General features: G+C 32.9%; 73 protein-coding genes and 5 pseudogenes (1 of these 78 running past the window's edge). 31 read left to right on the forward strand and 47 right to left on the reverse strand.

Going from position 1 to position 56630, the window contains the following annotated elements; all coding sequences use genetic code 11:
* Positions 1-44: 44 nt before the first annotated feature.
* The 13 genes from MOO47_RS00005 to MOO47_RS00055 all read left to right on the forward strand — a co-directional run bounded on the left by MOO47_RS00005 (position 45) and on the right by MOO47_RS00055 (position 5037).
* The gene (locus tag MOO47_RS00005) at positions 45-260 is read left to right on the forward strand and encodes an isochorismatase family protein (protein WP_260523922.1); all 216 of its coding nucleotides are present in this window, start codon (positions 45-47) and stop codon (positions 258-260) included.
* Positions 261-376: 116 nt separating this feature from the next.
* Positions 377-538: a hypothetical protein gene (locus MOO47_RS00010; protein WP_249512841.1), complete on the forward strand. Its 162-nt coding sequence runs from the start codon at positions 377-379 to the stop codon at positions 536-538.
* A gap of 26 nt (positions 539-564) precedes the next feature.
* Complete coding sequence (locus tag MOO47_RS00015; protein ID WP_249512831.1) at positions 565-720, forward strand: hypothetical protein; 156 nt, start codon at positions 565-567, stop codon at positions 718-720.
* A gap of 86 nt (positions 721-806) precedes the next feature.
* Positions 807-1298, forward strand: a complete 492-nt coding sequence (locus MOO47_RS00020; protein WP_249512832.1) for a hypothetical protein — start codon at positions 807-809, stop codon at positions 1296-1298.
* Positions 1198-1416 carry a CPBP family glutamic-type intramembrane protease gene (locus MOO47_RS07705; protein WP_396022072.1) on the forward strand — a complete coding sequence of 73 codons (219 nt, stop codon included), beginning with the start codon at positions 1198-1200 and terminating at the stop codon, positions 1414-1416. The genes MOO47_RS00020 and MOO47_RS07705 overlap by 101 nt, the downstream gene beginning before the upstream one ends.
* A gap of 90 nt (positions 1417-1506) precedes the next feature.
* Positions 1507-1641, forward strand: a complete 135-nt coding sequence (locus MOO47_RS07630; RefSeq protein ID WP_260523906.1) for a hypothetical protein — start codon at positions 1507-1509, stop codon at positions 1639-1641.
* Between the two features lie 300 nt (positions 1642-1941).
* Positions 1942-2385 (forward strand): ATP-binding cassette domain-containing protein, encoded by a 444-nt coding sequence (locus MOO47_RS00025; RefSeq protein WP_249512833.1) that lies wholly within the window; start codon positions 1942-1944, stop codon positions 2383-2385.
* A gap of 23 nt (positions 2386-2408) precedes the next feature.
* Positions 2409-2672 (forward strand): AAA family ATPase, encoded by a 264-nt coding sequence (locus MOO47_RS00030; RefSeq protein ID WP_249512834.1) that lies wholly within the window; start codon positions 2409-2411, stop codon positions 2670-2672.
* Positions 2665-2961 carry a hypothetical protein gene (locus MOO47_RS00035; RefSeq protein ID WP_249512835.1) on the forward strand — a complete coding sequence of 99 codons (297 nt, stop codon included), beginning with the start codon at positions 2665-2667 and terminating at the stop codon, positions 2959-2961. Before MOO47_RS00030 ends, MOO47_RS00035 begins: the two co-directional genes overlap by 8 nt.
* Before the next feature lie 63 nt (positions 2962-3024).
* Positions 3025-3453, forward strand: coding sequence for a hypothetical protein (locus MOO47_RS00040; RefSeq protein ID WP_249512836.1), 429 nt, complete (start codon positions 3025-3027; stop codon positions 3451-3453).
* A 49-nt stretch (positions 3454-3502) separates the two neighbouring features.
* Positions 3503-4048 carry a flavodoxin family protein gene (locus MOO47_RS00045; protein WP_249512837.1) on the forward strand — a complete coding sequence of 182 codons (546 nt, stop codon included), beginning with the start codon at positions 3503-3505 and terminating at the stop codon, positions 4046-4048.
* 274 nt (positions 4049-4322) lie between these two features.
* A complete protein-coding gene (locus tag MOO47_RS00050) occupies positions 4323-4493 on the forward strand; it encodes a hypothetical protein (RefSeq protein ID WP_249512840.1) in 171 nt (56 codons plus the stop codon).
* A gap of 397 nt (positions 4494-4890) precedes the next feature.
* Positions 4891-5037, forward strand: a complete 147-nt coding sequence (locus MOO47_RS00055; protein WP_249512839.1) for a hypothetical protein — start codon at positions 4891-4893, stop codon at positions 5035-5037.
* 2320 nt (positions 5038-7357) lie between these two features.
* Here MOO47_RS00055 and MOO47_RS00060 read toward each other — a convergent pair.
* The 17 genes and pseudogenes from MOO47_RS00060 to MOO47_RS00135 all read right to left on the reverse strand — a co-directional run.
* Positions 7358-7504, reverse strand: a complete 147-nt coding sequence (locus tag MOO47_RS00060) for a hypothetical protein (RefSeq protein WP_249512839.1) — start codon at positions 7502-7504, stop codon at positions 7358-7360.
* A gap of 397 nt (positions 7505-7901) precedes the next feature.
* On the reverse strand, positions 7902-8126 hold the full coding sequence (locus MOO47_RS00065; protein ID WP_249512838.1) for a hypothetical protein: 225 nt from the start codon (positions 8124-8126) through the stop codon (positions 7902-7904).
* 221 nt (positions 8127-8347) lie between these two features.
* Positions 8348-8893, reverse strand: coding sequence for a flavodoxin family protein (locus MOO47_RS00070; RefSeq protein WP_249512837.1), 546 nt, complete (start codon positions 8891-8893; stop codon positions 8348-8350).
* A gap of 49 nt (positions 8894-8942) precedes the next feature.
* Positions 8943-9371 carry a hypothetical protein gene (locus MOO47_RS00075; RefSeq protein ID WP_249512836.1) on the reverse strand — a complete coding sequence of 143 codons (429 nt, stop codon included), beginning with the start codon at positions 9369-9371 and terminating at the stop codon, positions 8943-8945.
* Between the two features lie 63 nt (positions 9372-9434).
* Positions 9435-9731, reverse strand: coding sequence for a hypothetical protein (locus MOO47_RS00080; RefSeq protein ID WP_249512835.1), 297 nt, complete (start codon positions 9729-9731; stop codon positions 9435-9437).
* Positions 9724-9987, reverse strand: a complete 264-nt coding sequence (locus MOO47_RS00085) for an AAA family ATPase (protein ID WP_249512834.1) — start codon at positions 9985-9987, stop codon at positions 9724-9726. The genes MOO47_RS00080 and MOO47_RS00085 overlap by 8 nt, the downstream gene beginning before the upstream one ends.
* Before the next feature lie 23 nt (positions 9988-10010).
* The gene (locus MOO47_RS00090) at positions 10011-10454 is read right to left on the reverse strand and encodes an ATP-binding cassette domain-containing protein (RefSeq protein WP_249512833.1); all 444 of its coding nucleotides are present in this window, start codon (positions 10452-10454) and stop codon (positions 10011-10013) included.
* Between the two features lie 435 nt (positions 10455-10889).
* On the reverse strand, positions 10890-11213 hold the full coding sequence (locus tag MOO47_RS07710; protein ID WP_396022039.1) for a CPBP family intramembrane glutamic endopeptidase: 324 nt from the start codon (positions 11211-11213) through the stop codon (positions 10890-10892).
* Positions 11095-11586, reverse strand: coding sequence for a hypothetical protein (locus MOO47_RS00095; RefSeq protein WP_249512832.1), 492 nt, complete (start codon positions 11584-11586; stop codon positions 11095-11097). Before MOO47_RS00095 ends, MOO47_RS07710 begins: the two co-directional genes overlap by 119 nt.
* 86 nt (positions 11587-11672) lie before the next feature.
* Positions 11673-11828 carry a hypothetical protein gene (locus MOO47_RS00100; RefSeq protein WP_249512831.1) on the reverse strand — a complete coding sequence of 52 codons (156 nt, stop codon included), beginning with the start codon at positions 11826-11828 and terminating at the stop codon, positions 11673-11675.
* 26 nt (positions 11829-11854) lie between these two features.
* On the reverse strand, positions 11855-12016 hold the full coding sequence (locus MOO47_RS00105; RefSeq protein ID WP_249512841.1) for a hypothetical protein: 162 nt from the start codon (positions 12014-12016) through the stop codon (positions 11855-11857).
* Between the two features lie 116 nt (positions 12017-12132).
* Positions 12133-12387, reverse strand: a pseudogene (locus tag MOO47_RS00110) (isochorismatase family protein); the annotation flags it as partial.
* 400 nt (positions 12388-12787) lie between these two features.
* Positions 12788-13042: a hypothetical protein gene (locus MOO47_RS00115; protein ID WP_249512828.1), complete on the reverse strand. Its 255-nt coding sequence runs from the start codon at positions 13040-13042 to the stop codon at positions 12788-12790.
* Between the two features lie 269 nt (positions 13043-13311).
* Positions 13312-13710, reverse strand: coding sequence for a hypothetical protein (locus tag MOO47_RS00120; protein ID WP_249512827.1), 399 nt, complete (start codon positions 13708-13710; stop codon positions 13312-13314).
* Between the two features lie 4 nt (positions 13711-13714).
* Positions 13715-14545, reverse strand: coding sequence for a hypothetical protein (locus MOO47_RS00125; RefSeq protein ID WP_249512826.1), 831 nt, complete (start codon positions 14543-14545; stop codon positions 13715-13717).
* Positions 14546-15377: 832 nt separating this feature from the next.
* Positions 15378-15761: a MerR family transcriptional regulator gene (locus MOO47_RS00130; protein ID WP_260523921.1), complete on the reverse strand. Its 384-nt coding sequence runs from the start codon at positions 15759-15761 to the stop codon at positions 15378-15380.
* 213 nt (positions 15762-15974) lie between these two features.
* Positions 15975-16129, reverse strand: a pseudogene (locus MOO47_RS00135) (aldo/keto reductase); the annotation flags it as partial.
* A 487-nt stretch (positions 16130-16616) separates the two neighbouring features.
* Here MOO47_RS00135 and MOO47_RS00140 point away from each other — a divergent pair.
* Positions 16617-17057: an 8-oxo-dGTP diphosphatase gene (locus tag MOO47_RS00140; RefSeq protein WP_249512824.1), complete on the forward strand. Its 441-nt coding sequence runs from the start codon at positions 16617-16619 to the stop codon at positions 17055-17057.
* 93 nt (positions 17058-17150) lie between these two features.
* On the opposite strand, the gene MOO47_RS00145 is transcribed toward MOO47_RS00140, so the two are convergent.
* Positions 17151-17867, reverse strand: coding sequence for a CPBP family intramembrane glutamic endopeptidase (locus MOO47_RS00145; protein WP_249512823.1), 717 nt, complete (start codon positions 17865-17867; stop codon positions 17151-17153).
* Positions 17868-18078: 211 nt separating this feature from the next.
* Positions 18079-18318: a hypothetical protein gene (locus MOO47_RS00150; protein ID WP_249512822.1), complete on the reverse strand. Its 240-nt coding sequence runs from the start codon at positions 18316-18318 to the stop codon at positions 18079-18081.
* Between the two features lie 453 nt (positions 18319-18771).
* On the opposite strand from MOO47_RS00150, the gene MOO47_RS00155 reads away from it, so the two are divergent.
* The 8 genes and pseudogenes from MOO47_RS00155 to MOO47_RS07715 all read left to right on the forward strand — a co-directional run.
* Entirely contained in the window at positions 18772-18915 is a 144-nt protein-coding gene (locus MOO47_RS00155; protein WP_249512821.1) for a hypothetical protein, read from the forward strand.
* A gap of 90 nt (positions 18916-19005) precedes the next feature.
* The gene (locus MOO47_RS00160) at positions 19006-19227 is read left to right on the forward strand and encodes a ComC/BlpC family leader-containing pheromone/bacteriocin (protein ID WP_249512820.1); all 222 of its coding nucleotides are present in this window, start codon (positions 19006-19008) and stop codon (positions 19225-19227) included.
* A 407-nt stretch (positions 19228-19634) separates the two neighbouring features.
* Positions 19635-20273 carry a helix-turn-helix domain-containing protein gene (locus MOO47_RS00165; RefSeq protein WP_249512819.1) on the forward strand — a complete coding sequence of 213 codons (639 nt, stop codon included), beginning with the start codon at positions 19635-19637 and terminating at the stop codon, positions 20271-20273.
* A 373-nt stretch (positions 20274-20646) separates the two neighbouring features.
* Positions 20647-21378 carry a CPBP family intramembrane glutamic endopeptidase gene (locus tag MOO47_RS00170; RefSeq protein WP_249512818.1) on the forward strand — a complete coding sequence of 244 codons (732 nt, stop codon included), beginning with the start codon at positions 20647-20649 and terminating at the stop codon, positions 21376-21378.
* Positions 21379-22024: 646 nt separating this feature from the next.
* Positions 22025-22177 (forward strand): hypothetical protein, encoded by a 153-nt coding sequence (locus MOO47_RS00175; protein WP_249512817.1) that lies wholly within the window; start codon positions 22025-22027, stop codon positions 22175-22177.
* 508 nt (positions 22178-22685) lie between these two features.
* The gene (locus MOO47_RS00180; RefSeq protein ID WP_249512842.1) at positions 22686-22940 is read left to right on the forward strand and encodes a hypothetical protein; all 255 of its coding nucleotides are present in this window, start codon (positions 22686-22688) and stop codon (positions 22938-22940) included.
* A 74-nt stretch (positions 22941-23014) separates the two neighbouring features.
* Complete coding sequence (locus tag MOO47_RS00185) at positions 23015-23350, forward strand: hypothetical protein (RefSeq protein ID WP_249512843.1); 336 nt, start codon at positions 23015-23017, stop codon at positions 23348-23350.
* A 187-nt stretch (positions 23351-23537) separates the two neighbouring features.
* A pseudogene (locus MOO47_RS07715) lies at positions 23538-23690 on the forward strand (putative mucin/carbohydrate-binding domain-containing protein); the annotation flags it as partial.
* Positions 23691-23918: 228 nt separating this feature from the next.
* Here MOO47_RS07715 and MOO47_RS00190 read toward each other — a convergent pair.
* The 4 genes and pseudogenes from MOO47_RS00190 to MOO47_RS00205 all read right to left on the reverse strand — a co-directional run.
* Positions 23919-25847, reverse strand: coding sequence for a copper-translocating P-type ATPase (locus MOO47_RS00190; protein WP_249512844.1), 1929 nt, complete (start codon positions 25845-25847; stop codon positions 23919-23921).
* Entirely contained in the window at positions 25844-26224 is a 381-nt protein-coding gene (locus MOO47_RS00195; protein WP_249512845.1) for a cupredoxin domain-containing protein, read from the reverse strand. Before MOO47_RS00195 ends, MOO47_RS00190 begins: the two co-directional genes overlap by 4 nt.
* A gap of 21 nt (positions 26225-26245) precedes the next feature.
* Complete coding sequence (locus MOO47_RS00200) at positions 26246-26686, reverse strand: CopY/TcrY family copper transport repressor (RefSeq protein WP_249512846.1); 441 nt, start codon at positions 26684-26686, stop codon at positions 26246-26248.
* A gap of 65 nt (positions 26687-26751) precedes the next feature.
* Positions 26752-27102 (reverse strand): annotated as a pseudogene (locus tag MOO47_RS00205) (SDR family oxidoreductase); the annotation flags it as partial.
* A 168-nt stretch (positions 27103-27270) separates the two neighbouring features.
* Between MOO47_RS00205 and MOO47_RS00210 the strand changes: the two are divergent.
* Positions 27271-28749 (forward strand): GH39 family glycosyl hydrolase, encoded by a 1479-nt coding sequence (locus MOO47_RS00210; RefSeq protein WP_249512847.1) that lies wholly within the window; start codon positions 27271-27273, stop codon positions 28747-28749.
* Positions 28750-29256: 507 nt separating this feature from the next.
* On the opposite strand, the gene MOO47_RS00215 is transcribed toward MOO47_RS00210, so the two are convergent.
* The 4 genes from MOO47_RS00215 to MOO47_RS07725 form a co-directional block, all read right to left on the reverse strand.
* Entirely contained in the window at positions 29257-29937 is a 681-nt protein-coding gene (locus MOO47_RS00215; RefSeq protein WP_249512848.1) for a 4'-phosphopantetheinyl transferase family protein, read from the reverse strand.
* A 107-nt stretch (positions 29938-30044) separates the two neighbouring features.
* Positions 30045-31868, reverse strand: coding sequence for an MFS transporter (locus MOO47_RS00220; RefSeq protein WP_260523907.1), 1824 nt, complete (start codon positions 31866-31868; stop codon positions 30045-30047).
* 58 nt (positions 31869-31926) lie between these two features.
* The gene (locus tag MOO47_RS07720) at positions 31927-32532 is read right to left on the reverse strand and encodes a hypothetical protein (RefSeq protein WP_396022041.1); all 606 of its coding nucleotides are present in this window, start codon (positions 32530-32532) and stop codon (positions 31927-31929) included.
* A 30-nt stretch (positions 32533-32562) separates the two neighbouring features.
* Positions 32563-33579, reverse strand: a complete 1017-nt coding sequence (locus tag MOO47_RS07725; RefSeq protein ID WP_396022042.1) for an AMP-binding protein — start codon at positions 33577-33579, stop codon at positions 32563-32565.
* 320 nt (positions 33580-33899) lie between these two features.
* On the opposite strand from MOO47_RS07725, the gene MOO47_RS00230 reads away from it, so the two are divergent.
* Entirely contained in the window at positions 33900-35018 is a 1119-nt protein-coding gene (locus MOO47_RS00230; RefSeq protein WP_249512849.1) for a condensation domain-containing protein, read from the forward strand.
* Positions 35019-35036: 18 nt separating this feature from the next.
* Positions 35037-36080 carry an aldose epimerase family protein gene (locus tag MOO47_RS00235; RefSeq protein WP_249512850.1) on the forward strand — a complete coding sequence of 348 codons (1044 nt, stop codon included), beginning with the start codon at positions 35037-35039 and terminating at the stop codon, positions 36078-36080.
* A gap of 349 nt (positions 36081-36429) precedes the next feature.
* Here MOO47_RS00235 and MOO47_RS00240 read toward each other — a convergent pair whose 3' ends face one another.
* From MOO47_RS00240 to MOO47_RS00295, 13 genes are all read right to left on the reverse strand, one after another.
* Positions 36430-36573, reverse strand: coding sequence for a hypothetical protein (locus tag MOO47_RS00240; protein WP_249512851.1), 144 nt, complete (start codon positions 36571-36573; stop codon positions 36430-36432).
* A complete protein-coding gene (locus MOO47_RS00245; RefSeq protein WP_249512852.1) occupies positions 36566-37222 on the reverse strand; it encodes an ATP-binding cassette domain-containing protein in 657 nt (218 codons plus the stop codon). Before MOO47_RS00245 ends, MOO47_RS00240 begins: the two co-directional genes overlap by 8 nt.
* Before the next feature lie 17 nt (positions 37223-37239).
* The gene (locus MOO47_RS00250; protein WP_249512853.1) at positions 37240-37881 is read right to left on the reverse strand and encodes a hypothetical protein; all 642 of its coding nucleotides are present in this window, start codon (positions 37879-37881) and stop codon (positions 37240-37242) included.
* Positions 37882-37962: 81 nt separating this feature from the next.
* The gene (locus tag MOO47_RS00255) at positions 37963-38640 is read right to left on the reverse strand and encodes an MFS transporter (protein ID WP_249512854.1); all 678 of its coding nucleotides are present in this window, start codon (positions 38638-38640) and stop codon (positions 37963-37965) included.
* Entirely contained in the window at positions 38637-39185 is a 549-nt protein-coding gene (locus tag MOO47_RS00260) for an MFS transporter (RefSeq protein WP_249512855.1), read from the reverse strand. The genes MOO47_RS00255 and MOO47_RS00260 overlap by 4 nt, the downstream gene beginning before the upstream one ends.
* A gap of 644 nt (positions 39186-39829) precedes the next feature.
* Positions 39830-40678: a helix-turn-helix domain-containing protein gene (locus MOO47_RS00265; RefSeq protein ID WP_249512856.1), complete on the reverse strand. Its 849-nt coding sequence runs from the start codon at positions 40676-40678 to the stop codon at positions 39830-39832.
* Between the two features lie 65 nt (positions 40679-40743).
* Positions 40744-41625, reverse strand: coding sequence for an MDR/zinc-dependent alcohol dehydrogenase-like family protein (locus MOO47_RS00270; protein ID WP_249512857.1), 882 nt, complete (start codon positions 41623-41625; stop codon positions 40744-40746).
* A gap of 1 nt (position 41626) precedes the next feature.
* Positions 41627-42055 (reverse strand): hypothetical protein, encoded by a 429-nt coding sequence (locus MOO47_RS00275; protein WP_249512858.1) that lies wholly within the window; start codon positions 42053-42055, stop codon positions 41627-41629.
* 2 nt (positions 42056-42057) lie between these two features.
* On the reverse strand, positions 42058-42330 hold the full coding sequence (locus tag MOO47_RS00280; protein ID WP_249512859.1) for a hypothetical protein: 273 nt from the start codon (positions 42328-42330) through the stop codon (positions 42058-42060).
* 977 nt (positions 42331-43307) lie between these two features.
* Positions 43308-43529 (reverse strand): hypothetical protein, encoded by a 222-nt coding sequence (locus tag MOO47_RS00285; RefSeq protein ID WP_249512860.1) that lies wholly within the window; start codon positions 43527-43529, stop codon positions 43308-43310.
* Positions 43530-43558: 29 nt separating this feature from the next.
* Positions 43559-43684 (reverse strand): hypothetical protein, encoded by a 126-nt coding sequence (locus MOO47_RS07640; RefSeq protein ID WP_260523908.1) that lies wholly within the window; start codon positions 43682-43684, stop codon positions 43559-43561.
* A 94-nt stretch (positions 43685-43778) separates the two neighbouring features.
* On the reverse strand, positions 43779-44543 hold the full coding sequence (locus MOO47_RS00290; RefSeq protein ID WP_249512861.1) for a DUF4811 domain-containing protein: 765 nt from the start codon (positions 44541-44543) through the stop codon (positions 43779-43781).
* Entirely contained in the window at positions 44543-46051 is a 1509-nt protein-coding gene (locus MOO47_RS00295) for an MDR family MFS transporter (protein WP_249512862.1), read from the reverse strand. Before MOO47_RS00295 ends, MOO47_RS00290 begins: the two co-directional genes overlap by 1 nt.
* Positions 46052-46199: 148 nt before the next feature.
* Here MOO47_RS00295 and MOO47_RS00300 point away from each other — a divergent pair, with 148 nt between their 5' ends.
* The 4 genes from MOO47_RS00300 to MOO47_RS00315 all read left to right on the forward strand — a co-directional run bounded on the left by MOO47_RS00300 (position 46200) and on the right by MOO47_RS00315 (position 48767).
* Complete coding sequence (locus MOO47_RS00300; RefSeq protein WP_249512863.1) at positions 46200-46778, forward strand: TetR/AcrR family transcriptional regulator; 579 nt, start codon at positions 46200-46202, stop codon at positions 46776-46778.
* Between the two features lie 130 nt (positions 46779-46908).
* A complete protein-coding gene (locus tag MOO47_RS00305) occupies positions 46909-47580 on the forward strand; it encodes a hypothetical protein (RefSeq protein WP_249512864.1) in 672 nt (223 codons plus the stop codon).
* Entirely contained in the window at positions 47564-48115 is a 552-nt protein-coding gene (locus MOO47_RS00310; RefSeq protein ID WP_249512865.1) for a M60 family metallopeptidase, read from the forward strand. The genes MOO47_RS00305 and MOO47_RS00310 overlap by 17 nt, the downstream gene beginning before the upstream one ends.
* A gap of 262 nt (positions 48116-48377) precedes the next feature.
* Positions 48378-48767, forward strand: a complete 390-nt coding sequence (locus MOO47_RS00315) for a putative mucin/carbohydrate-binding domain-containing protein (protein WP_249512866.1) — start codon at positions 48378-48380, stop codon at positions 48765-48767.
* Between the two features lie 237 nt (positions 48768-49004).
* Here the strand turns inward: MOO47_RS00315 and MOO47_RS00320 are convergent, their stop codons facing one another.
* The 5 genes and pseudogenes from MOO47_RS00320 to MOO47_RS00340 form a co-directional block, all read right to left on the reverse strand.
* Positions 49005-49340, reverse strand: a complete 336-nt coding sequence (locus MOO47_RS00320) for a mucin-binding protein (protein ID WP_249512867.1) — start codon at positions 49338-49340, stop codon at positions 49005-49007.
* A pseudogene (locus MOO47_RS00325) lies at positions 49341-49625 on the reverse strand (hypothetical protein); the annotation flags it as partial.
* 39 nt (positions 49626-49664) lie between these two features.
* Positions 49665-50051: a hypothetical protein gene (locus MOO47_RS00330; RefSeq protein WP_249512869.1), complete on the reverse strand. Its 387-nt coding sequence runs from the start codon at positions 50049-50051 to the stop codon at positions 49665-49667.
* A gap of 245 nt (positions 50052-50296) precedes the next feature.
* Positions 50297-50701 carry a hypothetical protein gene (locus tag MOO47_RS00335; RefSeq protein ID WP_249512870.1) on the reverse strand — a complete coding sequence of 135 codons (405 nt, stop codon included), beginning with the start codon at positions 50699-50701 and terminating at the stop codon, positions 50297-50299.
* 189 nt (positions 50702-50890) lie between these two features.
* A complete protein-coding gene (locus tag MOO47_RS00340) occupies positions 50891-52921 on the reverse strand; it encodes a BspA family leucine-rich repeat surface protein (RefSeq protein WP_249512871.1) in 2031 nt (676 codons plus the stop codon).
* A 376-nt stretch (positions 52922-53297) separates the two neighbouring features.
* Between MOO47_RS00340 and MOO47_RS00345 the strand changes: the two genes are divergently transcribed.
* The gene (locus MOO47_RS00345) at positions 53298-54689 is read left to right on the forward strand and encodes a DHA2 family efflux MFS transporter permease subunit (RefSeq protein WP_249512872.1); all 1392 of its coding nucleotides are present in this window, start codon (positions 53298-53300) and stop codon (positions 54687-54689) included.
* Positions 54690-54697: 8 nt separating this feature from the next.
* Complete coding sequence (locus tag MOO47_RS00350; protein WP_249512873.1) at positions 54698-55120, forward strand: MarR family winged helix-turn-helix transcriptional regulator; 423 nt, start codon at positions 54698-54700, stop codon at positions 55118-55120.
* A gap of 48 nt (positions 55121-55168) precedes the next feature.
* Here MOO47_RS00350 and MOO47_RS00355 read toward each other — a convergent pair whose 3' ends face one another.
* Together MOO47_RS00355 and MOO47_RS00360 are read right to left on the reverse strand one after the other, a co-directional pair.
* The gene (locus MOO47_RS00355; RefSeq protein WP_249512874.1) at positions 55169-55825 is read right to left on the reverse strand and encodes an NAD(P)-dependent oxidoreductase; all 657 of its coding nucleotides are present in this window, start codon (positions 55823-55825) and stop codon (positions 55169-55171) included.
* 12 nt (positions 55826-55837) lie between these two features.
* Positions 55838-56630 carry the 3' portion of an ROK family protein gene (locus MOO47_RS00360; protein ID WP_249512875.1) on the reverse strand. The gene runs 116 nt beyond the window's last position, so only the last 793 of its 909 coding nucleotides appear in the window; its start codon lies off the right edge, out of view; its stop codon occupies positions 55838-55840.

The raw sequence follows: 56630 nt of genomic DNA on the forward strand, positions 1-56630 counted from the left end.
TTTTTTTTTTTTTCTTTTTTCCTTATTTTGGATAAAGTGCCTTTATTGGAACTAAACTAAAAAGTATTTTACTAGAATGTCAGATTGAAAAAGTATTTATCTGTGGTTTGACAACGCCACATTGTGTTTCCACTACTACGCGAATGTCTGGTAATTTGGGATTTGATACTTACTTAGTTGAAGATGCAACAGTCTCTTTTGCAATTATGGATTACCAGGGATTTCATTTGTTCGCTAAATGGCCATATCTTAAACGATAAGACATACGTATGCTTTGATTGTAAGCTTGATTTTAAATCAACAATGAATATATTCTTAGATATACCTAATTCATATATACGCGTTGGGTAAATATAAAAGTGTGGGAGGAATAGTAATGAATACTTCTTTTGAAACAAATTGGATCAAAGAAAATATCGAAGCTTTAGATTGTGAAAGCTTACAGTTAATTCAAGGAGGCTCTAGAAAAGATTATAAGGCTGGTTATGCATGGGGGCAAGGCTGTAAGGCATGCTGTAGATATATGGACAATTTTTAAATAATTTTGGAGGAGAAGGTTTTGTTATGGAAAATAATTATTTAGAATTATCAGATAACTCTTTGGGCGAAATTTTGGGAGTCGGACATGCTTATACCGCAGCCGCAATCCGTAGAAATAATAGGTCCATGCAATCGGCTGCAGACTTTGCTTGTGGATTTTATCATGGCTTTTTTGGCTAAATAGTTTGATTGAATTTTTATTATTGGATACTAATCTTTTTATATATATTATTATGGGATTTTATCATATTTAGGAGAATAGCTATATGAGTCATAAAAGATTAACAAACAGACTTATAGTATTACTGGTTTTAGAAGTTTTATTTGAATTTGGTATGGTGAATTTTTCGAGATATCTTCATGAAAACAGCAGTGTGCTTTTTTTATGTTTAGATAAGTTTTTATTCTTGGGTTTACTGATTCTGTTGAATAACTGGCTAACACAACGAAAAATCCCTTTTTCTTTGAAACTCAATAAAGATCAACAAAAAGGCATTTTGGTTGTTGCTGGAATTTTAATTATTATGGGTTTGATGAATGTAAAGAATTTTTTGAATGCCATCGCTGTGGGCTTTATAGCTGGTACGACTGAAGAGTATCTTTTTCGAGGAGTCGTATTGCTAACACTATTGGAATTATTTGATCATTTCCAGTATCTTGTTTGGTTCGGAGCATTTTCTGAATCTATACTCGCAAAGTTTTTCGGCAACAATAATCCAAGTTTTGCAGACGACGGCTATGGGATTTGTGTTTGCTAGTATTTTTGTTAGAACCAATAATTTACTATTTCCTATGTTATGTCATTTTAGCTTAGACTATGTGGTCACTATTCTTTGGGGAATGCAGAATAGTAGCAATATTTCGTTTGGTTGGTAGTGCTATTGGTGTGTCAGTATTTTATTTAATAGTTGGTTTGTTTATTTTGATGCCAATATTGACCGATAATAAGTTAAAAGTTGAAAAATAATGTTTTTGGGAGTGCCTGAAGGAAAAGAATGGATTGAACAACGCTTTGAAACAGCTATTTTGGTGAATCAGTGGCCGGTAAAGACTCATAGTTATTACACTACTATTGTGATTTTTAGAAAGTGGTTGAATTAAACCTGCAATTTCCTTCCTAAAATTAAAATTGTAACTTCGAAAATTGTTGACTTTTAATTTTTGGGGTCTTAATCTTAAGTTAGATATGAGTGTAATAGATAGTTATTTTTCTTAAATAATTTAAAAAATAATCCTACTCCAAAAATTTCATCAACATCTTCTGTAATTACATATTCATCTGGATCATTATCTGCTTTTAAATTACCTAATGTAAAAATAGCAGGGCTAGGTCCAGTGATTTATCTAAATTGATTACTGTAATTATTGATTTCTTTTCCTCAGATGGATAGAGGTGGACAAATGAAATTCACTGTAAATGGATTATCAAAGCGCTATAAAACATCACATATATTGACTAACGTTAATTTTGATTTTGATATGAGTGTGTGCAACATAATTGCACTAATTGGACCGAATGGCATTGGTAAAACTACACTTATGAGATTAATGGCAGGTATTACTATTCCCAATGCTGGTGATATCTCCATAGATAATTCCACTAACTTAACGTACGAAGCTTGGGCGCGAGTAAATACCATCTTTGTTCCGGCTGGTGAAAGAGGATTAAGAAACAAACTGACTATTTACCAAAATTTAGAATATTTTTCGGCTCTAAGTAATCAAAATTATCAAGAAAATGCTGATCATCTAACAAGTTTAGCCAAATTATTTAACATTACTAACTTTGTAAAAAATGATTTTGAAAAACCTCAACTGGTCAAAAGAAAAAGGCATCTTTACTAGTTGCTGCTGCCATGAATTCCAAAATGTTGTTATTAGATGAGCCCTCTAATGGCCTTGATATTGATGCTCAAAAAGAATTAATGACATTGATGTCTAAACTATCGGAACTAGAGAAAATAATTATAGTTTCGTCTCATGATCCGGAATTAATTAGTACAGTGGCGCAAAGCTATGTTTTCTTAGGAAACGGGCGCGTGCTCAAACAGACATTTGGTCAGGTTTCAAAAGAAAAATTAGTTAATAGATATCACCAATTATACGGATTGGGGGTGATAAACGATGATTAGGCAAGGCATTATAAGATTATTCCTGGTTGAATTAAAAATGGAATGGATCACCAGAATGAAATATATTATGGCGTCTATTGGTGATTTTGTGGTCTTTACAGTTACATTTCTAGCAGTGACATTTGTGGCGCCAGTTTCTGCGGTAAACAGCACCTATCATACTAATCAAGGCCTGTTACTTATTATGATTGGTTATATGTTTTGGAATTTAGGTGTTGTAGCGATGGATATTGGCACACAAGTGATTGAAAGTGCTGCCAAGAGTGGGATATTAGAAATAGAGATGTAATCTAAGTATCCACTTTGGCTACTAATATTTATCAGAAACATTGTCACAAATGCCTTTGTGGTTATGTATCTAATATTTCTTGGTGTTGCAACGTCGCTATTTACTAATTTGAAGTTTTCGACAATCTTACTTGCTATTATTTATGTCACAATATTGTCTATGCTTACCAATTTAGGTATGTTAGGTATTGGATTTATATTTGCTTCAGGATCATTGTCGTTTAAAAGAATAGGACAATGGTCTACACTACTCCAAGCAGCGATTATATTATTTTCCAATGTTGGAATACCGTTAACAACTCCACTACAATTAATTGTTCCTTTTTCAGGCGGAATAGAAATTGTGCGAAGCTTAATACTTAATAAGCCTATATCAGTTAACGAATTAATCATCACGTTAATAGTAAACATCTTATGGTTTATTGCTGGGATTGTTGTTTTGAACGTTAGTGTAAAGAATGAACGAAAAAATGGCTCATTTACGGCCTTTTGATTGTAGTAAAAACATATTGTCTAGTACAAGGAAGCAGGTAAATATTTACATGAAAAAAATTCTTTTATTTAATTCGTCAACGCATGATCCTTCTAATTCGGCCATTTTAGCCAAATTAGTCTTAAAGGGATTGGATTATCAGGATATAAATCTAAATAATGTCCAAATAGGTGATGTGCAAGATTTTCGGTTTGCGTCTAGTTGGCCTCGCCAAGATGATGATTATTATCGTATCAGTGAACAGCTCCAAGCAGCTGATGTAATTGTTTTGGCAACACCGGTCTATTGGTATGGTGTCGCTGCCACACTGAAAAGGTTCATCGATCGATGGTCCGAAAGTCTCAAAGTGGATGATAATTTTCGAGCAGCAATGCAAGGCAAACAAATTGTCTTGGTTATTGTTGGTGGCGATAATCCTATAGTTAAAGGTCAACCGATTGTTGAGCAGTTTAATTATATTTGCGAGTTTTTGGGTATGGAATTGTTGACTAGTGTAATTGGAGAAGCTAATCGACCGAATACAATTCAAAATGATTCACACGCGCTGTCTCAAGCTGAGGCGGCTAACACAATGCTTAAAAAATTGTGTCAGTAGGAAATGGAATACAATTGATTCAAAAAGCTTGTTGCTAGCAACAAGCTTTTTTATGTTCAATAATCTTTTCTTTGTGAGGGCACACCTTTTTTGTCAGTAACAATTCAGCAAAAGTCTGATATACCAACGCTGCACCTCTTAGTTGCGTTAAAGCTCGTAAGATGTTCGTGCTTTTTTTAAGTGGCAATTTCATAATCACCTTGTATTGAGAGGTGTGGTCTTTGGGAAAGGATGGAAATGATGTCCATGTTAATATGATTTTTTTTTGATTATTATGCCAGCTTTGTTAAACTTGCCGTTGTTTTTTAAAAGTCGTAATCAAATGACGACAACAGTCCAATTATTGATGATGTGCATTTATTTAATAATATTTTTATTAGCTACTACCACAATGCTTATGAATAATAATTATGATAATGACATTTGTTGTTGGCATGGTTTCTAATATTGGTGATTTGATGATGTAAAGTTATAACAAAAAGTGATTCTAGGGCAATGAATTAGAGAAGAACGAGAAAAAAGAAATTGGACACAAACTCAATGTTAGCCGCCAGTCTGTGTCTAAATAACTTATCCAGATATTGAGCGTCCAATTCAAATTAGTGATCTATTTGCGGTTAGTTTAAACAGTCTGATACGTGATGATGAAAAATTTCAGCAACAGATTAAATTTCAAAAACTACGAAATGGCATGACCTTTTGGGATTTCTTGAGTTATCGTTGGTGGATTATTTTTGTCATTGCTTGGTGTTTAGCGTGGTTACTGCCAATAGTTATTCATGCTCTGAAGTAGTAATCAATAAAAATGATTGAAAATGTATCTTAAAGCATAAAGGATATTCATGACAAAATTAATGAATTATCCTAACCAATATCAATTTACTCTCGCAGAAAATTGCCGTTTTGCACGTGCTAATTGTACATGTAAAATGCGGCTGTTTTTGACAGTACCTAAAGAATATCAGCCTAAGAATGTTACTAAAGACTAAATTTTAAAAGTGACGATTAATTTGTTAAAGGGATATGAAACGCAATTTAGATCAGGATATGTTCAAAATCGTGGAACCAACAAATTTATTGGCTACCCTATTAGAGAGTGCTTGATTAATTACAATAAGCGGGTTCCATATTATGGCACGTATCCAGAAATTAAAAGAAAAATATCAGCAGGTCGTTTATTTGTTTCGCATGGATGAAATTATGCATCGTGAATCGAAAAATTAAAACTTCATCAATATGGATCGCTAATTAACCGATCTGGTGAGCAAGTTGATGTGCATTTATAGAGATTTTAACCAGACTTCATTCTGTTTCTGGAAAATAATGAAGTCTATAGGGTATGAGTAGTGATAAGTTTGTTAGTGAATTATGGAAACAAGATTTGTTACTTTACATGTTCGATCACCAAGCTGAGATGGAATTTGAATAGGAATATGATGATGATGTGTACGTTAACGGTGCGAAATTCCACATTAAAGGTGATAGACAAAATACTATGAACAAGCTTGATCGATTAACTAGTGCTGATGATTAGTTCTAATTCTAGGATTTACATTTTTATTTTTTAATATACCATCTATCCCTTAAAGTTGAGACCGATGAGCAATTAAAAGATTCTTTTGAGTACTACGGCGGATATTAATAAATTATTTTAAAAATATTTATCTCATGTAACTATATTTATGAGCCTGATAAATAATAGTAAATTTGGATCTATTCTATTTATTTATGATTTGTTTATGGATATAACAAATGAATATAGTAAATTTAACAATTAATCAAAATATATTGAATTTGTTGATTGAAAATTGACTGGATCAAATAAATAATCATAAGTTGATATTTTTTAAATGTGTAAATTAATTAAAAATAAAGTATCTATTAAATATATATGATCTTTTGAACGATTAAGATATTTAAAAAATATTAAATGTGTTGAGTTAAATTATATCCTTCGTTTATAGTTTAACTTTTTTGTCTAAAATTTCGTTGTGTACGAAATTGCAAAATGATGTGCTGATGAAATTTAAAAATATTAGTATTAGTAGTAAAATGGTACATCTTTTTATTGAGAATCAATATGAAAACTATATATAAATATTTATAAAAAGTTCCAAAATGATACGGTATATATATATCCTATGAGCTATAGCTCATAGGATATATATATACCGTATCATTTTGGAACTTTTTATAAATATTTATATATAGTTTTCATATTGATTCTCAATAAAAAGATGTACCATTTTACTACTAATACTAATATTTTTAAATTTCATCAGCACATCATTTTGCAATTTCGTACACAACGAAATTTTAGACAAAAAAGTTAAACTATAAACGAAGGATATAATTTAACTCAACACATTTAATATTTTTTAAATATCTTAATCGTTCAAAAGATCATATATATTTAATAGATACTTTATTTTTAATTAATTTACACATTTAAAAAATATCAACTTATGATTATTTATTTGATCCAGTCAATTTTCAATCAACAAATTCAATATATTTTGATTAATTGTTAAATTTACTATATTCATTTGTTATATCCATAAACAAATCATAAATAAATAGAATAGATCCAAATTTACTATTATTTATCAGGCTCATAAATATAGTTACATGAGATAAATATTTTTAAAATAATTTATTAATATCCGCCGTAGTACTCAAAAGAATCTTTTAATTGCTCATCGGTCTCAACTTTAAGGGATAGATGGTATATTAAAAAATAAAAATGTAAATCCTAGAATTAGAACTAATCATCAGCACTAGTTAATCGATCAAGCTTGTTCATAGTATTTTGTCTATCACCTTTAATGTGGAATTTCGCACCGTTAACGTACACATCATCATCATATTCCTATTCAAATTCCATCTCAGCTTGGTGATCGAACATGTAAAGTAACAAATCTTGTTTCCATAATTCACTAACAAACTTATCACTACTCATACCCTATAGACTTCATTATTTTCCAGAAACAGAATGAAGTCTGGTTAAAATCTCTATAAATGCACATCAACTTGCTCACCAGATCGGTTAATTAGCGATCCATATTGATGAAGTTTTAATTTTTCGATTCACGATGCATAATTTCATCCATGCGAAACAAATAAACGACCTGCTGATATTTTTCTTTTAATTTCTGGATACGTGCCATAATATGGAACCCGCTTATTGTAATTAATCAAGCACTCTCTAATAGGGTAGCCAATAAATTTGTTGGTTCCACGATTTTGAACATATCCTGATCTAAATTGCGTTTCATATCCCTTTAACAAATTAATCGTCACTTTTAAAATTTAGTCTTTAGTAACATTCTTAGGCTGATATTCTTTAGGTACTGTCAAAAACAGCCGCATTTTACATGTACAATTAGCACGTGCAAAACGGCAATTTTCTGCGAGAGTAAATTGATATTGGTTAGGATAATTCATTAATTTTGTCATGAATATCCTTTATGCTTTAAGATACATTTTCAATCATTTTTATTGATTACTACTTCAGAGCATGAATAACTATTGGCAGTAACCACGCTAAACACCAAGCAATGACAAAAATAATCCACCAACGATAACTCAAGAAATCCCAAAAGGTCATGCCATTTCGTAGTTTTTGAAATTTAATCTGTTGCTGAAATTTTTCATCATCACGTATCAGACTGTTTAAACTAACCGCAAATAGATCACTAATTTGAATTGGACGCTCAATATCTGGATAAGTTATTTAGACACAGACTGGCGGCTAACATTGAGTTTGTGTCCAATTTCTTTTTTCTCGTTCTTCTCTAATTCATTGCCCTAGAATCACTTTTTGTTATAACTTTACATCATCAAATCACCAATATTAGAAACCATGCCAACAACAAATGTCATTATCATAATTATTATTCATAAGCATTGTGGTAGTAGCTAATAAAAATATTATTAAATAAATGCACATCATCAATAATTGGACTGTTGTCGTCATTTGATTACGACTTTTAAAAAACAACGGCAAGTTTAACAAAGCTGGCATAATAATCAAAAAAATAATCATATTAACATGGACATCATTTCCATCCTTTCCCAAAGACCACACCTCTCAATACAAGGTGATTATGAAATTGCCACTTAAAAAAAGCACGAACATCTTACGAGCTTTAACGCAACTAAGAGGTGCAGCGTTGGTATATCAGACTTTTGCTGAATTGTTACTGACAAAAAAGGTGTGCCCTCACAAAGAAAAGATTATTGAACATAAAAAAGCTTGTTGCTAGCAACAAGCTTTTTGAATCAATTGTATTCCATTTCCTACTGACACAATTTTTTAAGCATTGTGTTAGCCGCCTCAGCTTGAGACAGCGCGTGTGAATCATTTTGAATTGTATTCGGTCGATTAGCTTCTCCAATTACACTAGTCAACAATTCCATACCCAAAAACTCGCAAATATAATTAAACTGCTCAACAATCGGTTGACCTTTAACTATAGGATTATCGCCACCAACAATAACCAAGACAATTTGTTTGCCTTGCATTGCTGCTCGAAAATTATCATCCACTTTGAGACTTTCGGACCATCGATCGATGAACCTTTTCAGTGTGGCAGCGACACCATACCAATAGACCGGTGTTGCCAAAACAATTACATCAGCTGCTTGGAGCTGTTCACTGATACGATAATAATCATCATCTTGGCGAGGCCAACTAGACGCAAACCGAAAATCTTGCACATCACCTATTTGGACATTATTTAGATTTATATCCTGATAATCCAATCCCTTTAAGACTAATTTGGCTAAAATGGCCGAATTAGAAGGATCATGCGTTGACGAATTAAATAAAAGAATTTTTTTCATGTAAATATTTACCTGCTTCCTTGTACTAGACAATATGTTTTTACTACAATCAAAAGGCCGTAAATGAGCCATTTTTTCGTTCATTCTTTACACTAACGTTCAAAACAACAATCCCAGCAATAAACCATAAGATGTTTACTATTAACGTGATGATTAATTCGTTAACTGATATAGGCTTATTAAGTATTAAGCTTCGCACAATTTCTATTCCGCCTGAAAAAGGAACAATTAATTGTAGTGGAGTTGTTAACGGTATTCCAACATTGGAAAATAATATAATCGCTGCTTGGAGTAGTGTAGACCATTGTCCTATTCTTTTAAACGACAATGATCCTGAAGCAAATATAAATCCAATACCTAACATACCTAAATTGGTAAGCATAGACAATATTGTGACATAAATAATAGCAAGTAAGATTGTCGAAAACTTCAAATTAGTAAATAGCGACGTTGCAACACCAAGAAATATTAGATACATAACCACAAAGGCATTTGTGACAATGTTTCTGATAAATATTAGTAGCCAAAGTGGATACTTAGATTACATCTCTATTTCTAATATCCCACTCTTGGCAGCACTTTCAATCACTTGTGTGCCAATATCCATCGCTACAACACCTAAATTCCAAAACATATAACCAATCATAATAAGTAACAGGCCTTGATTAGTATGATAGGTGCTGTTTACCGCAGAAACTGGCGCCACAAATGTCACTGCTAGAAATGTAACTGTAAAGACCACAAAATCACCAATAGACGCCATAATATATTTCATTCTGGTGATCCATTCCATTTTTAATTCAACCAGGAATAATCTTATAATGCCTTGCCTAATCATCGTTTATCACCCCCAATCCGTATAATTGGTGATATCTATTAACTAATTTTTCTTTTGAAACCTGACCAAATGTCTGTTTGAGCACGCGCCCGTTTCCTAAGAAAACATAGCTTTGCGCCACTGTACTAATTAATTCCGGATCATGAGACGAAACTATAATTATTTTCTCTAGTTCCGATAGTTTAGACATCAATGTCATTAATTCTTTTTGAGCATCAATATCAAGGCCATTAGAGGGCTCATCTAATAACAACATTTTGGAATTCATGGCAGCAGCAACTAGTAAAGATGCCTTTTTCTTTTGACCAGTTGAGGTTTTTCAAAATCATTTTTTACAAAGTTAGTAATGTTAAATAATTTGGCTAAACTTGTTAGATGATCAGCATTTTCTTGATAATTTTGATTACTTAGAGCCGAAAAATATTCTAAATTTTGGTAAATAGTCAGTTTGTTTCTTAATCCTCTTTCACCAGCCGGAACAAAGATGGTATTTACTCGCGCCCAAGCTTCGTACGTTAAGTTAGTGGAATTATCTATGGAGATATCACCAGCATTGGGAATAGTAATACCTGCCATTAATCTCATAAGTGTAGTTTTACCAATGCCATTCGGTCCAATTAGTGCAATTATGTTGCACACACTCATATCAAAATCAAAATTAACGTTAGTCAATATATGTGATGTTTTATAGCGCTTTGATAATCCATTTACAGTGAATTTCATTTGTCCACCTCTATCCATCTGAGGAAAAGAAATCAATAATTACAGTAATCAATTTAGATAAATCACTGGACCTAGCCCTGCTATTTTTACATTAGGTAATTTAAAAGCAGATAATGATCCAGATGAATATGTAATTACAGAAGATGTTGATGAAATTTTTGGAGTAGGATTATTTTTTAAATTATTTAAGAAAAATAACTATCTATTACACTCATATCTAACTTAAGATTAAGACCCCAAAAATTAAAAGTCAACAATTTTCGAAGTTACAATTTTAATTTTAGGAAGGAAATTGCAGGTTTAATTCAACCACTTTCTAAAAATCACAATAGTAGTGTAATAACTATGGAGTCTTTACCGGCCACTGATTCACCAAAATAGCTGTTTCAAAGCGTTGTTCAATCCATTCTTTTCCTTCAGGCACTCCCAAAAACATTATTTTTCAACTTTTAACTTATTATCGGTCAATATTGGCATCAAAATAAACAAACCAACTATTAAATAAAATACTGACACACCAATAGCACTACCAAACGAAATATTGCTACTATTCTGCATTCCCCAAAGAATAGTGACCACATAGTCTAAGCTAAAATGACATAACATAGGAAATAGTAAATTATTGGTTCTAACAAAAATACTAGCAAACACAAATCCCATAGCCGTCGTCTGCAAAACTTGGATTATTGTTGCCGAAAAACTTTGCGAGTATAGATTCAGAAAATGCTCCGAACCAAACAAGATACTGGAAATGATCAAATAATTCCAATAGTGTTAGCAATACGACTCCTCGAAAAAGATACTCTTCAGTCGTACCAGCTATAAAGCCCACAGCGATGGCATTCAAAAAATTCTTTACATTCATCAAACCCATAATAATTAAAATTCCAGCAACAACCAAAATGCCTTTTTGTTGATCTTTATTGAGTTTCAAAGAAAAAGGGATTTTTCGTTGTGTTAGCCAGTTATTCAACAGAATCAGTAAACCCAAGAATAAAAACTTATCTAAACATAAAAAAAGCACACTGCTGTTTTCATGAAGATATCTCGAAAAATTCACCATACCAAATTCAAATAAAACTTCTAAAACCAGTAATACTATAAGTCTGTTTGTTAATCTTTTATGACTCATATAGCTATTCTCCTAAATATGATAAAATCCCATAATAATATATATAAAAAGATTAGTATCCAATAATAAAAATTCAATCAAACTATTTAGCCAAAAAAGCCATGATAAAATCCACAAGCAAAGTCTGCAGCCGATTGCATGGACCTATTATTTCTACGGATTGCGGCTGCGGTATAAGCATGTCCGACTCCCAAAATTTCGCCCAAAGAGTTATCTGATAATTCTAAATAATTATTTTCCATAACAAAACCTTCTCCTCCAAAATTATTTAAAAATTGTCCATATATCTACAGCATGCCTTACAGCCTTGCCCCCATGCATAACCAGCCTTATAATCTTTTCTAGAGCCTCCTTGAATTAACTGTAAGCTTTCACAATCTAAAGCTTCGATATTTTCTTTGATCCAATTTGTTTCAAAAGAAGTATTCATTACTATTCCTCCCACACTTTTATATTTACCCAACGCGTATATATGAATTAGGTATATCTAAGAATATATTCATTGTTGATTTAAAATCAAGCTTACAATCAAAGCATACGTATGTCTTATCGTTTAAGATATGGCCATTTAGCGAACAAATGAAATCCCTGGTAATCCATAATTGCAAAAGAGACTGTTGCATCTTCAACTAAGTAAGTATCAAATCCCAAATTACCAGACATTCGCGTAGTAGTGGAAACACAATGTGGCGTTGTCAAACCACAGATAAATACTTTTTCAATCTGACATTCTAGTAAAATACTTTTTAGTTTAGTTCCAATAAAGGCACTGTTTACAGTTTTATCCAAAACAATTTCTGAAGGTAAAGGTTCAGACTGCTTTTAAAACTAAAAACCAGTATTCTGAAAATAAAATCGTGATTTAGGATCATCACTAATATGATGTACATTAATAACTAACCCGTTGCGCTGGCGAAAAGCCTGTAACAGTTAATGCACGTTATTTCAAGCAAATTCTTTATTACTCACTCCCCAATGCCGTCGCGAAAAGTTTTTTGGACATCAATTACTAATAGGGTTACATTGTCCATACCCAATTTTCCCATTAATTAATAATTAACTATATTTTAGAAATTAGCTTAAACTTGAGAATCTTTATTTTTACTGTCAATTCCAATTTTGTAATATATAGCAAATTAAAACATAATTGAGAGCAGTAAAAAAAAAGCGCGCTTTTATAAAAGCACGCTCTTCATCAATACTACTTGTTATGAACTACCCGTACAAAGGCAAAATACTCAGAAGCCACTAGCGCCAATAATAGTAATAAACCAATGTAAATCGATGCATACACTGAAATAACCGTAACGATAGTTAGCCCAATCGCAGATGTTGTCAGAATCAAAGAAAACTTTTGCGCTTTAGTCAGTTTAGCGGTGTCCCCTTGGAAAGAAATTGCCGTGGCAATCGCACCCACAACGATCATCACTCCGAAAAAAATGTGTAATCCAATCATTAATATTCCTCCTGTTTAATTTATTATACCGGACACTGTAAAATTCAAGCTATAGTTAATATCAAGATTTTTATAAATTAATTATGATCTATTTTTATTTTAGGTTTACTTCTGATTCCAAAAATCAGTACGATAAAATACAGTCCTGAATAGGGACAAACAAATAAATAAAGTTAATAACATCACTACCAATAATTTATCCCACATCAGGCAAATAATTATCAACCAAGTAGCCTGTTTTGCCACTACTTAAGTATTTTAAAAACCATTCACAGTGATCCTCTACTTTTTATAAGATCTGAATAAGCTTTGATAGGCTGATCTACAAACAACACATTACCAATTGTTCCCAAAATTGATATCAATATAACAACAATCTTGTAATCAAGAAATTTAATTATGAAAAAGAAACCAATTCCAACCACAAAGTTAACAAACCGCGTAAAAACGTCTCCCAAAATAATTGATTCAGCAATTAAATCTTTGTCCGTAATAATTTGACCAATCGTTGCAGTTCCTACGCGAAAAAAATAAATACTGACACCAAATATAAGAGTAGCTAATAGTAGAGAGGACATTGTTTGTAAACTTAATGCAATAATAGTAGCTAACAGTCCACCAAAAGGAACTAACTTGTAAAAACGAGGTAACAATTTTACATTAGTCATAATCTTACCCCAAAAAAGCTCCTGACAAGATGAAAGCAATACTTAATGTTGTTTCATACGTAGTTTGAATTTTAGATGACAATTGCGCTTGATTTTCTGCAATTGCCATAATCACCATGGGGGCAGCAATCTCCCAGGTGTTAAAAACAAAACCATTCGCGCTACGAACTAAATTTAAAAAAACAACATTTTTATTTTTTATGGCTAAAAGATAATTTTTGAAAGGATATTTTGGAATATCTACATTACTCTTATTTAGTGGTTCATATTTCTTAAGAATGAACCATGCAATTAAAGCTACCAATTGAAGAAACAACACTACTACACAACTAGCTAAAACAATGCAGTAATTAACTAGCAAATAGCCTAGTATAGGTGCAATCAACGTGAATGTTTGTAATAAAATATGATAACCATTGTTAGATTGGATCTGATCTTCAACATCATTCTCAAAAATATCTACCAACTCATAATTATAATTAGCAGATTCAATTCCTTGAATCAGATTGATCACAACAATACAGCAATATAGGGGAATCTTTTGTTGATAAAATATAAAAAACAAAAACTCCGCAACTAAACTAACCATCGATAGTAATATACCTAACTTAAATCCCTTAAAATGGATAATTAAAAAAGGTGCAATCATCCCGCTAAGTGAAACAGCCAGCAGACCTAACAGTACTAAAAAGCCTGAAGAAGCACCAGAATTATCTATTTTATATAAGAAGATAGTTGCGAAATAAAGCACTACTGCCTTACTAAAATTGGAAAATGTTGTTAAATAAATAGATAATCTTTTTTTATTGTTTAACCATTTATAAATTGATGCCATAGTTTAATTGTCTTTTCATCTAATTTACCAGCTACCAGGAATTTTATATTAGGAGCATAAGCAGAAACTTTCTGCAATTTAGCATACATCATTAAAATTAAAAAAACAATCTATTTTACAATTTATTTTTAATATAAATTCCTTATGTTAATCAGTTTATCATATTAGCAACTACTTTGGACCTTCAAAAATTAATAGGATTAAGCTGTCTGGGCAGCAAAGACAGCACCCAAAAGGCAACTTTACTCCAATTTATTGTTCAAGTAAAAATCATTCCAAATTTACTAAAAAAATACTAACCTGGCATTGGGGTCGAAATTTACTGATCACCTGTTTCACATCATGCAAATACAAATAATTGGTAACTAATTGATCTAAGACCCGTTGCTTATTTTTAAAATACCTAAAAACTGTGCTAATACTGGTCCACCACTAAAAATAATTTTTTAGTTTTCATAATAACTTCCCGTTTAATTCCAATGCTCAACAGCGTACATATTTCATGCTTTGCGTGTGAGCATTTACTTTAAAAAAGCCAATAATATCACACTTCCATAGGAATGCTTGCATTGAAAAATATCAGTATGTTATTGGACAATTAGTTTCAATTTAATATCCATTTTTCATCTATTGCAGAAATCGTCAAAAAGTGCGCAACTTTATTTATCTGAATATATGACATCATCATCTCTTCATTTTTCGACACTTGTCCTTGACTTAAAGTCACTCAATTGACAACAGTTTTCACTTTTAAACAAAAATAAAGAGCCACTTAATTAGCTTTAAAGCTTAACTAGGTGGCTTTTTAAATGACACTTTGCTCGCAAAAGCTTTAATCATCATCTAAAATAAACTGTTGTTCACTTTGGCGCGCTTTTGTATCATAAACAGCCAGTTTATGTTGCAATAAAATCAAAGTAGCTGACAATTCATTAATTTCTTGTTCAATGCGCTGCGCTTGTGTACTTAATACCTCTTTAAGTAAAGCAATTGTGGCATCATTACCCGCAATAACTAAGCTAACATATTGTTTTAAAGCAACGACAGATACTCCAGCGCGACGCATCTTTTTGGCAAATAGCAACTGGCGAATATTCTTACCAGTAAAATTGTGTGACCCATCTTGATAACGGTCTACCGGAATAATTAAACCGCTCTTTTCATAATAACGAGTAGTATCCAGTGGCAAACCAGTTTGCACAATGGCTTCTTTTATTTTCGTAAATTAATTAGGCTTCTTTTTATTTTTAGAATGAATTGTAAAACACACAACAATAAAAGTTAAAACAACTAAAATTAAAGAAATTTGCATCGCATGTTGATACATTACTGCCGTAGATTGAAATGGCTCTATCAACAAGGTAATTAAAGCTAATCCTACTGATGAACCAATCTGATGGGCAGTGTTAGTTACACTGATGGCAGCACCAGCTTCATTTTGATAAGCTCCTGCCGTATCGACTAATCGATAACCAGTCCTAATAGCTGGAGTACGGCTGTTTTAGTCTGCTCTGCTGGAATCTGATAAACACCAAAACCGAGTGATGGTATTTGAACACCATTATTTAATGTTTTATATTCCATAAACTTACCTCCACAATTCATGCATAAAAGGGTATCTTAAACTCTGGAGTTGACACCAGAGCAAGTATATTTTTAATTAAAAATAAAAAGACAGCTCCCCGAGTTAACTGGAACTATTAAGCCATTATCTAAACAAACTAGAAATGATCCAACATTGTGTCCTCCACTATTTAATTTCAGAAAATAAAAAAGCCGTCTAATGACGGCCTATGTTATTATTTGACTGATATAGTCAAAATTGGAAGGACAAAAAAACAGGAAACAAAAAAAGGAAAATATTAATATGGGAAACTTAAATATGCAAAATAAGTTTGGCTGTGGCTGAGGGGGGTCTCAGCCACAAATTCATTGTATCAAATAAAAATTAAAAAACAAGAATTAACCATTAAATATTTGTCGTTTCGTGAGAAAAACAAATCCTTTTTGTTGTGCAATTCAATTAAAATTTGTACTTTGTTATAATAAAAATAAAAAAGGAGGTAGTTAAATGGATCGAACTGAATCAGTTACCCTTACCAACATGTGCATGATTACCAATGCTGACAAAATTCTAGTCTTAAATCGTGTTGATCCTAATTGGCCAGGCTTAACTTTCCCCGGCGGCCATATTGAAGCACATGAATCTATTACGGAGTCCGTTATCCGCGAAGTGCAAGAAGAAACTAATCTGACGATTACCCAGCCAAAATTAGTGGGTGTCAAGCAATTTTACGATGCTGAACATCATCGCTACCTAGTCTTTTTTTATCGTGCCAACCAATTTAGTGGTGAGCTAAAATCATCACGTGAAGGCAATCTGAAATGGCTGACGAAAGAAGAATTACTACAATCTCCTTTGGCACCTAACTTTGATCATGACCTGCCACTATTTTTTGATGAACAATTTAATGAACACCTATTAGATGGGCAACGTGATGTATTGTTTTAAAATAAAAAATGCTATTCGGATAGCACCGTCATAGCGCAATACATAAATGATTATTATTTAAATGAATACCAACAAAATATATGCTTTTATTGATTAAATTTCAAGTTTTTTATAAATTAATGAATATATTAAATATGATACTAATAAAAATACAATGACAGATATAATTATATTTAAGTCAATATTTACAGAGGGGCTACACGATGCAACCAAGTCAATAACAAAATGAGTTAGTATCGGAAAAATAATATTATTAGACACTTTATATAACAGACACAAAAACATTCCTATAACAAAGGCAAAAAAAACTTGTACGATTGTATATTTAAAGCTTTGAGAGTTATTAATGATATTAAAAAAATGTGCAAATGCAAAAAATAATGATCCAATAATAGAAGCTATCAAAAAAGATTTTTTACTTTTTACAAAAATTTTATAAAGAATAGTAAACAATATAGCGCGATAAAATATTTCTTCAGATAATGCATAAGAAAAATTACCAAAAATCATATTATACTTAAATAAATGAAAAGAGAAATTATTATTAATAATAAAAGAAATAAAAATAGTTATTGCCATTATCTTCAAACTACACTTTAAAAAATTAGTCTTTTGAAACAGATCTATTTTTAATATACCAATAGCCAAAATAATTCTAATTGTAGAAATAGTAACTCTTTGCATCGTCATTCTGTCATTCAAAGAAAAGTTAAAAAGATCACCTAATAGTCCTCCGAGCATAAAACCTAAAATATATCCCAATAACAAAACTATTATACCTTTAAATATCAAAATAATTTTTTCATTCACTATTACACATTCTCCTTAATTATAAAATGAAAATACTATCAATCATCACTATTTTCATTAACACTTACTCTTTAATCTATACTGTTCTATCTGCTTGACAAATAAGATTTTAATGAATCTATCTTCTGTCTAAATTCATAAGGATGGTAAACATAGTTCATCGATAAATTGATAACGATAACTTTTGAATCATTAAGATACAAATTTAAAACTATCGGATTTTTACTTGATAACATGGCTGGAAAAAAATACCATAAGCGGTCGTCATAGGCAGAGGTAATTTGATGTCCTCAAACTTATTATAGTCACCTTGTAATTGATAAGATGCAATAGAACTTAGATCAATATTTTGTGGTCGCCTAAACGGAAATACCATCAATAAAATACGTTTCGTCAAAGTACTCATATCATAATAATAAATTTTTTGGTGCTTAATTTTTAAAAAAAACATCTAAAACATCCATCTTGCTGGCATAACTTAAAATAGCCAAAATAAAGTAAATGACAAAAGTTAAGAATCACAAATCGTATCTAAACACAGAACCAATAAATAGACTACAAACTGCACTAATAACAAAACTAACGATAATCCTACTTCATACATAATAATATTCATAAAATATAGTAGTTGATATCTTAATAATCACAAGCTATTTATCAAAGACACATTTCCCAGGAAATAAATTGTCTTATGAAATACAAATCAAGCTATTATAAAAACATATATCTAATCAATTTTTACAAGTAATATTTACAAAAAATATAAACAAAAAAACTGTTATAAAAAAAAACATCATTGGTCTTAGTCTTATATTATGAACTAGTATTGTCTAAAATTACCAGCTTGAAATTTATATTTATATTAACTAAGTTTGAAATAAATAAAAAGAAAGGGGGTAATGATATGCTTAAAAGTAATTCTAGTTTACAAAAGTTTCAAAGTATTAATTCTCAAAGTTTATCTCTAGTCATTGATGGAAAAAAACATGGCTTTTGGTGGACATGTGGTGATGCTGTAGGTAGTTTTTTATCTGGATTAATTAATTAAATATTTTGAACCAAACTTGGAAAAGAGCATGTCATATTATATGAAAGAAAAATTTCATAAATTATTTAAAAATTTCAGAGCACGCCCCAAATGGCAGCAAGTAATGATTATTTTGATCTATTTTTTTGTTTCTGGTATTTTATGACAAATAAAGTCATGGAGAGGTTAAAAATGAAAACCAATCAATTAAACAATTTCAAAGCAATTGATGATACAAATCTACAATCTGTAAATGGAGGCTATAATAGAGCCGCACATACTATCGGACATATAGCAAAAGTGGGCATTGCATTTCTTCCCCTCCTATTTTGAGGATGACGGTTAACTAAATTAGTTAGGAGATAATTAAGTGATGAATCAACTCATAAAATTTAACACCATAGATGATAAAGATCTTTTAAACATTGCAGGTGAAAAGTGGTATCAATTCGCTATAGATTTTGTACACGGCTTTAATAGTAAGGGGCACAAATTTTGGTAATTAAAGTAATTAATTAAATCTATATCTTTACTAATAACAGCATTAAACAAATAATAAAACCTGGGAAGCTAATTCAAAAAATCTGCCTCTTGGGTTTTATTATTTGTGTAATATTATTATTATGGAAAATTAGAAAATTATTCATTGCTATTGATATATGTATCATCAAAATATATTATAAAAATATGTTGATATGTTAAAAATTTTTACAAAAAAATAATAGTAATGGAAAAATAATATGGATCTTGGAGAAAAAATAAAAAATAATCGCCAAAAAAAGCATTTAACTCAAGAACAATTGGGACAAAAAATGATGGTTTCACGTAAAACTATTTCCGGTTGGGAAAATAATCGTAGCCTACCTGATATTAAAACCTTGCTCGAATTAAGCAAAATTTTCAATATATCTTTAGATAAGTTAACTGAAGATGACACAGCTATTACGGAACATTATGAAAAGCAAGAGAAAGCAACTCATCGTAATACTTATATAGAATATATTTTATATTTTTTACTTATTTTTTTACTAATTTTTAGCTACTTAAAATTATTTGGTCTTATTCAACAAATTAAGTTTGTTTCCTCAACAATGTTAATCGTACTAATAGTATACTTACTATTTTTTACTGAATGGCAAAGATTTAAAACAAAAAAGAAATTAGTTTGGCTACTAATTTTCCTTGCAGGGTCTCTAATATTTAATATTGTAATAGTTTTACCGGATCCATATGTCCTACAATCATTTTCTAATGATCCCGTTGTCAATCTAGGGGAAACTATAAGTCTCTTACTGACAATCATCATGAATACACTGTCTTTAATTGCAGTACTGATGTTACATCCTACAATCAATCGAAAACTTAGTGGTAACGACTAAAACCGTTTAGAAATCTATGGAAATAAGACTGATGTCCTCCTTCAACATTAATTAATTCTTTTTCTTTATCACTCAAAATTTTAAATTGATCACTTTTTTTCATTATGATGTAAATCCTCCTTTTCTCCACTTTGAATGGTAGTTCAATTTACGTAACAAGGTCAAGCTGTGTTTTTAAGACACGATAAATAATGAATATTGCTAGATTTTATACAAGTCTTAAATAATCAGCTTGCACTTCTTTTTTTATATTTATTAGAATACTCAATATTAATAACTGAACGGAAGTAAAATAATGCGAAATTAGCTCGCAATATTTTGCAGGCTGATTTTTTTAAATTAGTAATAAATATTACACTGGAGCGAAAACATAATGAGTTTAAAAAAGAAAATTACTGCTGCAATTATCTTGATTCTGGTTTATTTTATGGTTGGACATGTTTTGATTCATCACGTTGCCGAAAATTCACTACGCTACGGGATCAGCAGATTTTTATTTGAAGTTTTTTTGGCTTTAATTGCTTTATACATTATTAAAACAACTAAATTAGTACTTACATCGCCCCAACACAGACATTGGGGTAGTTATTTAGTCGTCTTAATTCTCATTGTATTAATTTCTTTCGTACAAAATATTCCGGAAGATATTGTGCTCACTTTTCAGTATTCGCTACCACAACAAATCAACTTTTTATTGATCGCGCTAGCTGCGGGAATTTTTGAAGAAGTTTATTGTCGTGGATTGTTATTCAATATTTTTCTTCAATTAATCAGCAAACGGCAAAATAATCTAGTATTAGCAGCAATTTACAATAGTGGTATCTTTGCTCTCTTGCACTTCAGCAATTATTTCTTTCATCACCAAAACTTGCAAGTAACTTTACAACAAATTGTTTATGCTACTGCTATTGGAACTCTTTTTTCTTTGATTAGAGTGCTCGCCAACGGACTAACGCTCCCCATTATTATTCACGCTCTGATCGACTTCACCCCTAATATTACGGGCAACAGTAGCGGTGGCAGCTGGTTAGTTGTGCTAATTTTCAGTGGATTATTATTTATTCCATCAATAATAATACTGGCTAAACTCGGTAAAACTTGTTGAAATAAAAAAGTTAACTACCACTATTAATTGCCATGAATAGCAAAATTTAAGAGTGACACTGAATTTAATATATACGTATCACAATTAAGAAATAATTTCTGCAGGAAGCTGACTCATCGGGGGAAATGTGAACTTAAGTTAGACTATCGTTTATTTCTTTTTGAAACTATCACTATTATTTGAAGATTAGTTACTGCATAAACTCTTTTTACAGCAATTATTTTTTTTAAATAATTGTACTTTAATAAAACGCAAAATTTATCATCAAGAAGAATTTTAGCAATAATTAAAGCATAAAATAATCAAATTATTATAAATAAACTATCAATATTTACCAAAAATAATAAAATATTTTAGATTTAAGCTTTATTAATGAGAAGAACAATTAAAAATAAGATTACTTTTTAGCATAATTTTTAAAAAATCACAAAATTCAATTTTGCTGAATCATACCCTGCTGCACTCTTTTTTTATTACTTAGCTCTGTATTTTTATTTTTATAAGCTCAAAATTTTTCATCATTATCAAAATAAATATTTTAACATTTTGATTTTTGCAAATATAATGGTCATTCTATTCTTTAAAAATGGAGTGAACACAAAGTATCACTAGCTTATCCGAACCAACTTGGATTGAAAATTCTAGTATGAGCAAAGGTAAATATCATGATCGTCAAGATCTAGGGTTTATTTTATGGGAAAGTAAAGTTTTAAAAGTTCGCCAAGTTAATCCAGACTTTCAAGATAAATTAACTTTACGATTATTAGGTTTTGACTCCAAAATGGAACGTAACTTCTAACTGCAAAGTATTGGTGCTGATAGTCCGTTAGTTCCATTTATTGATACCCCTTATGGCAATACTTCTGCCAAAATTGAAGATAATCACAAAGAAAAACTGTTACCAATTTACATGAACATGGTGATCAAACAACTTTTTTTAAAACTTGGAATGATTATGATGCCAACTTTGCTTTGATTAAAGGCAGTTATTTTCAACTATTAATACCTAAATTAGATAAAAAAAGGTTCGACACCTACAAGATTGCAAAAACTTGGACGAGTTAATCGAACACTATAACGAGTTATTTGTTTTTTATAACAAAATAGCTGTTTTTGATGCTTCTATCTCATTGAATTAAAGCAGTCAAAATCGCTATTTCTTAAAAGATGATGCTCAAAGTGCAGATGGCGCTTATTATAGTGATCAATGGGAAACTAATCTGCCAAAGCAACTGACATGTGGTTGAAGAAAAATGAATGGGTAACACTACACGAATTTGCTCACGGTTACCAAGCAGGTTTTGAGGATGTTGGAATTTACACTGGCGAAGTGTCCAACAACTTATTTGGTGTTCAGTATCAATACACCAAAATATGGTAAAAAAGCTAATCCAAGTGTCTGGCTCTTTAATTATGGCAAAAAAGATGCTAACGAAAATGGTTTATACAAAGATTTGATTACGGATCATGGTACGTATAATTCTATTGATTTACGTGGCAAATTGATTTTATTGACCATGCTGAAGCAAAAAGCTGGCGATGATTCCTTTACCAAGATGTAACAAAAGTATCATCAATTAGCCACCCAATCCGGCTTTAACAAAAACAACTATCCTTTGCCAGATTTCCAGATTTGATGAATCAAGTTTATAGTGAAAATAGTCATCAAGACTTTACGCCCGTTTTGCAAAAATGGGGACTCAATCTGGACAATAACCAAGCTTATAAAAATCGTGCTGCCAATTATCATGCCGTTGCTTCATTAGCTGATGTGGTTCCTAAAAACCAATTATCTCGAGCACATGCCTTACTAGATGACAAGATTTTGATCAACTCGAACTTTGAGATAGTGCAAGATCAAGATATTGTCCCGATGAATCTGCATGGCAATTTAACTTTGAACTTAAGTGATGACGATCTAAAATCACTAACAGGTACCAAGATTTATCTTAAAGATGTGTACAAGTCGTAACAACACAAACAATTAATAGCGACACTGTCAATTTTAAGAATGTTGCTAATGGAATTTATATCCTTGACTTTGATGGTCAACAAATGGATAACTATTTGCCTGAGCAAAATTATGCCTATGTTAAAGAATCTAATAATACAGCAAATATCCAATTAACCAAAATCAATAACAGCAGAAGGTTAAATTTGACAGTACAATTTTAGGCACAAATAACCAGACTGGTTCCACAAATATTTCTTTAGCCGTTGGTGATATTATCGAAGTTTACCATGCTGAAACACAAACTCGTTTGCGCAGTAGCGACGATATTACCTACAAAACTAATAAAACTAATCAATAGATAGTCACCAAATAGGGCTTGCAAAATAAGACTTTTAAAAACGATCCACAACAAGATTTATTTAATGAAAGAGATTGTGCAACAAAATGTTTAAAACAAGCTTTTAGTTAAGCCACAAAAAACAGCTAATCAAAAATTGATTAGCTGTTTTTATTATGTCATGTATCTAAAGACAAAATTATTTCCGACTATATCCAAATCTGATCACTAACAAAATCAAAAAAATATTTAAGCAGTTTCAACTTTACTGGTAATTTTTGCATTATTTAACAACACGGAATTAGTAACGACTGACAAGGAACTCAATGCCATCGCTAATCCAGCAACTTCTGGGCTCAACGTCAAACCCAAACCATAAAAAACACCTGCAGCAACAGGGATTCCTAAAATATTATAAATAAACGCCCAAAATAAATTCAGCTTGATTCGGTCAAATATTTTCTTACTCAGTGCCAATGCTTTATCAACGTCACGCAAATCATTTTTAACTAGCACTATACCGCCTGAATCAATAGCAATATCTGTTCCTGAACCCATCGCAATGCCCACTTCCGCTGTACTCAAAGCTGGCGCATCATTAATCCCATCACCAACAAAAGCCACCTTACCATTTTCTTGTAGCAACTTTACTTGCTTGGCCTTATCGTTGGGCGTAACTTCAGCTATCACTTGCTCAATTCCGACTTGATTGGCAATTGCTTGTGCAACACGTTGATTATCACCGGTTAACATTACTGTTTTTAAACCGCGCACTTTTAAGGCATTGAGTGCCTCTTTAGAAGTCTCTTTTGGTACATCCTGAATAGCAATCAAACCAATAACATGCTGATCCAAGCCAACTAAGACGACCGTCTTAGCTTCGTCTTGTAAACTAGCCATTTTTTGCTGCAATTCTTGTGTCATATCAAAGTTATGTCGTAATTTTTCGTTGCCGACAAAAGCCTGTTGTCCTTTGACTTTAGCAAAAACACCTTGTCCACCAACGGCTTTAAAATCTTGTGCTTGGCCAATAAATAGAGCTTGATCTTTTGCCTCGTCTACAATAGCAGTTGCCAAAGGATGTTCAGAAAATTCCTCCAAAGTAGCGGCAACCTGTAACACGTGCTTGTTATCACCTACAATATCAGTCACTTTTGGCTTACCGACAGTGATCGTACCAGTTTTATCAAAAACAACTGTCGTAATATCATTAACTGTTTCAAGGACTTCACCGTTTTTAATCAAAATACCTAGCTTCGCACCTCTACCAGTTCCGACCATCAAAGCTGTCGGTGTTGCTAAGCCAAGGGCACAGGGACACGCAATGACAACAACTGAAACCGCAAAGTTTAAAGCACTAGCGATACTAACGCCAACCAGCACATGCCAAACTAAAAAAGTGACAATGGCAATAATCAAAACTACTGGCACGAAAATATCAGAAACTTTATCAGTCAACTTTTGGATCGGTGCATGACTGTTCTGTGCTTTTTTGACCAACTCCACAATTTGCGACAACATTGTGTCATCACCAACTTTTTCAGCTCTAAAAATCAAAGTTCCATTGCTATTAATGGTCGAACCAATAACTTTATCGCCAACTTCCTTTTTAATTGGCATGCTTTCACCTGTGACCATCGACTCGTCAATATCGGAACTTCCAGTCAAGATCAAACCATCAACAGCAATTTTTTGACCAGGTTTGACACGGATCTCATCTCCAGTCATGATTTGATCGACTGGTAATTTGACAAATTTACCATTACGTTTAACTTCCGCTTCTTTAGCTTGAAGATCAAGCAACTTCTCAATAGCGTCTGAAGCATTATTACGCATTCGTTCTTCCAGCACTTGTCCCAGTAAAATAAAAGTGATTACAAAGGCAGCACTTTCAAAAAACACTTCCTTGCCAGTAAACATCGCGTAAATACTATACAAATATGCTGTTGTCGTTCCGACTGCTATAAGAGTGTCCATATTAGAATGATGTTTTTTAAAAGATGCCCACGAACTTTCTAAAAATGGCCGAGCTGACAAAGCCATTATGATTGTAGTTAAAACTAACATTGTCCACTTGCTCCCCGGCAACATCCAACCTGTTAACGGTTTCAAGATCATTGTCGCTAGCATCGGTAATGATAAAACTAAAGAGATCCAAAAACGTATAGTAATTTTCATGATTCAACAACGACTTTTCCGTGAAACATATCCATGCCACAAACCCATTTAAATTCTCCAACCTGACTTGTATCAATTTTAACTTGCATTGTTTCATCCTTTGGCAAAATTTGATTAATTCCAAAATCTGGAAAAACCACCCTGTCTAAACAATTCGATGAATCCCTACGAGTAAAATTAATTGTTGCTGGAACGTCTTTCTTTAAGATAACTGTTTCAGGTGAATAACCGCCTTTAACCTCGACATCAATATTTTGTCGATCAGTAATAAAATTGATATCTGCAGCATTTTCTTCAATTTCGTGATTGCCCAAAAACCACCAAATAATAAAACCAATTAACAAGATCCCAACAATTAAAATTATGATCTTAGACATGCTTATTCTCCTATCTTTTTGTCACCAACAACAATTTTTTTCTATTGGCAAGCAATTACAATTGATTTGTTTTGGCGCTGTTTTTATTTTTTCTGTCAGAATTGTCTGCATAGCATGAATATCGTCTTGACTTAATGCAGTTTCAAAAATTAGCTTTACTATTTCTCGACCTTTTTTCATGTCACACATTCTAGAAAACATTTCATCAGTTAGCTGATCCATGGCAGCGCCCTCTGTGATCTGTGGTGAATAGGTAAATCGTCGACCATCTTTAGTGGTTTTTAGAATCTGCTTACTTACCAAACGTCTCAATAAAGTTTTTACGGTCGATTCTGTCCAATCTTTTTTTACACGGATCAAATTACTAATTTCGCTACTACCAGCTTGACCTTTTGTCCATATGATCCGCATCAATTCCCACTCTGACTTTGTCATTTCCGTTGCATCTACAGGTAATGTCATATTGTCATCTCTTTTCGTTTACATTTGTAAACACTAATTATATAATACACTTAAGTTTACATTTGTCAACGAAATTGAATTAATAAATGTCCATAATAATAAGCAGCCGTTGCGCCACCGTCAACTAAAATTGTTGTTCCTGTAATGTATTGCGCACTTTCACCCATAACCAATTCTGCTACATCGGAAATTTCATCAATAGTCCTGGACGACCGGCTGGAGAATTAGCAAACATTTTTTATAAAAATTCCCCCATTCACCGTTAAATTCATCCTGTGCTAACGGTGTTACAATAATAATTGTGGCAGTATCATTTAATCGCGCATGCTTTTCTCACCATTTAACAGCTTCATACATTATTCTCTTTTCATTACAGCGTTTGCCAGCTGATATGCATGCAACGAATTTTTTATTTTCTTACCCCTTCACAAACTTGAACCACATCAATTCCCTACCATTCCAACATCATATATAAAACAGAACTGAGAAATCAACATACAGTATCTACAATTTACACCTGGTTCCCAATTTTTCATTTCCATATAATAGTAATGTAAATTCAATATCAAAGGAGTATCACAAATATGATTGATTTTAACGTGCAACCTAAGAAATCAACACCATTTCCACATTACTGGGAGCAATGCGTTGGTAGTTGTCATGCGTATACAGCTTTACGTGCTGATTATCGCCAGCAACTAAAAAAAGCTCACGACGAAATCGGCTTTGAATATATCCGTTTTCATGGTCTATTTGATGATGATATGAGTGTTTGCATTGAAAAGAAGGATTGGAACGATAATTCTTTAGGCATCGTATATAACTTTGCTAATATTGATAATATTATTGACTTCTTATTAGAAATTGATATGAAACCTTTCTTTGAACTTGGCTTCATGCCTACTTGTTTGGCCTCAGGTGAAAAAACCGTTTTCCATTACAAAAGTAATATTACCTTGCCTAAATCCGATCAAGTTTGGCAAGAATTAATTAGCGCCTTTATTCAGCATATCTTAACTCGTTATGGTCAAAGTGAAGTTGAACAATGGTTTTTCGAAGTTTGGAACGAACCAAATTTAGCTTTCTTCTTTGATGGTACACAAGCAGATTATTTTCATCTATACGAAATTACAGCACGGGCAATTAAAAAATTGGATTCTAAGTTACAGGTGGGTGGTCCGGCAACTTCGATTAATGCTTGGATTCCAGAAATGATCGAGTTTTGTGAGCAAAACCAAGTCCCCCTAGACTTTGTGTCCACACACCACTATCCGACAGACGATCCTTTGTGGGAAAGCGGTTTAAATACTGAAGACTTTTTCAAGCAAAATGGCGCTCAAGAATTAAAGTATCCTCGAGGGGTACTACAAAAAATGACGCAACAAACTAATCAAGAAGCAAAACAATATCCGCTTTATTATACTGAATGGAATGTTTCTGCCTTAGTTGGCGATGCTATCCATGACCAACCTTATGCAGCAGCCATGGTTGCCAAAACCTTAGCCGACAATGACGGTTTAGTGAACGGTTATTCATTTTGGACTTTTACCGATATTTTTGAAGAAAACGCACAAATCCCGGGCGTTTTTCATGGCGGTTTTGGCTTGCAAACTTATAACGGCATTGCTAAACCAACCTATCGCATTTTCCAATTATTTCACCAACTGGGGCAGCAACGTTTAGCTGTCACAAACTCTTCAAAAAATTCAACTGTTGAGCTTCTAGCTGTACGAAAAAACAATGATTTACAATTAATGATTTACAACCACAACACCGTTGATCAACCTATTCAAGCAGAAGACATCACTATTACTTTGAACCATACTAAATCGGATTCATTCACGGGTACTAAAATTCAAATTGATGAACAGCACAGCAATCCATATAAAATATGGCAACAATGGGGACAACCTACCTATATCAACCAAGAAGAACTAACAACTTTAAAAGTAGCTTCTCAATTAAGTATGGAACCATTTACAGCTCAAAACTCGCAAATCACATTAACGATTGATCCTCATGCCTGCGTATTAATTTGTTTAAATAATTTTTTTCAAAAGTAATAATTATTCTTTGAATTTTTAAAAGTTGCTAATCTTGTGTCGCCAAATAATCTAATAGAGCAAACACTGATTATCTGAGATTTCATTCGTACCCATGCAAAGCATTTCATTTTGCAAATATGTTTGGAATAATTTGATTTTGTAACTCCCCTTAAGACAAGCCCACTTCTTTGACTGGTGCTTTAACCACAGCATAACTAAACATCTTAGTGTTTTGTTGCGCACCCCAAAGATGGGCTTATTTTTGTACAATAATTCCTGAATCAAGAATTGCTTCTATTGAATCCAAGGCATTTGATCATTGGGACTACCTAAAATCACCAAAAACTCTGTTTTTGAAGCTTTTGACAAAATATGTAACTATACTAGATGATAAAATAAACACTTTATTATCCTTACCTTCGCCCAATCCAAGATAGTTCCTGGGCTTTCATTTCTTAGATGATTTATCTAACAAAAAATGCCACCAATTTTGATTATTTGATAGCAAATTCATTGTTCTATTTCTTAATACTCAACAGTATTATAAGTTGTGGGCAGTTTACCCGATAACAAATCTGATTGTGACATTTTGTATAATTTAATTGGTTGTAACACTCCTTTACTACAAATGGATTGCCAATACGAATCAGCCAGTTGTTGACTTTTTAAATGATGCTCATCTACCAAATCATTGAGAACTGACATTTGCAATAAAGTCTCATTCAATCCAGTTCCCAACGCTTTACACAAAGCTTCTTTACGCGTCCATAATCTAGTAAATTCTATTTTATAAGCAGTACTTTGTTGTAGATAAGCTTTTTCTTCTGGTGCAAAAAATTTGTCAGCTAAAGTGGCTGTGTCTAGCTTAATTACTTTTTGTATGTCTAAACCTACACGCATAGTGCTGAAAACACAACCAACATAAACTCCGCTATGACTAACATTAAAATTAACATCGGGATAGTCCTTCAAAAATGGCTTACCAAAATGATCACGTACTAAATTAGTTTGGATAACTTCTTGTTGAATATAAAAAAAATTATTAAGCCCGATTGTAATCAGTCTTTGTCCTACTAGCATGCGCAATTCATCCAAAGGATAAATATAATTTCTATCCTTTGTTAAGACTGGATAATTATTCAAATTACGTAAAGGCTCAATAATAATTTCAGATTTGTCAAGTTCAAAAAGTAATTCTGTAAACATATATATATCCTTAATTTAATTATTTTATCAAAGTAAAAAGAAAACAAAACCAAATATCACAATTACTTTGGTTTTGCTTTCTAGAAATAGCGATTCAACAAAATTCATTAAGCTGTTTGCTTTTTGTAATCAGTCCACCAGGTGATCGGGGAACAAAGCAATACGATGATCGCACCTAACAAATAAGTTCTACTAAAGGCTTTGGTTAATTGACGATTCTTTTGATGCTTAATACCCTTCAAGACTGACTTCAATTCTTGCTTTTGAGCCAATAATTGTGTGCTCGTTAACAACTTCTTTTGCGCTCCAGCCAAGGAATCAGCACCACTAGCTAATGGTTGAATGATTTTAGCAGTAGGATTATTAGTTTTTGTTGCCAAAGCATTAAATTGCGTTAAACTATCATTCAACTGATTAGTACCTTTAACCATTTGCTTTTGCGCTTGATATAATTGCCCAAGTGAACTACTTTTCTTTGGTGTCGGCAAATTGTTCGTCTTTTTAGCTACTTTAGTAACTTTTGTTTTGAAACCTTTAGTGCTAGTCTTTATATTTTTACCACTTGAATTATTTTTAAAGACACTTCTAATTTCGTTTTTAGCCACTTTTTTAACCTGTGGTGACAAACGATGATCTTGAATAATTTGAATTGAATTATCTTTAATATCATTTTTAGAATTAATCACATTATTATTTAAAACAGTTACTAACAAAGCAACCCCTAAACAAGTACCAATCTGGCGCATAGCATTCACGATTCCTGAACCAACACCAGTTTTTTCTTTCGGCAAATATTTTACCGAGGCGACTAACGATACTGACGAAAAACCAAAACCAAAACCATTAACAACCAAGAAGATTACGATAATAACGGTTGGTGTGTTAGTTTTGACCAAAGATAATAGCCACAAACTGCAAGCTATGAGGATTAAGCCCATAAATGTAATAATCCGTGCTCCCATTGCATCCAAGATTTTGGTACCTAAAGGCATTGCAATAACTACCGTCAAGGAAACTGGAATAATAATGATTGCAGCATGCAAAGGTGTGTAGTTCAAAACATCTTGCAAGAAGTAATTAATAATCAACATAGGACAAACCAATGAGAAACCAGTGACAAAGTAAACTAAACTGGAAGCTGTTAAAGTTTTTTCTTTCAGTAAATGCAACTCTACCAATGGCGAAGCAACTTTCTTCTCAACAAGATAAAAGACGAATAAAGCTACCACACCAACAGCTATACAAGTAATAATAACTGGTGAGGTCCAACCATATTGACGACCTTCTAGCATACCAAAGACTATGCCACCTAAAGAGATGGACAAAGCCAACATTCCTAGCCAGTCAACATCTCCTGCTAAAGTTTCATCATACGATTCACTAATGAAGAAAACAGTAATTAAAAGAGCTAAAGCTGCCAAAGGAATATTAATACCAAATACCCAACGCCAAGTACTATATTGTAAAATAATTCCGCCAAGTGCTGGTCCAGCCGCAGCCGCTAAAGCGGTAATAGCGCCGACTACACTAGAAATTTTAGAAGTATTTTCTTTACCAAATATTTCAACACCCATCGGTAAAACGATCGGGGTAATAATTGCTCCACCAATTCCTTGGAAAAAACGGAAAACAATCAAAGTTAATAATGAAGGTGCAAACATACAAGCAGCTGAAAAGCCACCAAATAGTAATAACCCAATCAACATGACCTTTTTTCGACCGTAGCGATCAGCTAATTTTGATCCAGTGATCATAAATACAGCCAATGCTAATGTATAGATGGTTGTCACCCAGCTAGTATTATTTAAACTGGCATTAAACTGATTCATGATTTTGGGCAAAGCTATGTTGATAATAGTACTATCCAGCGTTCCCATGAACATGGCAATCGTTAAGCCAATGAAACTAATTATTTTTTTCGTATTCCCCACAACTACTTCATCTCCATTATATATATAATCTTAAATTTAAATATTCAATGATAACTAACTAATTTTTGCTACCACCACCTTTAGCTAAATACAAGTCGCAATTAGCTTGTCGCATAATTTTACCAGTAGCTGTTTTCAAAATTTGTGGTACAAATAACACTTTAGTTATTTCAACTTTAAATTGGCGGGAAGCTTGCGAATAAATAATCTTTTCAAAATCTTTTTTATTATTTTCAAATGATTCTTTATCTTCTACTAAAACTACAATATGATCTTGATCATCATAATTAAAATTAACACTTGCCAAGGTTAAATTGCGCAGCTCAGAGATACTAGTTAAAAAATTATCCAAATCTTGCAAAAAGAAATTCTCACCATTGGCGATGATCATTTCTTTTTGTCTCCCAGTAATATATAACTGTCCTTGGTACATAAAGCCGATATCTAAAGTGTTAAAGCTACCATCCAATTCACAAATAGCACGCTTTTCTGCTGGACTAATGTAACTGGAAGCAATACTAGGACCAGCTAAATGAATCAGACCAATATAACCTTCTGGCAATTTATTGCCTGTTTGGTCTCTAATGCTTAGTTCAAAAGCTGCAAAGGGGTGCCCTTGTGACACACAAGTTAAACTAGCATTCGTTTTTTGTGGTACAAACACTGCTTTATCACCAACTGCTGTCTGATCTTTTTAGATATAGACTTCATCTAAGGGCTGTCCAACCTCAGATAAAGACACTAATTGCGTTTCCGTTAAGCCATAACCACAAGAAATCATCTCTTTAGAAAAACCATTTTGCGAGAATTGGGCTACAAACTTATCAATTAAATCCAATGATGTGGGCTCAGCGCCCATGATCAAAAGCCGCAAACAACTCAAATCATTATCTACACTAAGCTCATTTTGCAAGCATAACTTATATCCAAAGTTAGGCGAAGCACTAATCGTCACTTCATATTTAGCAATCAATTCTAGCCAAATACTAGGCTTTTGCAAGAAAATATTAGCAGGCAAAATATATTGATCCATTTCATGAAAAAGTGCAATGAAATGTAGCGACAGCCCGAGAATATGATTTAACGGCAACCAATTCAGAAAACTATCTTGGCGAGAAACATTGACACTTTTAGAAATGGTTGAAAGATCCGAATACAAATTATCATCCGAATAGATAATCCCCTTGGGTGTACCAGTTGTACCAGAAGAAAAAAGCATGATCCTTTGATCACTGGAAGAAGACTGCAAATCCAATGGCAAATGTTGATCATAAGCTGCCATTAAAACATCTTCTTCCGTAATTGTCATTGCATTCTTATTTAAAAAAGAACTTTCAGAATCATCTGCAATCTTTTTTAAGTAGGAATTATACGGCTTATTAAAAATAAAATGAACATTTTTTATCGTATTGGTTACTAATTTCAAAAAACTAAGCTGGCGCTTAGAATAATCAATTGCACATGGTGCTGGGATGATATCTCCTAAGATACACGCCCAAATCAATAACAACGTTGCCTCAGGTTTAATGGTTTGGATCGCCAATGTTTCTCCCGGATGAATATCATTTTTGCGCAGTAATGTCAGCACTGACAAAGAACGTTGAATAAATTCTTGATAAGAACAATATTCTTTGTTTTGTCCATCAATAAAATAAAAACCTCGATCATTAGTTTGCGCTGTAGCTAAAAGTACATCTTGCAAATTATGCATAAGACAATCCCCATATCATCTAAATTAAATAAATTCTATTAATAAATTATCACTATAAGCTATAAACTTTGAACGTTAATCTAGCTCCATGAAATTGCTCACATAACACCATTAATAATAACCCATTAGCAATATTATCAATTATATGTGCTGTACACCTCGTTTAGTATAATCAATCTCAAACAAAAATCAACTCTAAATATTAGATCCGTACAGATCAATTATTAAATGAATATCAGTAAATAAAAAAACATTGATTATAATTAATACGTATTGTAAAATGACCCCGAAATTATCCTTGTGCAATAGGAGATGAGCACATGAAACTTTTTTGTATACCTTATGCAGGTGGCACCACCTCAATTTATTTTGAGTGGAAAAAACTTTCCCCACAGTTGCGCGCACGTTTTACTGATGGTCAACAAATGATCGTCACTGTTCCTTCAATCAAGGATATTTTTAAGAATTGGCTATGGTATTTCCCTAACAGTTTTTATGATGAATCAACGATTTTAGCTGGCGTTGATTCTTTAGAAGGTAGTCTAAATATTTCAGAAGGTAAAATTTTCAAAGTCGCCGTGTTTCAAAATGAACATCAAGACATCATTACTTTATGTGCACATCAGTTAGTCATGGATCACTTTTCTTTCAGAATCCTAGTAGAAGAATTTTTTAAATTGCTTACAGAATATTCGCAAAAAGGCACTATTTCAAAGCATCTCATTGATAATTTTCGAGAAAACTACAGTTTTGAAAATTGGATTAACTATAAGCAAACAACGTATCAACCCACCACTAATGACATTATCAAACCAGAGACTAATAACTTCAATCCCTTTCTCAGCATGGACTTCCAAGAAGAAAAAATTGCTCTTGGAAAAATATCTTTACCTAAAAACATTGAAAGTTACCTACTTTGGACAATGGAACAAGCATTTTATCAAGAATTACAAATAGAAAATCGTGCTATCATTCTTGGAAATAATGGACGAATTGCCTCCTTAATGGCTGGTAAAGATATTTCTAAAACTATTGGACGTTTTGGCTGTATTGCGCCGTTTGCCATCAGCCATGATGACAGTGTGGAACAAATCGCCCACAATCTCAAAAAATTTAATGATGGCTATGGCGAAAACTTCCTATGGATAAACGATAAAAACGTGGAAAAGCACTCTACGATCACATTCAATTGGATGGGTGATTTTAGTAAGACTTTTAATATGGGATTGCCCATCCAAGTTATGAATCCTAACGCATTAAATACTTTAGACTTGTATTCCCGTGAAAATTATCCTTTCCATTTAAAAGTCAGCTCCTATATTAATGGCGCATATTTATATCTATCTTTCCGTTATGATACGCGCAATTATTCCAAAACAGCTATGAAAGCCACTTTAGAGTTTTGGACAAAGGCCTTATATCAGCACTTAAAAGTTTAAAACGGAAGAGAGCAATGTATGACTAATGCACAAATTAAAGCCCAAACAACATTCTTTGATGAATATCAAGGACAAACAATCAATAAATTTAGTCTGACGAATCAAAATAATGTGACTTTATCGATATTAAACTTGGGCGCCACACTCTATGAAATCATTTTACCTGATGGTAGCAATTTGATTTTAAATTACGCTAAAGCTACTGATTATTTTGCTAATCCGTTTTATGTTGGTATGACTATTGGACGAACTGCTGGCCGAATTGCCCATGGCAAATTCACAATAGCAGGTCATCAATTCCAAGTGCCCACCAATGAAAAAACCACAACGTTACATGGCGGTCCCAACGGTTTTAACACACAAATTTTTGATGGTTGTATTAATACTAACGTTGAAGGTAATCCGGAAATTTTGCTAAAACATACGCAAAAAAGCGTGCTGGATGGATTTCCCGGCAATTTAGATTTACAAATCCACTATACGTTAACAACAGATAATTACATCAATATACAGTTCCAAGCAATTAGTGATGCTACAACATTATTCAATCCTACTGTGCATACGTACTTCAACCTTGGAAATATGTCCACCATTAAAAAACAGCAACTGCAAGTCAATAGTACGCAGTATTTAGAATTAGACGATAATAAAATTCCTACTGGTCAACTACTTGATGTCGCTGATACGCCCTTTGATTTTCGCCAACTCAGACCAATCTACGATAGCTTACAGAAGCTGCAAAGTACGCCGGAACAGGGACTCGACGACTTGTTTCAGATACAACCAAAAAAACAACCTATTGCCACATTAAGTGATCCAGATACGAAACATGGAGTTCGAATTTTTTCGCAACGTAACGGTTTAGTTGTCTTTACTGCTAACTCTTTCACTAAAAATAATATGACCTTTAAACGCACTGATGGCGTCGGCTGGCCCTATTTAGGTATTGCCTTAGAACCACAGACTTTATTAAATTTTGATAAAGATAATATTTTTGAAGACATTATCTTACCAGCTAACACACCAACGACTAAGCAAATTAGTTATCAGCTACTTTTTTGATATTACATCTATAAAAATAATTAGGAAATTAATATATATTTCCTAATTATTTTTATTTTTGACCTCACACTGTTGCATCAGGAAGTTTGATATTGTGTATTAATTTTTATTTAAACATATGAGCAAAATAAATAGCTTTCACTCCTATAATAGCGTGATTATCCAGATACTATCAGTGATATTTATAGGACAGGCTAAAATAATAATTAACATAAAAACTAGTACCACTTAAATTAAATAATAAGCGTAATCAATATATAGCAGTGGATTTACATAATTATTATAATCAGTTGATTCGAATAACCCTTATTCTTGTTATAGTGCCAAAATTTCAAACCAATGTTAACCATTATTTTCTTTTTAAATTATTAATAGCCTGGTTAATTTGCTGAATTTCGGCAACGGAAGCCTGGGGATCACTCATTAATTGATCTTTTGTAAACTGCAAACGTAACATTTCATCCGCAATTGCTGGTTGTACCTGTTCAGTCATCGCCAAAAGTTGTTGCTTGCTTATGGATAATTAATTGCTGCTCAGTCACATCGGCTGCCCAAGTTTGATCGTGACTGATCAATAATATTGCTCCCGGATATTCATGCAAGAAATCTGCCAAAGCTGCTTTAGTCTCTAAATCTAGATAATTAGTCGGCTCATCTAAAATTAATAATTGTGGCGTTTGCAACAATAGTTTAGCTAACTGCAATCGTACCAACTGTCCACCACTTAATTGTTCAGCTCTAAGTTGCAATTTATTATTCAAAGCTAAACCTGCTAAAACAGCATAAATTACATTGTCGACTTGTGTAGATGCGTTAGTAACATTTTCCAGCACTGTCTGCTTACGATCAAGTGTTGTTAGCTGTTGATTGAAATAACCAATTTGTACATAGTCAGGAACAAATTCGGATTTATTATTAATAATCGTTTGCACCAACGTTGTTTTTCCACTACCATTAGCGCCTGACAACCAAATGTTATCACCATAATATAACTTAAACTGAGCTTGCTTGATTAACAAGCGATGGTTCATATAAACATCCAGTCCGGCTACTTTTAAAACCAGGGCATGTTTACTTGTCGAATGGGTAGGATCAACAAAATGTACAGCAGCCGTCGTTTTATTCCGTTCAATTTGTGGCATAAGTTCCAACCGTTTTTTCAAAGCAGTAGCACTTTTTTGTAATTTTTTTCTCCTTTATCAAAGTGACCGCTTAAACTATTGGCTTTCTTTTCTGAAAATGATAATTTATTTCCATTTACTTTTTTCATGCGCTGAGCCTGCTGTTGGCGCTTAGCTATTTGCTGTTGCAAGCGGTGTACCTCTTTTTGCTGTTGCTGGTATAAAGATTCCTGCTTATGTAGTTGTCGTGCTCTTTGTTGCTTAAATTTAGCATAATTACCCTTCACAACTGTTAATTGGTGCTGTTCAACGGACCAAATTTCAGTAGCTGAGTTTAGTAAATTTAAATCATGACTAATCAACAGCACTATCCCAGAAAAATGCTGTAATTCTTGTTTTAACCACTGTTGTTGCTGCGGATCTAAATTAGCTGAAGGCTCGTCTAACAACAAAACAGCTGGCTTTTGCTGCAAAGCTTTGACAATCAGTGCTTTAGTTTGTTCCCTACCACTCAAATCAGCCTGATCCATAGGGATTTGCGGAACATAGGCCACATTACCGGTCACTTGAAGTTGCGAATGACCAGTTCTAATGGCTGTCAAGATTTGCTGAAAAAATGTTGTTTTACCAGTCCCGTTATTGCCAATTAAAGCAATCCGCGCTTTTTTTTTGCGAAACAACTAAACGAGGATAATTGAATAAAAATTGATTTTGATAAGAAATGCTGCCTGCTGCAATAATTAACATTTAGTAACTCCCCACTAATTGAAACTAATTAACTTAGCAACCCGCTTATCAAAAAGCATCACTAACGCTACTATCAGCATTAAACTGCCTATACCAAATACAGTTTGGGAATTTGGTTGCTTAATAAAACCGGATAAGGCAGCCGAAATTGGTCCCAGCGCGCTAAAAATTGAAAAAATAATACCAAAAGTTATGCCTAAATGGCGATTATCAACTTGTTGTTGTACTTTAGTAATGAAGATCAAACTAGACAAAAAGTTAAAAATCCCATAAAACAACCATGCAATAATCAAAATCATCAGCTTAATAAATTCATTGGTGATTATCATAAATAATAGTGACATGAAAACGATTCCTACCGCTTGTAATACCAAATAAATAGTATACCAATAAGCGTGCTGGAGAAAATAGTCCGAAAATTTAGTCATAATCAGACCACAAATAAAAGCAGCGATTGCTATCATTAATTCTTGTAAAGAATAAGCAAAAGTATAATGCTTAAATTGCTTATTTAGATACATCGGCATCAAATAATAAAAAAGCCAAAAACTCAAGTTCAGTAAACATGCATAGGGAAACAAGATCTTGACAATCGGAAATTTAAAAACTTTTTGGATATTGTGCCAACTGGCTTTAAGATTCAGCACAGTTAAAATTGACGAATGATGATTCAACTTTTGTGGAATGGTCATTTTAAAAAAATGATAAATAAAGTTGCCATAATAATTAATATCGTAATCATCAAATAAACTAATCGTGGACGCACAATCATAATAAGAATTCCACCAACGCCTGCGCCAGTGATCGAAGCGAGCTGATTAGCAGTACTGACATAAGTATTATTACTAAATAGTTCATCATCTGTTTGCGATATATTAGGAACAATTGCTTGAATAGCTGGCGTATAAAACGCACCAAGCAGGCTCAATAAAAAGGATAACGATACAACCAAATACCGAATATCATGTAAAACTAAAACAAATATTAAAAAAACCAGAAAACCAAAGCTGCGTATTACACTAGTTACTTTAATAATTTTATCACGTGGATAATTATCTGCAAAAACTCCGCCGATTGGTGATAACAAAACATTAATAATACCAACGCTACCAAATAATGCCACCAGTCGCTGATCTTTAGTAATTTGCGCAATGTACCAAATTGTATAAACATCAAAAGATTGAATCGCTACATTGCTCAAAAAATCATTAAAAACTAACTGCCAAATTTTTTTCAAATGAACGGCACCCCCAGGTACTTATTTCTCTTAGCAATATTTTCTTCTGTAATAAGATCTTCTACAAAAAATGGCACATATTGCGAACTAACTACTAACTAAAGGATGTAGATCTTCACTAAATACCTTTAAAGTAAAACCCTTATTTTTAAAAGGGATTTTTTTGACAAAATTTTAGATCTATTTGTTGAAATTCAAAAATATTATTTAGTTCATAGTTGATTATATCATTAGTGTCAGGGGGATTGACCAATATAAAAACAGCGTAACTATTCTAAATAAAATATTGGCACAAAATCTGTAGCATAAAAATCAATGAAAATATATTCCTAATTATTATGTTTTAAATTCTGGTATATTACTTCTAACTCATCACAATTAAAACTATCGCTCCATAAATTGCTAAAATATTTCTACGTGGCATCATTATTTTATCTCTCCAAAAAAATTATTATTATAGATAAATATTTATCCAATATCTGATAGAAATGAAAGTCATTAATAACACCTGTAAGAAGTTAATGTATCACTTAAAAATAATAGCCAATCAGCACTTAAGATGAATTTTATGTAAATTTAATGCGTTACACTAACTATCAGAATAACGTATTAAATAAACGACTAATTTTTTATTACATTCATAATTAAACTCGCTTGCTATCCATATCAGAATAAACATCATAACGGGCTTTATATTTTTTAGCTTCATCGGCATTGCCCAAACGTTGGTAACAATTCATAATCATTAAAGCATACTCTGGTAGCATGAAATATGATTCTAGTAATATCACTCTATTTAATCCTGGTAACAAAACATCTAGGGCATCATAGTCTTTATTAAGTTTATATAAAGCTAGCCCATACTGATAATTAATCACATTCAAATTTTCGCTTTTATTTTTAACCAAATGCAAATTGGACCTTGCACTAGAAAAATATCTTAAAGACTTTTCAATATTACCTAGTTCTAGATCTACGACAGCGATAGCATTTAAAAGTAAGACCTCCACTTCAGAAACCGATTTTTTGGATGAGCTTGATGGACCAAAAGCCAAAGCAGTTTTAAAATACCTTTTTGCATTAATTGTGTCATGTTTCAATTGGTATATAGCACAACCGTAGTAATAATAATAAGTTTGAAAATCATTATTCGTACTCAAGTTATCTAATACAACATCTTCATCCATATAGCTAATCATTTCCGAATATTTATGTCGTTTACACAATTCAAATATTTTATTACTAAAATCTGACCCACTATTTAAATTTAATTCTGTTTTTAAAAAAGAATTATCTAGATTAATATTCAATCGATCACATAACTTCATAAATAAAACAACATTAGGAATATATGTCCCGCGTTCAATGCTACTAATCATTGGCTGTGAACAAATCCCCTCTGCCAAATCATGTTGTGATATTTTGGCATGTTGACGACCCCGACTAATTATTAGACCAATTTGTTGTTTGATCTCATCTTCATGAGTAAGCATATAAAAACACCTCTTGATAAGTAATTTAAATCCCTATACTTATCATACACTTTAAATGTTTCTATCTAACTAAATATTAATATATTTCGTCCACGACTAGGCTTTGTACTTTGAAATGTAAATGCTTCTTTAACTTCGTCAATAGGAAATAACTTATTTATTGGCGCTATAAGCTCGCCCATACTTATCTTTTGTAATAATTGCATATATTCCTTAGGTAAAATGGGTTCGCTAACAAAATTAATTTTACTACTATTATTTATGACAAGACTCAATATATGAAAACCATTATCCACATACTTTGATATAGCATCATAGTCACCAGCAATATCAATTATCAAAGTATTATCTTGAGTCAAACTTTGTTTATATGACTGACTAGACACAGACAAATTTAATTCAGAAACTTTTTTATTGAAATAATCTTTCGAAATATCTCTAACAATTGGTATGGTATTAATATCATCAGCTTTCAAAAGTTGCAAAACACCTAATCCAATAACCGAATCTGCCCCTAATATCACAATATTATGCAAATTACTTTTCTTTATTTTCTTATATATTACTAGCGAAGTATCAAGCCCACCAATTAAAGTAGCTGCTACCTCATTTGACACCCTTTCAGGTATAGGTATAGCCAATGGTGGGAAATTAGAAATCACTCTTTCTTTATATGTTCCCGAAGGATTAAATATTAAAATTCTTTTACCTAATAATTTGTTAGAACGTAGCGTACCTACTCTAATAACCTTACCAACAGCACCATACCCCATAACATTAGGATATTTTACAGGTATTTTACCTTTTAATTTCATCACATCATAAGGCAAGATAGGCATCGCCATCGTCTTAACTTCAATTGATGTTGTTAAAAATTGATCCGGCTCCACGTTACTAATTTCTATGGACTGAGTACCAGTGACACCAGATTGGATTATCGCTTTCATATCAAATAAATTCCCCCTGTTCACAAAGAATTCTTAATGCACTTAAATTATCCCTAAAAGCATTTTGTGTAATAGGCTTGATCAATTGTGCTATAGGCAAAAAAGCATTTTTTTCTTTTAAATACAATGTCTGTGATACACGAGTAGTATTCAATTTAACTTGGCTAATTAACCAATCAACACGATATTCTACGGTACCAGTTGTGAATACATAGCTTACAATATCATTATTACTGTAGACACTTACTATTTCCTGCTTATTTAAAGCAGCACCTCTTCTAAGAATAATGAACTGATTATTATCAATTGAACTAATATCGGATATTTCATGATTCCATTTCAATAGATTTTCAATATTAACTATAATGTCTTTAACATGATTACTATTACTGTTAATAGTAATTTCATTCGTAAATAATTTTACTTCCATTACTAAATCTCCAATTCTATATTAGGATCTAAACGCATGAGCATTGCCATAGCTTCAAATTTTCTTCGTTTATCTAACTGACTAACAGGTACAATATTCCTTATTTTATCTAAAATATTTCTAAGCATTGTAAAGTTATTAGTTAATTTGTATGCTTTTGCTAAAGAAATCATATATTGAATCTTATTGGGGGATAATTCATTGGCTTTTTCCAAAAAATAAACAAACTTATTCTGGTCCCCCGTTAAGTTATAATAATTGCCTTCGACATACATAAGTTCCGCATTATTATCATCTATATCATGTACAGCCTAATTTATATATTAAATATATCCAACAATTAAGCTAATGTATAATAAGAATCCTTATATAAAAAATAATTATACTTATTTTGATAATACGTTATAATTGCCCATTGATATAGGACATTAACTTACAAATAACAATTTTTAATAGATACTAAAAATCAATAGTATAACAATCTTTTTATTTTATAAAAATACATATTATGTATGATAAACTTAAATTTTTAGGCAAGATTTACGATTTTTTCAACTTATATACAAATTAAAAAAGCAGTCGTCAGACTACTTTTCAACACTATCTGGAACAGATTCTAAAATATATCCTGGTTGCAATATAATACCTGACACAACTTGATCAATAGCTTCAGACAAGTCTTTTTAAGGAAGCTATTCGTTAAATTATCGCAAATCATTATTTAAACAAATAAAGAAATAAACAATTTTCTTTTTTCAAAACAAGCCCTTTCCATTAAAATACAATCATTTGTATCATGCCACAATTAATATTGTAAAAAACAGATTTATAAAATTTACAACTACTCTGCCATCATTTTGTAACTGCTAATTACAAATACTTACTGATGCTACAACCTATAAACCAACAATCAACCAAAGATATTGCAAATAAAATTTAAATAACGCAAGTTTAACGTTAATAAAATAATATTACCAGAATAAATCATTAGCCAGCTAACACAAGTAAATAGTAATTTGTAATAATTGTAAAAAAACTTAAAATGACACAAATTGAAACTCATGATGATACTGTCGAAACGCTCTATTCGAAAAAGAACAAAATATAAGTGATTGTGATTGATTTATATAAATAGCATTAAACTGATAGTTGCATATTATGATCGACAAAATCACTTCAACTATATTGCATTGAGCTAATCGATCATACTTTTTGCACCAAAGTTAGCTACTAAATTATATACGCCTGACAACTATTTACGAATACTTGTTCTAAGATCATTAACTTTATTCGCAATTTGTTCATGATTGTACTCATCATCATCATTACTCAATAAATCTTCAATTCGCCGCAAAACGTCTACATTTACTAAATCGCCATCAGTCACTGCTAAAATAGTTACTAACTTGTGAAAATCAATAAATTCATTAGTCGTTGGTAATTTAAGTTGCGGATGAGCACTCAGCGCTGCCAATAACTTATCTAATAGACCATTAATTAGATTCAGAATCCTTCTTTGGTAGCTTTTCTAGTTTTCCGACTTTGATAATACGGCAAAAACAAAGCCACAATTACTGCTGCCATTTCCGCAAAGCTGGTCATCCATTCCGCTAAACTACCTATTTCCATAATCTCACCTTCACTATTGTTAATGACTTATACTTTATCATATTTAGCAATAAATAAAAAAACCACTGCCTCTCAGCAGTGGTTTTTAGATAAATTATTTCAACATCATTTTGACTTGTTGAGCAGCCATTTTAGCTTGCAAGTATTGTGTATATTGCTTCAAATCACTCGCACTAGCTTTAGGATGCTTTTGTTGATATTGCTTCAATTGCATGCCCATAACCTGTTGCATTTGTTGTTGAGCAGCTTTAGTTTGCGCAGGATCAGTTGGAGTTTGTTTTTGCTTTTTAGCTAACGACTTAGCTTGTTGAGCAGATAAAATAACCCAAGTATCCTTTGGTACTTTGACAACTGTACGTTGCTTAATCAAAATCCGCTTACTATTATTCAAGTCAAACAATTTTTCCATTGTTTTATTCTTATATACCCAATAGGTGGATTTTGTTTGCGTCGTTGCCTTAGTGCTTTTCGTAGCCACTAATTGATAGTGTGCTCGCTTTTTAACAGCAGAAACAATCTTCTTTTTATTAGGCATAAAATGAGTTGCTGGTTTTTTATCTTTAGCTTGATCACGATAAACTAAAACATAGTTATTAGCCGATTTACCTAAACGTTGTGCTAACAACATGTTGACTGGTGAGTTGGCTACTCCAGCAGAATAAATCTGTTTTTCTTTTGTCGTAACAGTTTGTTGCTTCATACCATAATGTTGTTGCATGTTCAAACACAGTAATAATACCGACACTAGCAATGCTCCTGTTGAAAGCAAACCGCAAATCCAACGTAAAGTACTATTACTAATTAATAACCAGCAAGCAGCCATCAGAATGACTAGCGCAACGATAATATATAAAATCATTAACGATCACCTGCCTTTTCATTTTTTAGGAAGATTACAAAGAAAATACCAAGGACTGCAAAAATTAATCCAGTTAAGAAAGCCAATTGGAAACCATCCATGGAAGCACTCAAAACATGTTGGGTATAAGCCATAGGATCTGCCTTTTGGAAATGATGGGAAGGAGTATTATTATTGATGACATTTTGCGTCATGGAAGTTAAAACCGCTACAACAATAGAGGAAGACACCTGCCGTAAAGTGTTATTAGCAGCTGTTCCGTCAGTACTTTTTTCTGTGGGCAAAGCATCCATAGCACTTGTCGTCAATGGCATCATGACTATCGCTACGCCACCCATACGGACTGCATATAAGACAGTAATTAAAATAGTAGGTGTAGAACTACTCAAAAAGACAAATGGTAAGGTTCCCGCTGCTAAAACAAGAAAACCAACAAAAGTCATTCGTTTAATACCAACTTTGTTATATAAAGAACCACTAATTGGCGACATTAAACCAACGGTTAAAGCACCAGCTAGCAAAGTCAACCCTGATTCAAAGGGACTCATATGATGAATATTTTGAAGATACGTTGGTAACATCATCTCAACGCCGTACATCGCCATAGTTACTAAAATTAAGGCAATACTTGGTAAGGTAAAGTTCTTATTTAAAAAGACGCGCACATCTAGAAACGGTACTTCTAGACGGGTTTGACGCCAAATAAAGACAATCAAAATCAACAGACCGACGATAATTGGCAAGATAACAGTTTTCATATCACCCCAGCCATTATCAGCAACATTAGTGAAACCTAGTAAGAATAAACAAAAACCAACACAGGACAAAATTAAAGACCAAACATCCAATTTTACATTTTTACTAGGAATAATATCTTTCATTAAGAAAGGACTTAAAACGAAAGCAATTGCAATAATAATTAATGGAATGACAAAAATATTCCGCCAAGAATTAGTAATCGTTATACCTAACACAATATGATTCTTGTCTAAGATCCAACCACTCAAAGTAGGACCAATGGCTGGTGCCATACTAACAACTAGGCCACTAATACCCATGGCCAATGCTCGTTGCTCACGCGGAAACATATTTAAAATCAAAACTTGCATTAATGGCATCATAATTCCTACAGCCATCGCTGCTAAAATACGTCCAACTAAGAATATCCACCAAGAATTAGAATTCTCTGGTGTAAAATAAGACATACCAATACCAACTAATAACATGCCATAAGAGACAAAATGTAACCACTTTGTAGAAAAACGAGTTGCTAAGTAAGCAGAAATCGGCACCATTACTCCATTTGCTAGTAAAAACCAAGTGGTAGCCTGTTGGGCCGTTGCTAAATCAATATCAAAACCTTTCATTAAGGTAGGCAAAGCTGTTCCAAGTGACGTTTGCATCAAAGTTCCAGCAAAAGTCGCTAATAAAATCAAAGCTAAAATAGCACTGCGATGATAAGGTTTGCCTTTTTCATCGCGTAGTTGCTGCGAATTATTTTCGACCAATGAAAATTTATCTCCTTTTCTTTTACAGATTGCATATCATACTAGTACTATAATAAATATTTTTCAATAACCAAAATAAATCAAACTGTATAATATTGCACAAAATGTTATAATTTAGTTCAATATTAAAAATAATAGGAGCTAATCCATGAGTTACGACCACAAAATTCAACAAACCAAAACGGATCTCAAAACCGCATTAATCCAACTCATGCAAGAAAAAACTTTTCCAGATATTACAATTGAATTAATCGTCCAACAAGCACAGCTTACACGCGGAACATTTTATCGTTACTACCATGATAAGTATGCTTTAATTGACGAAATTGAAGACGACTTAATTAATCTTTTTAGTCAATATCATGACAATGTAGTTAAATATGAACAACATCTATCGGTCGCCAATTTGATTCCAATGTTCCAAATCATTGAAAAAAACAGCTTAATTATTCATACCTTATTAGGTAATAACACACAATATAGTAGCTTTATTCATAAGCTGAAACAAAAACAAGATCAATTTATAGAACAAAATACCACTTTGCAATATCCCAATGCTGAAAAGCAACGTATTGTGCACAACTTAGTTTTTGGGTTAACGATTCAAATTTTAACTATCATTACCCAGCCCGACCGCCAACTATCTTTATTGAGTTTAGCTGAAATATTTACTAATGTTATTAAAAATGGTTTTTTACAGACTTTAATTTTATTACAAAACGAATAGAAAAATGTAGATAATTGAGTTGAAAATGGCAAAATATATTTGTGTTTAAAATATATATCTGGGGGTTGCAGAAAATGCATCACATAAAAAAAGTGTATGGCTTTTATTAGTAATCATTATTTTTTTAATAGTGCCAGCTACCAAAATACATGCACAAACAACTACTAGCCAAACAATTCAAGCTATTCCTAAACCAACTTGGATTTATAATGCTGGAATGAGTAAGGGTAAATATCATGATCGTCAAGATCTGGGTTTTATTTTACCAACTAATCAAGAACTCAAAGTACGCCAAACTAATCCAAATTTTACGGGTAAGCTAACTTTGCGCCTGCTGGGAAATGATTCTAAATTGGAAAAAAGTGTAGATATCAATTCTAACTGGGTGATAATCGGCGCTGATTCACCTTTAGTTCCTTTTATTGACACACCTTGTGGTAATACTTCTGCCACAGTGGAATACCAATTAACTAATAACAGCAAGGAAAAAAAATTACCTATTTATGAATATCATGATAATGAACATACTTTCTTCCAAACTTGGGATCAAGAAAATAGTGATTTTTCCTTAATAAAAGGTAAGGATTTTCAACTACTAATTCCTAAATGTGATAAAGAGTTAGCTCGTAATTTAAAAGACTTCAATAATCTTGATGAATTGCTTGAACATTATAATGATCTGGTTAGTTTTTACAATAAAATGGCAGGTTTTGATAATTCATCTGAAGTTAATCAAAATAGGCAAAATCGTTATTTTTTGAGAGCTGATACGCATGGTGCTGGCGGTGCTTATTATAAGTGATGATTGGGCATCTAATAGTGCTAAAACCGCAGACATGTGGCTGAATGAAGATGAATGGGCTGATTTGCACGAAATTGCTCATGGATATCAAGCAGGCTTTAATGATATTGGTATGTATACTGGCGAGGTTTCTAATAATTTATTTGGTGTCCAATACCAATATGCTAAATATGACAAAAAAGCTGATCAAACAGGCTGGTTGTTTGATTATGGTAATAAAGAAACCGTCGAAAATAATTTATATCAAGATTTAGTTACCAAGCATGGCACTTATGATTCGTCAGATTTACGTGGTCAATTAATTCTTTTATCCTTACTAAAACAAAAAGCTGGCGACGAATCATTCACCAAGATGTATCAATATTACCGTAAAATAGCTAATCAACCAGGATTTAAAAAGCAAGATTACCTTTTGCCAGATTTAATGAATACAATTTATAGCGTGAACAGTAAACAAGATTTCACTCCTGTGCTGCAACGTTGGGGCTTGGATGTTGATGACACACAAGCTTCTAAAAATCATATCCTGCTGTAACTTCTTTAGCTGATGTTGTTCCGCAAGATCATGTAAAGCAGGCTCATGATTTATTGGATAATAATATTTTAATCAATTCGAATTTTGAAATGGTCCAAAATAATGATCTCAGTCCACTCAATTTACATGGAAATCTAACTTTAAAGCTTAATTCCAATGATCAAAAAAACTTGCCGTAGTTTCTGTCACTCTCCAAGATGGTAAAAAAGTAGCAACTCAACAAACAATCAAAAAAGCTGAGACTACCTTGTCATTCAAAAATTTGCCAAATGGTATCTATACTGCTAGCTTTAGTGGTCCACAGATGGATAATTGTGTACCCGATAATAATTATATCTATGTTAAAGATACTGATAACAACGTTACAATTAACCTCAGTAAAATTAATTATAGCTCTTTGACTAATCAAAAAATTGATTTTCTAGGCTTAGGAGACGATCAGTTTGCTAGCCTACAAACAAATCTTGACAAGCGTCAAGCCGCTTTCAATGTGACACAGACTGATCCACACGCATATTATAAGGGCGAAGTTTATGCTCAAGTTGTAGTTAGAGATTCCAGTAACAATGTTAAGTTTGAGACCACTTTGTTGGGTACCGATAATCCGACTGGAATTTATAACATTGAATTGAATATCGGTGATACATTGTAAATCTATCATGCTGAAACGAAAACTCGCTTGCGTTGTGACGCTGATATTATTGATAAAACTAATCAAAATAATAGTTGGTTGGTAACTAAATCAGGATTGAAAATGAAAAACTGCCAAGTGCTACTCAACAAGATTTAGTTCCCAAAATTAGTCCTCAAAGATTATTGAAGTGAGGTTAAATAAACTATTCTAAACTGCATAAAAAAAGACGAGTTGATTACTCGTCTTTTTATTTATCTACTTATCATTTTGTGTATAATAAATATCCACCACTTGATCAGTCATATCACTGCTTACCGGGGTTTCTTCTACCGTACTTTGACTTGGGGTATAACCATTGAAAGTCGGAACTTCATATTCGTCCCAATAATCCGTGGACCAGCGACCATAGGTCTTATCACCAGTGACACAATCAATCTTCACACTGCGCTTTAAAGTAACCCATTGCGTGATGGTCTGTGTTTGCCTGTTTGGTTGGTGCAAGTTAATCAAACGCACAATTGAATGTTGCTCATCACTGAAGTCCAACGCATGACTAACTAAAACGTTAATTGTTTGATCAGTATTACTCATTTACACATTTGTAGGTAGTACACTGGCTAATTGATAACCATCGGGCAAATCATATTGTGGGGTTATCGTAGAGACTTTGGCGCCGCTGTACTTTTGCGAACTCACTGTCTTACCGTCGGCATCTACATAATTAATCGTTAAGCTGTATTGAATTGGGACGTAATAAACGTCAATTGTTTGATAAGCTGTGTCACTGTCAATATCGACCATAGGAATTTCCGTTTGAGTAGCCTTATAATCGGGTATGTTTGGAACAGTCACATTAGACCATTGAGCTAGCGTCCAAGCACTATAGCTAAAATAGTACCATCACTATTCAATGTTTTAGTACGCGTAATAAAAGCGCGTTGCGTTTGCGTTCAAGCCATCAGGTAAGTGAAAATTGATTGTACGGGTAACACTGTGTGTTTCAATAGTATCAATTGGTGTACTGTCCCAATCATAAACCGTTACTTGGTCACGACCCGTTAATTCCATTAAATCTTTGGAACTATATTTTTGACCTTGGTGATATCCACTAGTAGCTACCCAATTAGGCGAGGTTACTTTTTTGTTGGTTCCCGGAATTGTAGTGCCAGTTTTAGGCACATCTGCTAAAGCAGAATCATCATGTAAATTGGTTTTGGATCCCAAAACTAAATGAGATAAACTGCTATCCCAATAAAACATATAAGACACATCAGTTACTTGGGATGTAACTAAATTTGCCAAATTAATCTGAGCTACATAATACAAATCGGCAAACAAGTAAGACGAATCAGCATTTGCTACAACACCTGGATCAAAATTAATCGTAGTTAAACCATTAATATAGTCAGTATTATCAGCTAAAACATTACTTTTAATTGATCCGGAGCCTAAAGTACCAGAGTGAAATGTTAAAGTGTAATCCTTATCTTGTTGCGTTAAATTCCAAGCACTAGTACCCCAGACACCACTCGCTATTGTACCAGATGTTACTGGAGTAGTAGTTGATTATGAAGTTGAGCCATCATAATTTGTCGTAGTGCTAGAAACTGGTTGATCCGTATGTTTGCTGCAACATTAGTGCTAACATTGTTGTTCACTGTTGTATCATTGCTGGCAACTGTTGTACTGGAAGTAGCTGACGGCGAATCAGTCACGATATCGTTATTATCGTCTGCAATTGATGCTTGCGTTGTAGCTTGTTGCTGGGCAACAGGCACTTGCGTACTGTTACCATCCGCATTGTCAGTACTTGCTGTTTGAACAGCTGCCGGCATATTTTGCTCCGCAGTTGGATTCGTATCGGCCGAAACAACTTGTTGTGTGAGTACTAATCCACACACCAATCCCAAAAACGTGCCGGCTGAAGTCAAACACCTTTGTCGCTTATTCAAAAGAAGTCTTCCTTAAATATTTATAATATAAAACTTATCCGAGTCTCTTCATATGATATAATTATTTAATTTAGATTAGAATTGAAGGCTTGTATTCTATTTTTGCAAACGTAAACACACTACTGTTTACCATAAAAAGCAACTAATCACACTCAAAGAAATTAATTGCTTAAATCCTAAATTAAATAGCTAAACATTCTTGGAATAATAAATATCAATTTGTGAAACATCAGGTGTATCACTATCCACACTAGTACTTGCAACATTTTGTGAATCTGCAGTATAGCCAAGTACAATTGGTACTATATATTTGTCAAAATTACCAGTGCTCCAAGCGCCATATGTTTTTTCACCTGTAACTTGGTCAACGTATACCTCACGATAAATGACGGCTGTTTGCGTTACTGTTTTTTCAGAACCGTCTGGATAATGAACATTAATCAGTCTCATCGGCGTCTTTGATTCAGAAGTTTGCGCAATTTGATGCGTAACATAAACATTAATTGTTTGATTACCTGAAGCATCTACAGTAATACTTTCCTGTGGGGTTTGAACAAAATCATATCCATTAGGAATCTTATAATTAACATGAACAGTTTGACCGTAATATAAATTCAAGGTTTGCTTGCCAACTTCTTGACCTGATTCATCAATATACTTAATGGCTACTTTTTCTTTATGTGGAGTGTAATAAATATCAACCGTTTGATCTTGATCAAAATCACTAATTGGTTCAGCTGGAACATGAAGTTTAGTTACCCAATAACCTGAAATTTTAGGAAGTTGATAAGCTTCAAATTCATCATTTGACCAATCACCATATTCAACTGTGCCATCACTATGGTATTTCACTGTGCGCTCAGCCTTACCTGATTGCATTACAACTGTAATCTGTCCATCTGGCTGATGAATACTAATTGTTCTTGTTAAAGCCTTAATTTCTTCAGCATTTGATTGTCCGGTATCCCACTGATAAGTCGTTACTTGATCACGCTTGGACAAACTATTTAATACATAAGTACTATAATGATGCCATTGTTTATCACCATCTATTGCAACCCAATCATTGGACATAACTTTGCGATCAGTTCCAGGCACTGTTTGATAAGCCATATGATCATTATCTTCCAAAGTCAGCTGTAATGCTGGCCCTACAGTGATACTAGCTAAATTACCACTCTCACTAAACATATGATCAAATGTTGCTATATTTGAAGTATCAAAGTTAGCCAAATTCAAATTCGTTAACCTAGCACAATTTGCAAACATATAACTCATCGACTGAACTTTGGAAGTAACAAAATTTGATAAATCTAAGCTTGTCAAACTGGAACAATGCTCAAACATTGCAACCATATTTGTCACTTGAGATGTATCAAAGTTTGACAAATTTAAATTACTTAAACTAGAACAATATTTGAACATTTGTGACATATCAGTAACTTGCGCAGTGTCAAAACTACCCAAATTCAAATCGCTCAAATTCTCACAATATTCAAACATTTCTGCCATATTAGTGACTTTAGAAGTATCAAAGTCTGACAAATCTAAATTAGTCAGATTTTTGCAATCATAAAACATTGCATGCATATCAGTTACTTGGGAAGTATCTAAATTCGCTAAACCATCAATTGCTCTCAAATTATGCAAACCTGCAAACAAATTTGATGAATCTGCATTAGCAATAACATCGGAATCAAATTTAATTTTGTTAGCTCCCACATTAGAAAATTGTGTTGCATCGTTAATGCTACCTGCCCCTAAAGTTCCAGCATGGAAAGTTAAAACAGAATCATTACCATTTTGCGTATAATCCCAAGCACTAGTACCCCAAATACCACTCGCTGACATAGCCGGCGTGGTAGAAATATCAGCTGCTTCTTCAGAAGATAAATCATTTGAAGCTGAAGCAACACTAGCATTATTTGTTGAGTGAACTGCATCATTGGCATCAACAATATTGCCATTATCATTGTTATCTACAGTAGGTGTAGTTTCATTTGTAACTACGGACTGTGTGGCTACCTGCTGTTCACCAGATGCGCCTGCATTATCTGCCAAAGTACCAGCATCATTAGTTGTTGAGTGAATTACTTCCTGTACATTTTGCTCAGCTGGCGAATTAGTGTCAGCAAACACAACCTGTTGTGTCAGCACTAAGCCACATACCAATCCTAAAAATGTGCCAGCTGAAGTTAAACCCTTTTGTCGCTTATTCAAAATAAATCTCTCCCTAATATTTAAAATTATATAGTACTTATCCAAACCTCCTTATATGATATTATTATTGAATTTTGATTAGAATTATAGACTTATATTTTATTTTTGTAAATATCTAAACATTTTTCGCAATATATTTTTAACATAAAACAAAGAATGATTAATTCAATTATTTATTGCTTGCAACCAGATTTTTTAAGAAGGCAAAATTAATCCCAACAAACTTATTCATTAACTTGCACATTATAAGAGAGCTGAATTTGTATGTACTGTCCATGGCTTCTAACCATCACTTGACTTTCAGAGTTTAACCATTTAACATAATTGTTTGTTTATAGTTAGCTTGCTAACTTTTTTGATAATAGGAGGAAGATTAATGAATAAAAAGTTAGATACTAAATTAGTTATGGCAATCATTGCTACAGGTTTAATGTCTTTTTGCGGTGTACTAATCGAAACCGCTGGAAATATCACTTTCCCCGTATTAATGCGAGAATTTCATGTTAATATGGCTACTGTTCAGTGGATGACAACCTGCTATTTGTTGATGGCAGCCATTATCATGCCTTTATCAGCCTATTTCAAGAAAAATTTTGCCAAACGGAAATTATTTTTTATCGCTGCTCTTCTTTTTCTATTGGGTTTGATAATTGATGCCAGCGCTACTAATTTTATTTTGTTAGTAAGTGGTAGAGCTCTGCAAGGAGCTGCTACCGGCATTGCCCTACCTTTAATGTTTAACATTATTTTAGAACAAGCTCCTAGTAACAAAATTGGTTTGCTCATGGGCATTGGTACCATGATCACGGCCGTCGCCCCTGCTTTAGGACCAACTTTTGGTGGCTTAGTTGTGAATTCACTGGGTTGGCGTTATATCTTTATTTTTATTATCCCAATTATCATTATTGCACTTATTTTGGGTATTATTTTTATTAAAAATATTGACCAGCAATCCTTAAAACGTACTAAATTAGATTTACATGGTTTTATTAGTATTGCACTGTCTTTTGCTGGTCTCATTATCAGCTTTAGTAATCTAGCCACTATTCAACAACAACCCGTCAAATTCATTTTGCCACTAATATTAGGAGTAATTTGTCTGCTCTACTTTAGTCGACACGAATTAAAAACTAACCAACCGCTCATCAACATTCGCCTGCTGCAAGAAAAGCAGTTTACACAAGGACTTAGCGCTTACTTTTTATTTCAGATTAACACTTTAGGCTTGTCTTTCATCTTACCCAACTATGTTCAACTAGTCAATCACCAAACCGCTATGATCGCTGGATTATTAGTACTACCAGGTGGTGCGCTCGGTGCGATTTGTTCACCTATTAGTGGACGTTTGTTAGATCAATATGGTGCCCGCAAACCTATTTTAATCGGTGCTACCCTAGAAATTATTAGTAGCCTATTATTCAGCATTTTTGCTACTAATTTAACATCAACAAAAATCGCTTTATTTTATGGTTTAACCATGCTTGGTATTGGTTTAATTATGGGTAATATTATGACACATTCATTAAGCTTGTTGCCAACCACACAAAACGCTGACGGTAACACTCTTTTCAACATGATGCAACAGTTTGCTGGTGCTACAGGGACAGCTGTCATTTCTGCAATCATGCAATTAGTGCAACAAAAAAGTACCGCAACACTGGCAACTAATAAAACCATTGCAGGTGCACGTGCTGCCTTAATTGTTCTCGTCGTAGTAGTATTTGTAGGTATATACTTACTTCATAAAGCTACTTGTACAAAAAAGTGATAAATTAAATGAGAAGATTAGGCATTGCTTTGCAACGTGCACAAAATACTTTAAGTCGCCAAGCTGATACTTTTGCTCGAACTTTGGATTTAACCGGTACCCAAATTATTATTATTGATTTTTTAAATAATCAACCTGTGGATCAACCAATTTATCAAAAAGATATTGAACAAGAATTCAATATTCGTAAATCAACCGCAACTAATATTTTAAATTTGATGGTCAAAAAAAGGCTGATTATTCGCCAAATCGGCACCCATGATAAGCGCCTTAAACAAATAAGTCTATCGCCTCAAGCCCAACAGCTAGCAGTTCAAATTGACACTTTTTTTGAAAATTCAGAAAAAGCTATCAGAGATAAATTAGGAGACACTGCTAAGCAAGAACTAACAAAACAATTAGAAAAATTATTTAAAGAAACAAATATGTAGATCAAAAAAGCAACTAGTGAGCTAAAAACTCTTTCTAGTTGCTTTTTATTAGGCGTTAATAACCGTAAAACGTTCCTGATGATGTTTAGGATCCTCAATTTCAGACAGAACGACTTGCGCCATAGTTTCTGAAGAAGTTTGCGATTTTCCAAGATCGTTGTACAATAAATCGTCATGTCCCAATAAATATTTAGTAGCAGCACCTGCTTGAAACAATACACCAGGAGAAATGCCAAACCAATCAACGTTGTCGATATTTTGTAAAAATTGTAATTCTGCCAATTGATTTTCTGGGATAGCAATAAAGCTAGCATTTTGCGGATCATTTTGCATATCCTTCACAAACAAATGCTTATCACTACCCGTTGTCAAACTTCCAGCACCTAAAATAAATCCCAGACGCGGTTTGGATAGTTCACGCAATTGTGCAACCAAATGCGTTGCCAGATCCACATGCAAATATGCAGTTTGCGGCGCCGTACCAAATGCATCAATAACTACATCAAATAACTTTAAATCAGCTTTGGTCAATGCAAAAGCATCACCCGCCAAAATTGTGAACAAATCGCTAGTGATTTGTTCCTTTAAAGCTGTCAAATCAGCTTTTGAACGACTAATTCCCGTCACTTCATGACCGTGCGCTACAGCTTGTTTAACTAATGCTGAACCAGCCATGCCTGTTGCACCAATTATTAAAATTTTCATATCTTCATCCCCTTAGTTGAGAGCAGTATTAACTTGCAAAAAATGATATAAAGCTCCACAAAGATTAGCATCATTTTGAAATTTTCCGGTAACAATTTCTGGTTGAGTCAAGGTTGTTGCTAAAATTGGCAATTTCTCGCGTAATTTTTGATACTCTATTTTAATGGTCTGAGCCACAATTGGTTGAGCAGAAATACCTCCACCAATCACATAACGCTCCAAATCTAAAACTGCCTGCATATTATTAATCAAAACAGCTACATCATGACAAAATTCTTGAAAAATTGCTGTAGCCTTAGCATTATGCTGTTGAATCGCAGTAAAAACAGCTTCACCATCCGTCAAATCTGGCAGTTGCAAGGCTTTAGCAATCTTTTTAATCATGCCAACTGCAGATCCATGAGCACCAGAGAAACTATTTATGTCTAGCGCTTGATCCTGTAGCATAAAACTAACTTCACCAGCTTGGAAATGACTGCCTGTTAGTAATTGGTGGTTCAAAACGATGCCACTACCAACACCCGACCCCAAAACCACCGCAGCACCATTAGTAACATCTTGCAAATTGCCGAGCCACATTTCAGCTTGTACCGCAGCTTTAGCATCATTCTCTACGGTGATTGGAATATCGTCAGCTACTTGAATCAAATCAGGCAAAATTTGCTGATCCAAAAAAGTCAACAAACCACCACCGTGGATACGTTCATTTTCATGATCGACGCGTCCAGGAACACTAAACGCTAAACCTTGGTAGGCACCAGTATAACCATCAACGATATCTTGCACTACCGTCAAAAAATCTGCT

This window comes from Bombilactobacillus thymidiniphilus, from assembly GCF_023380245.1.
GTDB classification, from domain to species: domain Bacteria; phylum Bacillota; class Bacilli; order Lactobacillales; family Lactobacillaceae; genus Bombilactobacillus; species Bombilactobacillus thymidiniphilus.

What these genes read in the sequence shown, in the direction of transcription:
- MOO47_RS00010 (WP_249512841.1), top strand. Translation starts at nt 377, where the DNA reads ATGAATACTTCTTTTGAAACAAATTGGATCAAAGAAAATATCGAAGCT.
- MOO47_RS00015 (WP_249512831.1), top strand. Translation starts at nt 565, where the DNA reads ATGGAAAATAATTATTTAGAATTATCAGATAACTCTTTGGGCGAAATT.
- MOO47_RS00020 (WP_249512832.1), top strand. Translation starts at nt 807, where the DNA reads ATGAGTCATAAAAGATTAACAAACAGACTTATAGTATTACTGGTTTTA.
- MOO47_RS07630 (WP_260523906.1), top strand. Translation starts at nt 1,507, where the DNA reads ATGTTTTTGGGAGTGCCTGAAGGAAAAGAATGGATTGAACAACGCTTT.
- MOO47_RS00025 (WP_249512833.1), top strand. Translation starts at nt 1,942, where the DNA reads ATGAAATTCACTGTAAATGGATTATCAAAGCGCTATAAAACATCACAT.
- MOO47_RS00030 (WP_249512834.1), top strand. Translation starts at nt 2,409, where the DNA reads ATGTTGTTATTAGATGAGCCCTCTAATGGCCTTGATATTGATGCTCAA.
- MOO47_RS00035 (WP_249512835.1), top strand. Translation starts at nt 2,665, where the DNA reads ATGATTAGGCAAGGCATTATAAGATTATTCCTGGTTGAATTAAAAATG.
- MOO47_RS00040 (WP_249512836.1), top strand. Translation starts at nt 3,025, where the DNA reads ATGTATCTAATATTTCTTGGTGTTGCAACGTCGCTATTTACTAATTTG.
- MOO47_RS00045 (WP_249512837.1), top strand. Translation starts at nt 3,503, where the DNA reads ATGAAAAAAATTCTTTTATTTAATTCGTCAACGCATGATCCTTCTAAT.
- MOO47_RS00050 (WP_249512840.1), top strand. Translation starts at nt 4,323, where the DNA reads ATGCCAGCTTTGTTAAACTTGCCGTTGTTTTTTAAAAGTCGTAATCAA.
- MOO47_RS00055 (WP_249512839.1), top strand. Translation starts at nt 4,891, where the DNA reads ATGACAAAATTAATGAATTATCCTAACCAATATCAATTTACTCTCGCA.
- MOO47_RS00060 (WP_249512839.1), bottom strand. Translation starts at nt 7,504, where the DNA reads ATGACAAAATTAATGAATTATCCTAACCAATATCAATTTACTCTCGCA.
- MOO47_RS00070 (WP_249512837.1), bottom strand. Translation starts at nt 8,893, where the DNA reads ATGAAAAAAATTCTTTTATTTAATTCGTCAACGCATGATCCTTCTAAT.
- MOO47_RS00075 (WP_249512836.1), bottom strand. Translation starts at nt 9,371, where the DNA reads ATGTATCTAATATTTCTTGGTGTTGCAACGTCGCTATTTACTAATTTG.
- MOO47_RS00080 (WP_249512835.1), bottom strand. Translation starts at nt 9,731, where the DNA reads ATGATTAGGCAAGGCATTATAAGATTATTCCTGGTTGAATTAAAAATG.
- MOO47_RS00085 (WP_249512834.1), bottom strand. Translation starts at nt 9,987, where the DNA reads ATGTTGTTATTAGATGAGCCCTCTAATGGCCTTGATATTGATGCTCAA.
- MOO47_RS00090 (WP_249512833.1), bottom strand. Translation starts at nt 10,454, where the DNA reads ATGAAATTCACTGTAAATGGATTATCAAAGCGCTATAAAACATCACAT.
- MOO47_RS00095 (WP_249512832.1), bottom strand. Translation starts at nt 11,586, where the DNA reads ATGAGTCATAAAAGATTAACAAACAGACTTATAGTATTACTGGTTTTA.
- MOO47_RS00100 (WP_249512831.1), bottom strand. Translation starts at nt 11,828, where the DNA reads ATGGAAAATAATTATTTAGAATTATCAGATAACTCTTTGGGCGAAATT.
- MOO47_RS00105 (WP_249512841.1), bottom strand. Translation starts at nt 12,016, where the DNA reads ATGAATACTTCTTTTGAAACAAATTGGATCAAAGAAAATATCGAAGCT.
- MOO47_RS00115 (WP_249512828.1), bottom strand. Translation starts at nt 13,042, where the DNA reads ATGATTGGATTACACATTTTTTTCGGAGTGATGATCGTTGTGGGTGCG.
- MOO47_RS00120 (WP_249512827.1), bottom strand. Translation starts at nt 13,710, where the DNA reads ATGACTAATGTAAAATTGTTACCTCGTTTTTACAAGTTAGTTCCTTTT.
- MOO47_RS00125 (WP_249512826.1), bottom strand. Translation starts at nt 14,545, where the DNA reads ATGGCATCAATTTATAAATGGTTAAACAATAAAAAAAGATTATCTATT.
- MOO47_RS00140 (WP_249512824.1), top strand. Translation starts at nt 16,617, where the DNA reads ATGGATCGAACTGAATCAGTTACCCTTACCAACATGTGCATGATTACC.
- MOO47_RS00150 (WP_249512822.1), bottom strand. Translation starts at nt 18,318, where the DNA reads ATGTTTTTTTTAAAAATTAAGCACCAAAAAATTTATTATTATGATATG.
- MOO47_RS00155 (WP_249512821.1), top strand. Translation starts at nt 18,772, where the DNA reads ATGCTTAAAAGTAATTCTAGTTTACAAAAGTTTCAAAGTATTAATTCT.
- MOO47_RS00160 (WP_249512820.1), top strand. Translation starts at nt 19,006, where the DNA reads ATGGCAGCAAGTAATGATTATTTTGATCTATTTTTTTGTTTCTGGTAT.
- MOO47_RS00165 (WP_249512819.1), top strand. Translation starts at nt 19,635, where the DNA reads ATGGATCTTGGAGAAAAAATAAAAAATAATCGCCAAAAAAAGCATTTA.
- MOO47_RS00170 (WP_249512818.1), top strand. Translation starts at nt 20,647, where the DNA reads ATGAGTTTAAAAAAGAAAATTACTGCTGCAATTATCTTGATTCTGGTT.
- MOO47_RS00175 (WP_249512817.1), top strand. Translation starts at nt 22,025, where the DNA reads ATGAGCAAAGGTAAATATCATGATCGTCAAGATCTAGGGTTTATTTTA.
- MOO47_RS00180 (WP_249512842.1), top strand. Translation starts at nt 22,686, where the DNA reads ATGTTGGAATTTACACTGGCGAAGTGTCCAACAACTTATTTGGTGTTC.
- MOO47_RS00185 (WP_249512843.1), top strand. Translation starts at nt 23,015, where the DNA reads ATGAATCAAGTTTATAGTGAAAATAGTCATCAAGACTTTACGCCCGTT.
- MOO47_RS00190 (WP_249512844.1), bottom strand. Translation starts at nt 25,847, where the DNA reads ATGAAAATTACTATACGTTTTTGGATCTCTTTAGTTTTATCATTACCG.
- MOO47_RS00195 (WP_249512845.1), bottom strand. Translation starts at nt 26,224, where the DNA reads ATGTCTAAGATCATAATTTTAATTGTTGGGATCTTGTTAATTGGTTTT.
- MOO47_RS00200 (WP_249512846.1), bottom strand. Translation starts at nt 26,686, where the DNA reads ATGACATTACCTGTAGATGCAACGGAAATGACAAAGTCAGAGTGGGAA.
- MOO47_RS00210 (WP_249512847.1), top strand. Translation starts at nt 27,271, where the DNA reads ATGATTGATTTTAACGTGCAACCTAAGAAATCAACACCATTTCCACAT.
- MOO47_RS00215 (WP_249512848.1), bottom strand. Translation starts at nt 29,937, where the DNA reads ATGTTTACAGAATTACTTTTTGAACTTGACAAATCTGAAATTATTATT.
- MOO47_RS07725 (WP_396022042.1), bottom strand. Translation starts at nt 33,579, where the DNA reads ATGCATAATTTGCAAGATGTACTTTTAGCTACAGCGCAAACTAATGAT.
- MOO47_RS00230 (WP_249512849.1), top strand. Translation starts at nt 33,900, where the DNA reads ATGAAACTTTTTTGTATACCTTATGCAGGTGGCACCACCTCAATTTAT.
- MOO47_RS00235 (WP_249512850.1), top strand. Translation starts at nt 35,037, where the DNA reads ATGACTAATGCACAAATTAAAGCCCAAACAACATTCTTTGATGAATAT.
- MOO47_RS00240 (WP_249512851.1), bottom strand. Translation starts at nt 36,573, where the DNA reads ATGACTGAACAGGTACAACCAGCAATTGCGGATGAAATGTTACGTTTG.
- MOO47_RS00245 (WP_249512852.1), bottom strand. Translation starts at nt 37,222, where the DNA reads ATGCCACAAATTGAACGGAATAAAACGACGGCTGCTGTACATTTTGTT.
- MOO47_RS00255 (WP_249512854.1), bottom strand. Translation starts at nt 38,640, where the DNA reads ATGACCATTCCACAAAAGTTGAATCATCATTCGTCAATTTTAACTGTG.
- MOO47_RS00265 (WP_249512856.1), bottom strand. Translation starts at nt 40,678, where the DNA reads ATGCTTACTCATGAAGATGAGATCAAACAACAAATTGGTCTAATAATT.
- MOO47_RS00270 (WP_249512857.1), bottom strand. Translation starts at nt 41,625, where the DNA reads ATGAAAGCGATAATCCAATCTGGTGTCACTGGTACTCAGTCCATAGAA.
- MOO47_RS00275 (WP_249512858.1), bottom strand. Translation starts at nt 42,055, where the DNA reads ATGGAAGTAAAATTATTTACGAATGAAATTACTATTAACAGTAATAGT.
- MOO47_RS00280 (WP_249512859.1), bottom strand. Translation starts at nt 42,330, where the DNA reads ATGTATGTCGAAGGCAATTATTATAACTTAACGGGGGACCAGAATAAG.
- MOO47_RS07640 (WP_260523908.1), bottom strand. Translation starts at nt 43,684, where the DNA reads ATGGAAATAGGTAGTTTAGCGGAATGGATGACCAGCTTTGCGGAAATG.
- MOO47_RS00290 (WP_249512861.1), bottom strand. Translation starts at nt 44,543, where the DNA reads ATGATTTTATATATTATCGTTGCGCTAGTCATTCTGATGGCTGCTTGC.
- MOO47_RS00300 (WP_249512863.1), top strand. Translation starts at nt 46,200, where the DNA reads ATGAGTTACGACCACAAAATTCAACAAACCAAAACGGATCTCAAAACC.
- MOO47_RS00320 (WP_249512867.1), bottom strand. Translation starts at nt 49,340, where the DNA reads ATGAGTAATACTGATCAAACAATTAACGTTTTAGTTAGTCATGCGTTG.
- MOO47_RS00345 (WP_249512872.1), top strand. Translation starts at nt 53,298, where the DNA reads ATGAATAAAAAGTTAGATACTAAATTAGTTATGGCAATCATTGCTACA.
- MOO47_RS00350 (WP_249512873.1), top strand. Translation starts at nt 54,698, where the DNA reads ATGAGAAGATTAGGCATTGCTTTGCAACGTGCACAAAATACTTTAAGT.
- MOO47_RS00355 (WP_249512874.1), bottom strand. Translation starts at nt 55,825, where the DNA reads ATGAAAATTTTAATAATTGGTGCAACAGGCATGGCTGGTTCAGCATTA.